The sequence below is a fragment of the Ruegeria sp. genome (assembly GCF_040830605.1).
In the GTDB taxonomy this organism is placed as follows: Bacteria; Pseudomonadota; Alphaproteobacteria; order Rhodobacterales; family Rhodobacteraceae; genus Ruegeria.
Genome location: NZ_JBFOMD010000012.1, coordinates 1 through 57,671 on the forward strand (window position 1 = coordinate 1; position 57,671 = coordinate 57,671).

The 57,671-nt window shown below is 62.4% G+C and carries 47 protein-coding genes and 1 tRNA gene (1 of these 48 running past the window's edge); 24 read left to right on the plus strand and 24 right to left on the minus strand.

Going from position 1 to position 57,671, the window contains the following annotated elements; translation table 11 throughout:
- The coding region (locus AB3N21_RS16750; RefSeq protein WP_367936295.1) for a hypothetical protein at positions 1-193 on the plus strand (193 nt) is incomplete at its 5' end.
- Between the two features lie 40 nt (positions 194-233).
- Here AB3N21_RS16750 and AB3N21_RS16755 read toward each other — a convergent pair.
- The 4 genes from AB3N21_RS16755 to recA form a co-directional block, all read right to left on the minus strand.
- Entirely contained in the window at positions 234-848 is a 615-nt protein-coding gene (locus AB3N21_RS16755) for a transglutaminase-like cysteine peptidase (protein ID WP_367936296.1), read from the minus strand.
- Positions 849-1,233: 385 nt separating this feature from the next.
- On the minus strand, positions 1,234-1,521 hold the full coding sequence (locus AB3N21_RS16760; RefSeq protein ID WP_367936297.1) for a DUF1330 domain-containing protein: 288 nt from the start codon (positions 1,519-1,521) through the stop codon (positions 1,234-1,236).
- A 1-nt stretch (position 1,522) separates the two neighbouring features.
- The gene (gene alaS / locus AB3N21_RS16765) at positions 1,523-4,195 is read right to left on the minus strand and encodes an alanine--tRNA ligase (RefSeq protein WP_367936298.1); all 2,673 of its coding nucleotides are present in this window, start codon (positions 4,193-4,195) and stop codon (positions 1,523-1,525) included.
- 181 nt (positions 4,196-4,376) lie between these two features.
- Complete coding sequence (recA, locus tag AB3N21_RS16770; RefSeq protein WP_171176441.1) at positions 4,377-5,444, minus strand: recombinase RecA; 1,068 nt, start codon at positions 5,442-5,444, stop codon at positions 4,377-4,379.
- 193 nt (positions 5,445-5,637) lie between these two features.
- On the opposite strand from recA, the gene AB3N21_RS16775 reads away from it, so the two are divergent.
- A complete protein-coding gene (locus AB3N21_RS16775) occupies positions 5,638-6,231 on the plus strand; it encodes a gamma-glutamyl kinase (RefSeq protein WP_367936299.1) in 594 nt (197 codons plus the stop codon).
- 135 nt (positions 6,232-6,366) lie between these two features.
- Here AB3N21_RS16775 and AB3N21_RS16780 read toward each other — a convergent pair whose 3' ends face one another.
- The 3 genes from AB3N21_RS16780 to guaB all read right to left on the minus strand — a co-directional run bounded on the left by AB3N21_RS16780 (position 6,367) and on the right by guaB (position 11,496).
- Complete coding sequence (locus tag AB3N21_RS16780) at positions 6,367-8,673, minus strand: ATP-binding protein (protein WP_367936300.1); 2,307 nt, start codon at positions 8,671-8,673, stop codon at positions 6,367-6,369.
- A gap of 90 nt (positions 8,674-8,763) precedes the next feature.
- Positions 8,764-9,936, minus strand: a complete 1,173-nt coding sequence (locus AB3N21_RS16785; RefSeq protein ID WP_367936301.1) for an RsmB/NOP family class I SAM-dependent RNA methyltransferase — start codon at positions 9,934-9,936, stop codon at positions 8,764-8,766.
- Positions 9,937-10,047: 111 nt separating this feature from the next.
- Positions 10,048-11,496 carry an IMP dehydrogenase gene (guaB, locus tag AB3N21_RS16790; protein WP_367936302.1) on the minus strand — a complete coding sequence of 483 codons (1,449 nt, stop codon included), beginning with the start codon at positions 11,494-11,496 and terminating at the stop codon, positions 10,048-10,050.
- 251 nt (positions 11,497-11,747) lie between these two features.
- On the opposite strand from guaB, the gene AB3N21_RS16795 reads away from it, so the two are divergent.
- On the plus strand, positions 11,748-13,799 hold the full coding sequence (locus AB3N21_RS16795; RefSeq protein ID WP_367936303.1) for an ASKHA domain-containing protein: 2,052 nt from the start codon (positions 11,748-11,750) through the stop codon (positions 13,797-13,799).
- A 198-nt stretch (positions 13,800-13,997) separates the two neighbouring features.
- Positions 13,998-14,071, plus strand: a tRNA-Gly gene (locus tag AB3N21_RS16800).
- A gap of 164 nt (positions 14,072-14,235) precedes the next feature.
- Here the strand turns inward: AB3N21_RS16800 and AB3N21_RS16805 are convergent.
- The 4 genes from AB3N21_RS16805 to zwf all read right to left on the minus strand — a co-directional run bounded on the left by AB3N21_RS16805 (position 14,236) and on the right by zwf (position 19,792).
- Entirely contained in the window at positions 14,236-15,855 is a 1,620-nt protein-coding gene (locus AB3N21_RS16805; protein WP_367936304.1) for a long-chain-fatty-acid--CoA ligase, read from the minus strand.
- A gap of 197 nt (positions 15,856-16,052) precedes the next feature.
- The gene (gene pgi, locus AB3N21_RS16810; RefSeq protein ID WP_367936305.1) at positions 16,053-17,660 is read right to left on the minus strand and encodes a glucose-6-phosphate isomerase; all 1,608 of its coding nucleotides are present in this window, start codon (positions 17,658-17,660) and stop codon (positions 16,053-16,055) included.
- A 9-nt stretch (positions 17,661-17,669) separates the two neighbouring features.
- Positions 17,670-18,341: a 6-phosphogluconolactonase gene (pgl, locus tag AB3N21_RS16815; RefSeq protein WP_367936306.1), complete on the minus strand. Its 672-nt coding sequence runs from the start codon at positions 18,339-18,341 to the stop codon at positions 17,670-17,672.
- Positions 18,338-19,792, minus strand: coding sequence for a glucose-6-phosphate dehydrogenase (gene zwf, locus AB3N21_RS16820; RefSeq protein WP_367936307.1), 1,455 nt, complete (start codon positions 19,790-19,792; stop codon positions 18,338-18,340). Before zwf ends, pgl begins: the two co-directional genes overlap by 4 nt.
- A gap of 345 nt (positions 19,793-20,137) precedes the next feature.
- Between zwf and AB3N21_RS16825 the strand changes: the two genes are divergently transcribed.
- Positions 20,138-21,715, plus strand: coding sequence for a caspase family protein (locus tag AB3N21_RS16825; RefSeq protein ID WP_367936308.1), 1,578 nt, complete (start codon positions 20,138-20,140; stop codon positions 21,713-21,715).
- A gap of 5 nt (positions 21,716-21,720) precedes the next feature.
- Here AB3N21_RS16825 and AB3N21_RS16830 read toward each other — a convergent pair whose 3' ends face one another.
- On the minus strand, positions 21,721-21,990 hold the full coding sequence (locus tag AB3N21_RS16830; protein WP_171176422.1) for an usg protein: 270 nt from the start codon (positions 21,988-21,990) through the stop codon (positions 21,721-21,723).
- Positions 21,991-22,212: 222 nt separating this feature from the next.
- Between AB3N21_RS16830 and gyrA the strand changes: the two genes are divergently transcribed.
- Positions 22,213-24,909, plus strand: a complete 2,697-nt coding sequence (gene gyrA / locus AB3N21_RS16835) for a DNA gyrase subunit A (RefSeq protein WP_367936309.1) — start codon at positions 22,213-22,215, stop codon at positions 24,907-24,909.
- A 57-nt stretch (positions 24,910-24,966) separates the two neighbouring features.
- Here gyrA and AB3N21_RS16840 read toward each other — a convergent pair whose 3' ends face one another.
- The 4 genes from AB3N21_RS16840 to AB3N21_RS16855 all read right to left on the minus strand — a co-directional run bounded on the left by AB3N21_RS16840 (position 24,967) and on the right by AB3N21_RS16855 (position 29,807).
- Positions 24,967-26,106 carry a DsbA family protein gene (locus AB3N21_RS16840; RefSeq protein WP_367936310.1) on the minus strand — a complete coding sequence of 380 codons (1,140 nt, stop codon included), beginning with the start codon at positions 26,104-26,106 and terminating at the stop codon, positions 24,967-24,969.
- Positions 26,107-26,379: 273 nt separating this feature from the next.
- The gene (locus AB3N21_RS16845; RefSeq protein ID WP_367936311.1) at positions 26,380-27,849 is read right to left on the minus strand and encodes a carboxypeptidase M32; all 1,470 of its coding nucleotides are present in this window, start codon (positions 27,847-27,849) and stop codon (positions 26,380-26,382) included.
- A gap of 4 nt (positions 27,850-27,853) precedes the next feature.
- Entirely contained in the window at positions 27,854-29,002 is a 1,149-nt protein-coding gene (gene ctaA, locus AB3N21_RS16850) for a heme A synthase (protein WP_367936312.1), read from the minus strand.
- Positions 29,003-29,063: 61 nt separating this feature from the next.
- Complete coding sequence (locus AB3N21_RS16855; protein ID WP_367936313.1) at positions 29,064-29,807, minus strand: RNA methyltransferase; 744 nt, start codon at positions 29,805-29,807, stop codon at positions 29,064-29,066.
- Between the two features lie 188 nt (positions 29,808-29,995).
- Between AB3N21_RS16855 and AB3N21_RS16860 the strand changes: the two genes are divergently transcribed.
- On the plus strand, positions 29,996-30,616 hold the full coding sequence (locus AB3N21_RS16860; protein WP_367936314.1) for a thiamine phosphate synthase: 621 nt from the start codon (positions 29,996-29,998) through the stop codon (positions 30,614-30,616).
- 4 nt (positions 30,617-30,620) lie between these two features.
- Here AB3N21_RS16860 and AB3N21_RS16865 read toward each other — a convergent pair whose 3' ends face one another.
- A complete protein-coding gene (locus AB3N21_RS16865) occupies positions 30,621-31,760 on the minus strand; it encodes a HupE/UreJ family protein (protein WP_367936315.1) in 1,140 nt (379 codons plus the stop codon).
- 132 nt (positions 31,761-31,892) lie between these two features.
- Here AB3N21_RS16865 and AB3N21_RS16870 point away from each other — a divergent pair, with 132 nt between their 5' ends.
- The 3 genes from AB3N21_RS16870 to AB3N21_RS16880 all read left to right on the plus strand — a co-directional run bounded on the left by AB3N21_RS16870 (position 31,893) and on the right by AB3N21_RS16880 (position 34,449).
- Complete coding sequence (locus AB3N21_RS16870) at positions 31,893-32,783, plus strand: PfkB family carbohydrate kinase (protein ID WP_367936316.1); 891 nt, start codon at positions 31,893-31,895, stop codon at positions 32,781-32,783.
- Positions 32,780-33,697 (plus strand): pseudouridine-5'-phosphate glycosidase, encoded by a 918-nt coding sequence (locus AB3N21_RS16875; protein WP_367936317.1) that lies wholly within the window; start codon positions 32,780-32,782, stop codon positions 33,695-33,697. Before AB3N21_RS16870 ends, AB3N21_RS16875 begins: the two co-directional genes overlap by 4 nt.
- A gap of 74 nt (positions 33,698-33,771) precedes the next feature.
- Positions 33,772-34,449: a DUF502 domain-containing protein gene (locus tag AB3N21_RS16880; RefSeq protein WP_367936318.1), complete on the plus strand. Its 678-nt coding sequence runs from the start codon at positions 33,772-33,774 to the stop codon at positions 34,447-34,449.
- Positions 34,450-34,457: 8 nt separating this feature from the next.
- On the opposite strand, the gene AB3N21_RS16885 is transcribed toward AB3N21_RS16880, so the two are convergent.
- Positions 34,458-35,483: a patatin-like phospholipase family protein gene (locus AB3N21_RS16885; protein WP_367936319.1), complete on the minus strand. Its 1,026-nt coding sequence runs from the start codon at positions 35,481-35,483 to the stop codon at positions 34,458-34,460.
- A gap of 71 nt (positions 35,484-35,554) precedes the next feature.
- On the minus strand, positions 35,555-36,328 hold the full coding sequence (locus AB3N21_RS16890) for a 3-hydroxybutyrate dehydrogenase (RefSeq protein ID WP_367936320.1): 774 nt from the start codon (positions 36,326-36,328) through the stop codon (positions 35,555-35,557).
- 343 nt (positions 36,329-36,671) lie between these two features.
- Here AB3N21_RS16890 and AB3N21_RS16895 point away from each other — a divergent pair, with 343 nt between their 5' ends.
- The 5 genes from AB3N21_RS16895 to AB3N21_RS16915 all read left to right on the plus strand — a co-directional run bounded on the left by AB3N21_RS16895 (position 36,672) and on the right by AB3N21_RS16915 (position 40,932).
- The gene (locus AB3N21_RS16895) at positions 36,672-38,486 is read left to right on the plus strand and encodes an extracellular solute-binding protein (RefSeq protein ID WP_367936321.1); all 1,815 of its coding nucleotides are present in this window, start codon (positions 36,672-36,674) and stop codon (positions 38,484-38,486) included.
- Positions 38,487-38,518: 32 nt separating this feature from the next.
- Positions 38,519-39,343, plus strand: a complete 825-nt coding sequence (locus AB3N21_RS16900; RefSeq protein ID WP_367936322.1) for a helix-turn-helix domain-containing protein — start codon at positions 38,519-38,521, stop codon at positions 39,341-39,343.
- Between the two features lie 38 nt (positions 39,344-39,381).
- On the plus strand, positions 39,382-39,858 hold the full coding sequence (locus tag AB3N21_RS16905; protein ID WP_367936323.1) for an arsenate reductase ArsC: 477 nt from the start codon (positions 39,382-39,384) through the stop codon (positions 39,856-39,858).
- Positions 39,855-40,514, plus strand: a complete 660-nt coding sequence (locus AB3N21_RS16910) for an aquaporin (protein WP_367936324.1) — start codon at positions 39,855-39,857, stop codon at positions 40,512-40,514. The genes AB3N21_RS16905 and AB3N21_RS16910 overlap by 4 nt, the downstream gene beginning before the upstream one ends.
- A gap of 250 nt (positions 40,515-40,764) precedes the next feature.
- Positions 40,765-40,932: a hypothetical protein gene (locus tag AB3N21_RS16915; RefSeq protein WP_367936325.1), complete on the plus strand. Its 168-nt coding sequence runs from the start codon at positions 40,765-40,767 to the stop codon at positions 40,930-40,932.
- 10 nt (positions 40,933-40,942) lie between these two features.
- Here the strand turns inward: AB3N21_RS16915 and AB3N21_RS16920 are convergent, their stop codons facing one another.
- Positions 40,943-41,566, minus strand: a complete 624-nt coding sequence (locus AB3N21_RS16920) for a helix-turn-helix domain-containing protein (RefSeq protein WP_171176399.1) — start codon at positions 41,564-41,566, stop codon at positions 40,943-40,945.
- 65 nt (positions 41,567-41,631) lie between these two features.
- Here AB3N21_RS16920 and AB3N21_RS16925 point away from each other — a divergent pair, with 65 nt between their 5' ends.
- From AB3N21_RS16925 to AB3N21_RS16945, 5 genes are all read left to right on the plus strand, one after another.
- The gene (locus tag AB3N21_RS16925) at positions 41,632-43,149 is read left to right on the plus strand and encodes a class I adenylate-forming enzyme family protein (RefSeq protein ID WP_367936326.1); all 1,518 of its coding nucleotides are present in this window, start codon (positions 41,632-41,634) and stop codon (positions 43,147-43,149) included.
- Positions 43,146-43,805, plus strand: a complete 660-nt coding sequence (locus AB3N21_RS16930) for a DsbA family oxidoreductase (protein ID WP_367936327.1) — start codon at positions 43,146-43,148, stop codon at positions 43,803-43,805. Before AB3N21_RS16925 ends, AB3N21_RS16930 begins: the two co-directional genes overlap by 4 nt.
- A gap of 76 nt (positions 43,806-43,881) precedes the next feature.
- A complete protein-coding gene (locus AB3N21_RS16935) occupies positions 43,882-45,090 on the plus strand; it encodes a multidrug effflux MFS transporter (protein WP_367936328.1) in 1,209 nt (402 codons plus the stop codon).
- Positions 45,091-45,143: 53 nt separating this feature from the next.
- Complete coding sequence (locus AB3N21_RS16940) at positions 45,144-46,808, plus strand: hypothetical protein (protein WP_367936329.1); 1,665 nt, start codon at positions 45,144-45,146, stop codon at positions 46,806-46,808.
- Positions 46,805-47,482 (plus strand): SH3 domain-containing protein, encoded by a 678-nt coding sequence (locus AB3N21_RS16945; protein WP_367936330.1) that lies wholly within the window; start codon positions 46,805-46,807, stop codon positions 47,480-47,482. The genes AB3N21_RS16940 and AB3N21_RS16945 overlap by 4 nt, the downstream gene beginning before the upstream one ends.
- Here AB3N21_RS16945 and AB3N21_RS16950 read toward each other — a convergent pair.
- From AB3N21_RS16950 to AB3N21_RS16960, 3 genes are all read right to left on the minus strand, one after another.
- Positions 47,479-48,525, minus strand: a complete 1,047-nt coding sequence (locus tag AB3N21_RS16950; RefSeq protein ID WP_367936331.1) for a DUF3616 domain-containing protein — start codon at positions 48,523-48,525, stop codon at positions 47,479-47,481. The two genes, AB3N21_RS16945 and AB3N21_RS16950, sit on opposite strands and share 4 nt — an antisense overlap.
- A gap of 89 nt (positions 48,526-48,614) precedes the next feature.
- Positions 48,615-52,073 carry a transcription-repair coupling factor gene (gene mfd / locus AB3N21_RS16955; RefSeq protein WP_367936332.1) on the minus strand — a complete coding sequence of 1,153 codons (3,459 nt, stop codon included), beginning with the start codon at positions 52,071-52,073 and terminating at the stop codon, positions 48,615-48,617.
- 21 nt (positions 52,074-52,094) lie between these two features.
- Entirely contained in the window at positions 52,095-52,619 is a 525-nt protein-coding gene (locus AB3N21_RS16960; protein WP_367936333.1) for a component of SufBCD complex, read from the minus strand.
- A 123-nt stretch (positions 52,620-52,742) separates the two neighbouring features.
- Here AB3N21_RS16960 and hemB point away from each other — a divergent pair, with 123 nt between their 5' ends.
- The 4 genes from hemB to AB3N21_RS16980 all read left to right on the plus strand — a co-directional run bounded on the left by hemB (position 52,743) and on the right by AB3N21_RS16980 (position 57,643).
- Positions 52,743-53,741, plus strand: coding sequence for a porphobilinogen synthase (gene hemB, locus AB3N21_RS16965; protein WP_367936334.1), 999 nt, complete (start codon positions 52,743-52,745; stop codon positions 53,739-53,741).
- A 143-nt stretch (positions 53,742-53,884) separates the two neighbouring features.
- The gene (locus tag AB3N21_RS16970) at positions 53,885-54,457 is read left to right on the plus strand and encodes a YSC84-related protein (RefSeq protein WP_367936335.1); all 573 of its coding nucleotides are present in this window, start codon (positions 53,885-53,887) and stop codon (positions 54,455-54,457) included.
- A 193-nt stretch (positions 54,458-54,650) separates the two neighbouring features.
- Positions 54,651-57,113 carry a penicillin acylase family protein gene (locus AB3N21_RS16975; protein WP_367936336.1) on the plus strand — a complete coding sequence of 821 codons (2,463 nt, stop codon included), beginning with the start codon at positions 54,651-54,653 and terminating at the stop codon, positions 57,111-57,113.
- Positions 57,114-57,241: 128 nt separating this feature from the next.
- Complete coding sequence (locus AB3N21_RS16980; protein WP_171176376.1) at positions 57,242-57,643, plus strand: nuclear transport factor 2 family protein; 402 nt, start codon at positions 57,242-57,244, stop codon at positions 57,641-57,643.
- On the opposite strand, the gene hflX is transcribed toward AB3N21_RS16980, so the two are convergent.
- A protein-coding gene (hflX, locus tag AB3N21_RS16985) for a GTPase HflX (protein ID WP_367936337.1) crosses the window boundary here: on the minus strand, positions 57,640-57,671 show its final stretch. It continues 1,240 nt past the right edge of the window; the window shows 32 of its 1,272 coding nt (coding positions 1,241-1,272); its start codon lies off the right edge, out of view; its stop codon occupies positions 57,640-57,642. The genes AB3N21_RS16980 and hflX overlap by 4 nt on opposite strands.

The following is a 57,671-nucleotide window of genomic DNA, read 5'->3' on the forward strand; positions in this document are numbered from 1 at the left end:
GACGACGGCGGCGATGATGGCGGCGACGGCGGTGAAGGCGGCGACGGCGGTGAAGGCGGCGACGGCGGTGAAGGCGGCGACGGCGGTGAAGGCGGCGACCAAGGCGGCGGTGGCGAAGGCGGCGACCGCGGTGGGGACAGCCCCGAATCCGGAAAAGAGTCTCGCTGAGCTAGTTCATCGGATTGTCAAATAAGCCCAAAAGTCAAAAGCGCGCCGGACTGGCGCGCTTTTCCCTAGCTTTGGTTGGACACCCCAACCCAGTTTTTAGGGCGATTGGGATCCTGCATACGCAAAAACAGGTAGTGAGTGGCTTTCCACGGCTTGATCGAATTCGTCAGATTGTCCAGGACAAGGTCACCCTGCCCCGAGCGATAGACCAGAACCGCATGCGAATTTCTGCGTGTATCCAGAACGGTCGCGATCAGGAGTTTCTTGGGATCAAGGCCCATTTTGATCAGGTCACGCTTTTTCAGCAGCGCGAAATCTTCGCAATCTCCGCCGCGCGCAGTCGGCAATGCCCAGATGTCCGCTTTCCGGTATTGACTCTCATCCGTCACCGAGCGAGTGGTCCGATTAACGCGCTTGTTGACCGATTGCACAAGGGCCAGTTCCTGCGCGCTTGAAATCCGCTTCTTCGGCGAAGTTGCGCATGCCCATGAGTAGGTTTTGCACAGCGTTCTGGCGCCGGTTGGAGGCGGGAAAGACGACGATGCCTGCAGATACTGCCCTTCGGATGCTTCGGCCGTTTGCGCAAACATGAGCGGTGCGCAAACCATCAGCGCGGAGAACGCAATTCCCTTGATGCTCGCCACCACTGTGGCACCTACGGAGATACCTGCTTTCGTCATGCCTGATCCTCGGTCCAAATCAATCGGGTCGATTGCTGCCTCAGTGAACCAACTGTGAGTTGTGCGGTTCGTCCGATATTCGGTCTGAAAAAGCAATCGCCACCCGTTTTGACCGGGAAAAGCGGCGGAAATCCGTCGAAAAATGTGGCGACTTCGCGGATAGATTCTGTCCTCTCACCTGATTTAGGGCATGTTTCTGGGACGATTCGCCCAGCTCGGACCTACATAACTATCAGAAAATCAAAATTTTTTCCCTGTGAGGTTGCCGCAACACCCAATCGAACTTGGAAACAGTCCGTTTCCAAGGCAAAAGACCCCGCCAAAGCGGAGTCTTTGATCGTCTTACAAGTTCCTTGGCGAATCAGATGCCGACGGTCGGACCGCTTTATTCCGACGTTTCGACCACCATCAGTTCACGCTCCGAGGCGCCGCGCGCATGGCTCAGCGCCTCCTGATACTCGGATGAGTTGTAACACTCCACCGCCGCCTCGACCGAGGGAAACCTGGCCACCACGTTGCGGGGCCGCTCCTTGCCCTCAAGCTGAACATACCGCCCCGCACGGGCAATGAACTCACCCCCGTGCTTGGCGATCGCCGGGCCCGCAAGCTCGGCATATTTGCCATAGGCCTCGGCATCCGTCACCGTCACATGCGCAATCCAGAGTGCACCCACCTTATCCTCCCATCACCTGTTCTGCGGCCTTGATGGCGGCGTCGGCATTGGCCGCATCCTTCCCGCCGCCCTGCGCCATGTCCGGACGACCACCGCCGCCCTTGCCGCCCAATTCGACGACCGCCGCCTTGACCAGATCGACCGCAGAAATCCGGTCGGTCAGGTCCTTGGTCACGCCCGCGGCCACGGCTGCCTTGCCGCCGGTATCAGCGATCAGCAGCACCGCACCCGAACCCAGGCGGTCCTTGTGTTCGTCAATCAGCGCCGGCAGGTCCTTGCCCGACACGCCGGTCAGAGCCTGCGCCAGGAACTTGACCCCGTTTACCTCGCGCGCGTCCGAACCGTTGCCCTGCCCCGCTCCCCCGGACATGGCCAGTTCGCGGCGCAGTTGCGCGACCTCGTTCTGCAGCGCCTTACGATCGTCCATCAGCGCCCTGACCCGGCCGACCACCTCCGCCGGTTGCGCCTTGAGCATGCCGGACACCTGACCCATCCGCGCCGCGTCGCCCGCCAGATGTTCAAACGCCGCCGCGCCCGTCAGCGCCTCGATCCGGCGCACCCCGGCCGAGGACGCGCTGTCGCCCAGCAGGACGAATGTGCCGATATCGCCGGTCTGTTTCACGTGAGTGCCGCCGCAGAGTTCGATGGAATAGGTCATACCGTCCTGACCCTTACCGGTCTCGGCACGACCCATCGACACTACACGCACTTCGTCCCCGTATTTCTCGCCGAACAGCGCCTGCGCGCCGATTGCGCGGGCATCGTCGGGGGTCATGATCCGGGTTTCGACGGTCGAGTTCTGGCGGATATAGCCGTTCACATCCGCCGCAACCTTGTCCAGTTCCTCGCCCGTCAGCGCCTTGGAGTGGCTGAAGTCGAACCGCAGCCGGTCCGCCCCGTTCAGCGAGCCGCGCTGCGCCACGTGATCGCCCAGATGTTCGCGCAGCGCCTCATGCAGCAGGTGGGTCGCCGAGTGGTTGGCCCGGATCGCCGAGCGGCGGGTGTGATCGACCTCCAGCTCGACCGGATCGCCCTTGGCAATCGTGCCGCGTTCCACCGTCACCTTATGGGCATAGACCTTGCCATCGGCGAATTTGCGAGTGTCCTCGACCAGCGCCACCTCGTCACGGTTTTCCAGCCGACGGATCACACCGGTATCACCGACCTGACCACCGGCCTCGCCATAGAACGGGGTCTGATTGACCACGGTCCACCCGCTTTTGCCCGCTTCAATGCTGTCGACCAGAGCGCCATCCACGATCAGCGCGCTGACCTGCCCCTCGGCTTTTTCGGTGTCATAACCCAGGAAATCGGTGGCGCCCCCGGCATCCATCACGTCGAACCAGATCGCACTATCCGCCGCCTCACCCGAGCCGGCCCAGGCCGCGCGCGCCTTGGCCTTTTGCTCTTCCATGGCGGCGTCGAAGCCATCGGTATCCACGGTCCGGCCCTTCTCACGCAGCGCATCCTGCGTCAGGTCCAGCGGGAAGCCGTAAGTGTCATAGAGCTTGAAGGCCGCCTGCCCCGAAAGCGGTGCGCCCTCTGCCAACCCGTCCAACTCGTCATCCAGCAGCTTCAGGCCACGGTCGAGGGTCTGCTTGAACCGGGTTTCCTCCAGCAGCAGGGTCTCTTCGATCAATGCCTGGGCCCGGCCCAATTCGGGATAAGCCGCGCCCATATGCTGTATCAGCGCCTGCACGAGCCGGTGCATGACCGGGTCCTTGGCGCCCAGCAGATGTGCATGCCGCATCGCCCGCCGCATGATCCGGCGCAGCACGTATCCGCGTCCATCATTCGACGGCATCACCCCATCGGCAATCAGGAAAGAGGTCGAGCGCAGATGGTCTGCGATCACCCGGTGATGCACGTTCTTGTCGCCATAGGGATCTACGCTGGTAGCATCCGCCGAAGCCTCGATCAGCGACTTGAACAGGTCGGTGTCATAATTGTCGTGGCTGCCCTGCAACAGCGCGCCGATCCGCTCCAGCCCCATGCCGGTGTCGATCGACTGCATATCAAGCTCGACCATTGAGCCGTCCTCGAACTGCTCGTTTTGCATGAAAACGATGTTCCAGATTTCAATGAACCGGTCGCCATCCTCTTTCGCGCTGCCCGGAGGGCCGCCCCAGATGTGATCGCCGTGATCGTAGAAAATCTCGGTGCAGGGCCCACAAGGTCCGGTCGGCCCCATCTGCCAGAAATTGTCATTTGTGGCGATGCGGATGATCCGGTCCTCGGGCACGCCGACCTTCTTCCAGATCTCGAACGCCTCGTCATCGGTGTGATAGACCGTGGTTAACAGGCGGCTCTTGTCGATGCCGAATTCCTTGGTGATCAGTTCCCAGGCAAAGGGGATCGCGTCGGTCTTGAAATAGTCGCCGAACGAGAAATTCCCCAGCATTTCAAAGAACGTATGATGCCGCGCGGTATAGCCCACATTATCCAGGTCGTTGTGCTTGCCGCCCGCGCGCACACATTTCTGGGAGGTCGTGGCGCGTTTGTAGTCGCGGGTCTCGACGCCGGTGAACAGGTTCTTGAACTGCACCATGCCCGAGTTAACGAACATCAGCGTCGGATCGTTGCGCGGCACCAGCGGGCTCGACGCAACAACCTCATGACCCTGTTTGTCGAAGTAGTTCAGAAAGGTGGATCGGATATCGTTCAGCGTGGGCATTCCGGCTCTCTCAGCGCACAATCGAAAGGTTCTGCGCAGGTTTATCCGCGTGCCCAGTGATAGTCCACAGCACTTGCGGCCATGAAACGAAACAAGGCGGCCCCGATGGACCGCCCTGTTCTGGATATTCTCAGCTCCCATTGGGGAACCGGGGGATTTCTGCTGTTCCCGTCAGCGTCTCTCAGGCTTCGAGGATGTCATCCTCTTCCGCGCCCGGTGGCATGTCGAAGTCCAGCCCATGGGCAGCGCGAATCTTGTCCTCGATTTCTAGCGCCACGCGTTCGTTCTCACGCAGATACTGCTTGGCATTCTCACGCCCCTGCCCGATCCGCTCATCGCCATAACTGAACCACGAACCCGACTTGTCGACCACGCCAGCCTTCACGCCCAGATCAAGCAGCTCACCCATCTTGCTGATGCCTTCGCCATACATGATGTCGAATTCAACCTGCTTGAAGGGCGGCGCCACCTTGTTCTTGACGACCTTGACGCGGGTCTGGTTGCCCACCACCTCGTCGCGGTCCTTAATCGCGCCGATGCGGCGGATGTCCAGACGCACCGAGCTGTAGAATTTCAGCGCATTACCGCCGGTGGTGGTTTCCGGGCTGCCGAACATCACGCCGATTTTCATGCGGATCTGGTTGATGAAGATCACCATGCAGTTCGAACGGCTGATCGAACCGGTCAGCTTGCGCATCGCCTGACTCATCAGGCGGGCCTGCACACCCACGCTGCTATCGCCCATGTCGCCCTCCAGTTCGGATTTCGGCGTCAGCGCCGCAACCGAATCCACGACGACCATGTTGACCGCGCCCGACCGCACCAGCGTGTCGGTGATCTCCAGCGCCTGTTCGCCGGTATCGGGCTGGCTGATCAGCAATTCGTCCAGGTCGACCCCCAGCTTGCGGGCATATTGCGGATCCAGCGCGTGTTCTGCGTCGACAAAAGCGCAGACACCACCACGTTTTTGCTGTTCCGCGATGCAATGCAGCGTCAGCGTGGTCTTGCCCGAGCTTTCCGGCCCGTAAATCTCAATGATCCGGCCCATCGGCAGACCGCCGATTCCCAGCGCAATGTCCAGCCCCAGCGAGCCGGTCGAGCTCGCCTCGATCTCCTGAATGGCATTCTCACCGCCCAGTTTCATGATCGAGCCCTTGCCGAACTGCCGTTCGATCTGGGCCAGCGCACTGTCCAGCGCCTTTTGCTTGTCCGCGTTCTGCTTGCTGCTCATCGTCAGAAGATCCGCCATTGTCCCGTTCACTTTCCTTTTGTCACACCCGTGGCCGGGCGGCAATCGCTGCTTTGTTCACCTCTTGTTCCTTATGGGATCAAAAAGGGAACATTTCAACTCAAAACTTCCAGAACCTACTGTTCCGCAATTGTGTTAAGGAGTGGTTTACGGCAATCTGTGAGTGTCGGAGAAACTAATGAGACGCGCATAAATGCTTGTTTTCTATAAGGAACGGCTGACCCTTCTATCCGTTCCTAAAACCGGAAGCACGGCCTATCAGACCGCCTTGCGCGATCGGGCCGACATCGTGGTTTCCGGTCCACCCGACCTCAAACACGCGCCTGTCCGCCGCTATGATCGGTTTTTTCAGAACATTTTTCGCAAGATGTTCGATACCGAAATGGAGATCATGGCCGTGGTGCGAGAACCCATCGACTGGCTGGGCAGCTGGTATCGGTACCGCCACCGTCCCGCACTCACCGGCAGCCCAACATCGACCGAAGGCATCAGTTTCGACGAATTCGTCAAAGCCTACATGAAAGGCACCCGCCCCGCATTCGCCGATGTCGGCAGCCAAAGCCAATTTTTCATCACCCGAAGCAACGGCGTCGGCGCCACCCATGTCTTCAAGTATGAACACCAGGACAAAATCATCGCGTTTCTCGAGGAACGCCTAGACACCAAGATCATCCTGAACCGTGAGAACGCCTCCCCGGCGATGCCGCTTCCCCTGTCTTCGAAAATCGAAGAGCGCTTTCGCCGCAAATTCGCCAGCGAGTTCGATTTGCACAAGTCGGCGCGATAGGCGCTGCCCTCTGCGGCATGCGGACGGTTCTGTCGCTCCGGGACTACTGCAGTGCGGTTCCAGCCGACCTCGGCCAGCCATGCTCAAGGTCTAGCTCGCCACGCTGCCACACGGCGAACCAAAACGAGGCCGTTTTCAATGCAACTGCTGATAAACTGTTTCGGTTAACTGATTCAGCGAAAACGGCTTGGGCAGAAAGACCGAATTCGGGATCTCTGGCCCAGCATCGCCAAAGGCCCCTTCGGCATAACCGGACACAAATACCACCCGCACCTGTGGACGATCAGCCAAAGCCATGCGAACCCAGCTGGGGCCATCCATCCCGGGCATCACGACATCGGTGACAAAAACATCCACGGCCAGGTCGCGATCCTCCAACAGGCGTAACGCGTCTTCGGCCGATTCCGCCTCCAAAACCGTGTACCCTCGCAAACGCAGGGCGCGCGAAGCGAAGGCGCGGACAGGTGCTTCGTCTTCGACCAGCAGCACAACGCCTTCTCCATGCTTCGAAGTCGACGTCGGCGCCGGTGTATCGCTGACTGTCTCCTTATGAGCAGTTTCGACGCAGACCGGCAAATAGAGCGTGAATTCCGATCCCTTCCCCTCGACACTGTCGACAAAAATGAACCCGCCGGTCTGCTTGATGATTCCATAGGCCGTGGACAAACCCAGCCCGGTCCCCTCGCCGGTTCGCTTGGTGGTGTAGAACGGCTCAAACACCTTTTGCAGTTTGTCCGACGCGATACCGATGCCTTCGTCGATCACCTTGACGGTCACATACTCGCCGACGGGCAGCGTGGCCCGGTCGCGGTTCATCGGCTGATCCAGTTGTACAATCTCGGTCTCGATCCGCACTTCGCCGCCATTGGGCATGGCATCGCGCGCATTCACCACGAGATTCATCAGCACCTGTTCGAGCTGCCGCTTGTCGGCTCGCACCGGCCTCAGTACCGGATCGTGGCTGAGCGTCAGCGTGATCTTCTCGCCAACCAAACGGTTCAGCAGATGGATCAGATCCGACAGCGTATCGCGCAGATCCAATGTCTCTGGCCGCAGGGTCTGTTTGCGGGAAAAGGCCAGTAACTGGCCGACAAGGGCGGCAGCGCGGTTGGCATTCTGGTTGATCTGCACCAGATCACCATAATCCGGATCGCCCTGATCGTGCCGCAAGAGCAGCAGATCGCAATGGCCGGAAATCGCGGTCAGCAGGTTGTTGAAATCATGCGCCACACCGCCGGCGAGCTGACCCACGGCCTGCATCTTCTGGCTCTGCACGAACTGCGCTTCAAGCGTCTTGAGCTCAGTCGCGTCGTTCAGCACCGCGATCAACCCAACCTCACCATCCTTGCAGACCCGGCTCAGCGTGACCTGAACGAACATCTCCTTGTCCTTGCGGGTCAAGCGTAGGAATTCCGAGCGGGGCGCTGCCGCCCCGGTCACCGTTTCACGCAACCAGTCGGGGATCGGGCGGCCCAATCCTTGCATCGCATCCTCGATCGAGGCGCTCTCAGGTAACTCCGCACCCAGCAGTTCGGCTGCGAGCCGGTTCACCTCGAGGATGCGCCCCTTGGGAGACAGCCGCATCAGCGGCACCGGCAGCGCGGCGAAATCCGCGTTCACGGCCTCAACCGAGGTTTGGTCGACGGGAACAAGAACAAGCTCGCGCCGGGCCGGCGCCTCGGCAAGCTCGGTCACCACGGCGTTAACAACCCCGCCGTCCACCGAAACCTGATTGATCTCACCCGGCTTGTAGGGCAACTCGACAAAAAGGCGGTCTAGCGACTTCACCCGCCCGCCTGCAAAACGGCGCGCGGCCTCGTTCATGAAAAGCACCGTCCCCGACCGGCCCACGGTCAGCATTGGTAGAGGCAGCATGTCTGCGCGTGCGTTGGCACCCCGCCCGTACTGAATATCCTCGACGCGCCACAAAAAGGCACCGTTTCCCAACAGATGCACAGCCAGCCGCACATGGCCACGGCGGGTCACCACATCCTCGCGCGCGTTGCCATCCAGCATCGCGCGGGCCTGCAGCCTGTAAAGAATGGCCTGAGGGTTGGGGAGGGCCGACCGCAGCGCCGCTGCCATCGTCTCACCCCGCCCGGCCGAGAACCGCGCAGAGGCGGCGATGTTGCTAGTCTGAATGACCCCATTCTCGTCAGCAACGAAACTGGGCGTGGCGTCCTTTTCGATGAAGGAAAACAACATCGCGCGCGCGACCTGTCCCGATCGGTCGGCGCGCCAGCCGAGCGCGATCATCGCGCCAAGCGCCAATACCAGCGAAAGCCCCCCTACCGCCAGCGCGTACTGCACTGACTGAGAGAAACTGCCACCATAGGCCGCCGCCAGCGCAATGACCGCTAGAACGCAAACCACCACAACCCGCGATCCCCTGGGCGTCTGAGGCTCAAGGAACGGGGTAGACGATGCGGCAAAATCTGACACGTCCCAACTCCGTCTTGCAGGGATTCGACAGGAGTATTTCGCGCAACAAGGGTTAAACCCGGCTTAACGCTGCAACTCTACCTATAGTTGCTAAGCGTCATTTCCATCCCGCGTCAAGTGTGACGCAAAGAAACCGTCGGTGCCGTGTGATACCAGCCATTGTTTACGGAAGGACTCGGACCAGGCCGGGTGATTACTAAGGAATCTATTGATGTTGTGTCCATTTTCTTCACACAGCATCGAGCAGGTGACATAGGCCAGCACTCCGTTTGGCGTCACCATACTGAAGGTGCGTTCCAGAATGGACTGCTGGATCTCCACCAACTCACCCAGGCGCTTCTCCGTCAGCGCCCACTTGCCGGCAGGCGCGCGACGCCACGATCCGCTGCCGGAACATGGCACATCGGTCAAAACCAGATCAAATGGCGCCTGTCGGGCGATCTGGCTTGTGTCGAGCAGCGTCACAGCCACTCCGGCCCGCGCTGCTCGTCCCGGCAGGTCGTGCATCCTCTGCGCCGCCGCGTCATGGGCGAAGACCTCGATTTCGGTATGCGCAGCCAGCGCCAATGTCTTGCCACCACCGCCCGCGCAGTAGTCCAGCACCCGCATCCCCGGCGCCAAGGGCAGAGTCTCGACCACCGCCTGGCTGGCGGCGTCCTGCAACTCGACCAACCCATCCCGATAGGCCGCGCTCTGGGCAACCCGGCGAGCGCCCTCGGTGACCTCAAGCGCTGTAGCGCAGGCCGGATGCGGCACTGCCGTGATCCCGTCGGCCGCGAGCGCAACGATGGCCTCTGATACGTCCGCCTTTCGTCGATTGACTCGCAGATGTACTGGCGCGCGGGTTTGCAGGGCTTTTGCAGCGGCTGCGGCTTCTGCGCCGAGACCGTTGGAAAATGACGGCCAGAGCCAATCGGGAATATCGAGCGCCTCGGCATCTCCCTGTGGCACGCGCCCGGATTCATCAGATAGCAATGGCTGCGGGGCATGGCCCTGTCCAGTGAAGACCTTCGCCGGATCCTCGCCGCGCATACGGCACGCGCCGATCATCAGGCCACGCCCGGTCTCGGCCCCGCCAAAAGCCGCAAAGGACCGCTTGCAGCGCAGGGCATCAAACACGTGGTCGCGGATGGCGGCCCGGTCCTTGGAGCCCGCGAACCGGCTGCGCCGTGCCCAACCGGTCAGCGCCTTTTCGGCAGGTGCCCCAGCGAGGATCTGATCGAGAATATCGATGGCGGCCTGAACACGGGCGGCGGGGGTCATGGCAGATGTCCGATTTTCAGATCGTTCACACGCGCATACCTGCGGGACCGCCTCGGAGCAAACGAAAACCGGCACCACCTCACAGGGGCGCCGGTCATGATCAAACCAGAATCACATGACGCGGTAGTTCGGGCTCTCACGAGTGATCTGCACGTCATGCACGTGGCTCTCTTTGAGCCCGGCCCCGGTGATCTTGACGAAGCTGCAGTTGCGGCGCATTTCCTCGACTGTTGCACAGCCGGTATAGCCCATGGCCGCACGCAAACCGCCCACCAGCTGATGCACGACGGCACTCGCCGAGCCTTTGTAGGGCACCTGCCCTTCGATCCCTTCGGGTACCAGCTTGTCGCTGGCGGCATCCTTCTGGAAATACCGGTCCGCCGAGCCGCGCGCCATCGCCCCGAGGCTGCCCATGCCGCGATAGGATTTGAAGGACCGGCCCTGATATAGGATCACTTCACCCGGGCTTTCGTCGGTCCCTGCAATCATCGAGCCGACCATGGCGCAGGATGCGCCAGCGGCAATCGCCTTAGCGAAATCGCCTGAGAATTTGATGCCGCCGTCTGCGATCACCGGCACGTCACCCGCGGCTGAGGCACAATCCATGATCGCTGTCAGCTGCGGCACGCCCACACCTGCCACCATCCGTGTGGTGCAGATCGAGCCCGGCCCGATGCCAACCTTCACCGCATCCGCACCTGCGTCGATCAGCGCACTGGCGGCATCGGCCGTGGCCACGTTGCCGGCGATGATCTGCACCTCGTTCGACAAGGTCTTTGCCCGCTTCACCGCCTGAATCACGCCCTCGGAATGGCCATGCGCGGTGTCCACCACGATGATGTCGACGCCCGCATCCACCAGTGCCCCGCTGCGCTCATAGCCAGAATCGCCGACCGAACTGGCCGCCGCCACGCGCAGACGGCCCAACCGGTCCTTGCAAGCGGTGGGGTTCAGAACCGCCTGCTCGGTGTCTTTCAGTGTCAGCAGGCCGGTCAGTTTGCCATCGCCATCCACCACCAGAAGCTTCTCGATCCGACGCGCCTTCATCAGCGACTTCGCCTCTTCCAGATCCGCAGGCTCGCGCAGCATCGCCAGATTATCGGCGGTCATCATCGCCCGGATCGGGGTATCTTCCGACGTGGCAAAGCGCATGTCGCGGTTGGTGACGATGCCAACCACTCGGCTCGCGTCATCCACCACAGGGAAGCCGGTGAAATTGTACCGCGCAACCAGTGCCTTGGCATCCGCCAGCGTCTGATCGGCACGCAGCGTCACCGGATTGTAGACGATGCCCGATTCGAACCGCTTGACCCGCCGCACCTCGCGCGCCTGCTCCTCGACCGAGAGGTTCTTGTGGACCACCCCCATGCCGCCCGCCTGCGCCATGGCAATAGCCATGCGCGCCTCGGTCACGGTATCCATGGCCGAGCTGAGTAGCGGTATGTTCATGGTGATCTCGCGCGTCACGCGCGTGGTCGTATCCGCCGTGGACGGCAGCACCGACGAGGCCGCCGGAACCAGTAGAACGTCATCAAAGGTGAGTGCCTCACGAATCTGCATCTGTTAACCCCATGCAAAGCCCCGTTTGGCGGTGACCCTATGGCATGGTTTCGGGCCAAGGGAAACCCCCTCACCTCCGTAATCCCCGCCCGCTTCTTCTTGCCCCAAATACGCAAATCCGCACGAGGCCACGAAACAAAGCGGCGGAAAGGACGCAACCCGGCCAAAACCTGCCGCTGAATACCCTTTCCCTTCTGGCGCAATTCCATATCTTGCGCGGCATACGCGTGAACACTAAAGGCAGGCCCTTCATGACCACCGACCCTCTCGTCGTCTTCACACCGTCCGGCAAGCGCGGCCATTTTCCTGTCGGCACCCCGATCCTGACCGCCGCGCGTCAGTTGGGCGTCGATCTGGATTCGGTCTGCGGCGGGCGCGGGATCTGCTCGAAATGTCAGATCACGCCGTCTTATGGCGAGTTCCCCAAGCATGGCGTGACCGTGCGCGAAGGCGCACTCAGCGACTGGAACGCGGTCGAGCAGCGCTATGACGACAAGCGCGGGCTGAAGCTGGGCCGCCGGCTGGGCTGCCAGGCCGCAGTGCAGGGCGATGTAGTGATCGACGTGCCACCCGAAAGCCAGGTGCATCGCCAGGTGGTGCGCAAGGCCGCCGCCGCCCGCGCCATCGTCATGGACCCGGCCACCCGGCTTTATTTCGTGGTGGTCGAGGAACCGGACATGCATTCCCCCACCGGCGATCTGGAGCGGCTGGAACGCGCCCTGCGCCAGCAATGGAACATCGAGGCGGTCACGGCGGACCTGTCGCTGATGACCAAGCTGCAGCCGACCCTGCGCAAGGGCAAGTGGGAGGTCACCGTCGCGGTCCACAAGGGCCACAATGACGAGGTTGCCCGCATCGTCGAAATCTGGCCCGGCCTGCACGAAAGCGGGCTTTACGGGCTGGCCATCGACCTCGGCTCGACCACCATCGCCGCACATCTGACCGATCTGGAAACCGGCGAGGTCAAGGCCTCGTCCGGCCTGATGAACCCGCAGATCCGCTTTGGCGAGGATCTGATGAGCCGGGTCTCATACGCCATGATGAATCCCGGCGGCGATCAGGAGATGACAAGGGCCGTGCGCGAGGCGATCAACGACCTGACCACCGCCATCGCCGAAGAGGCTGGAATCGACGCCGCCCTGATCGTCGAGACGGTGTTTGTCTGCAACCCGGTGATGCACCACCTGCTGCTGGGACTCGATCCGGTGGAGCTGGGTCAGGCGCCGTTCGCGCTGGCCACATCGGAAAGCCTCTCGCTGCCCGCGCGCGAGATGGATCTGACCGCCATGAACCTGCGCGCGCGGGTCTACATCCTGCCCTGCATCGCCGGCCACGTGGGTGCCGACTGCGCCGCCGTGGCGCTGAGCGAAGAGCCCGGCAAATCCGAGGATCTGGTACTGATCGTCGATGTCGGCACCAATGCCGAGATCCTGTTGGGCAACACATCCCGCGTGCTGGCCTGTTCCTCGCCCACCGGCCCCGCCTTCGAGGGCGCACAGATCAGTTCCGGCCAGCGCGCCGCCCCCGGCGCCATCGAGCGGATCGAGATCAACCCGAAGACCAAGGAACCCCGCTTCCGCGTCATCGGGTCCGAGAAATGGTCGGATGAGGACGGGTTCGACGTCGACATCGCCACCACAGGCATCACCGGCATCTGCGGCTCGGGCATCATCGAAGCGGTGGCCGAAATGCGCATGGCGGGCCTGCTGGACGAAAGCGGCCTGATAGGGTCGGCCGAGCAAACCGGCACCGCCCGCTGCGTACCCGAGGGCCGCACCCACGCCTATCTGATCCACGACGCCAGCGCCGAGGGCGGCCCGCGCATCACCGTGACCCAGGGCGATATCCGCGCCATACAGCTGGCCAAATCGGCGCTTTATGCGGGCGCGCGGCTACTGATGGACGAGATGGGCGTGGAGCGCGTCGACCGCGTGGTGTTGGCCGGGGCCTTCGGCGCCCATATCTCGACCAAACACGCCATGGTGCTGGGCATGATCCCCGACGCGCCGCTGGACAAGGTGATGAGCGCGGGCAACGCAGCCGGAACCGGCGCGCGGATCGCGCTCTGCAATATCGCTTCACGGGCCGAGATCGAACGGGTGGTGCGCGAAATCACCAAGGTGGAAACCGCCATCGAACCCAAATTCCAGGACCATTTCGTCGCCGCCAACGCGATCCCGCACAAGACCGACCCGTTCCCGGAACTTGGCAAGGTGATGTCGCTGCCCAGCCCCTCCTTCAACACCGGCGGTGAGACCGAGGCCGGTGCGGGCGGCGGCCGACGTCGCCGCAGGCGCGGATAGTTTTGGATTGGATGGGGCTCTGCCCCCGTCTCGGCAAGCCGGGACTCCCCCGGGATATTTTTGAACAGAAGAAGCGGCTGGATGTGCCTTGATCCGGGGGCAGGAAATGGCTGGCGGAGGTTTCGAATCGGCTCAGAAACCGGGCGCGGTACCAGCTTGACGCCCAGATGGGGATTGCTTATTTCAAGGCCTCGGAGCGCGGGTATGGTGAAAAGGTATCACGCGAGCTTCCCAAGCTTAAGTTACGGGTTCGATTCCCGTTACCCGCTCCAGAGACATTTCGCTGTATTATTGAATATCTTCAGAATCTTGCGAGCAGTTTTTGTGTTGCCGGACTTCAATTTCGAAAACAGTGAGTTTCAAACACGCTCCATGCCACAGCCGGTCAAAAAGCAGCTCGAGCAACCCGAAAACAGCCTTCGATGACCCGGTCGGTTCAACCGGTCAACGCCTCTGCAAACTGTTCGCGCAGCGTGCGTTTGAGCACTTTGCCGGTTGCATTCAGCGGCAAGGCCTCGACGAAAACCACCTTATCCGGCACCTGCCAGTTGGCGATCTTGCCGTCGAAGAACCCCAGAAGCTCGGCCTCGGACGGCTCCTCTCCCTCGGCCTTGACCGCTACCAGCAAGGGCCGTTCGTCCCATTTCGGATGCGGCACCCCGACCACGGCGGCGGTGGCGAGTTTGGGATGGGCGACGGCGATGTTTTCCAGTTCGACCGAACTGATCCACTCGCCGCCGGATTTGATGATGTCCTTGGAGCGGTCGCGGATCGTCATGTAGCCGTCCGCATCCAGTGTCGCCACATCGCCGGTGGCGAACCAGCCATCCTGCAGCAGTGCCTGATCCTCCATGTGGAAATAACTGGTCAGCACCCAGTGGCCGCGCACCATCAGGTCGCCCTGTGTGACGCCGTCGGTGGGTAGGTCGTTGCCGTCGTCATCCACGATCTTCAGCTCGACCCCATAAGGCGGACGGCCCTGGCTTTCGCGCAGGCGGTACTGATCCTCGAGCGGCAGATCGAAATGTTTCGCCAGCGGAATATTGGTCGTGCCCAGCGGGCTCATCTCGGACATGCCCCAGGCGTGGACGGTATCGACACCATATTGCTCGCGGAAGGTTTCGATCATCGACGGCGGGCAGGCGGCGCCGCCGATCACGGTCTGAGTCAGACAGTCGAGCTTGCTTCCCAGCTTGGTGGCAGAGGCCAGCAGGCCCTGCCAGATGGTCGGCACACCCATGGCCAGCGTCACGCCATAACCGTCGATCAGCCGCACCAGCGCGTCACCGCTCAGATCCGGCCCCGGCAGCACCATGCGCGCGCCGGACATGGCGCAGCCGTAGGGCGAGCCCCAGGCGTTGACGTGGAACATCGGCACGACGGGCATCACCACATCCCGCGCCGAGTACCCAATGACATCCCGCGTATTCGAGGCAAAGCTATGCAACACGGTGGACCGGTGAGAATATAGCACACCCTTGGGGTGACCCGTGGTACCAGACGTGTAGCAAAGGCTCGAAGCGGTGTTTTCGTCGAAGACCGGCCACTCGAAATCACCATCCCCGGTCTCGATCAGGTCGTCATAGAAGGTCAGGCCCGGGATCTGCTCTGCTACGCTCTCGTCTCGAGCACCCATCAGCACGAACTGCTCGACACCCTCCAGCTTGTCCCGGATCGCGGCCACCAGCGGCACGAAAGTCGCATCGAGGAACAGAACCCGGTCCTCGGCATGGTTGATGATGTAGATCAGCTGTTCCGGAAACAGGCGCGGGTTGATCGTGTGACAGACAAAGCCCGCTCCCGAAACCGCATAGTAGATCTCCAGATGCCGCCGGTTGTTCCAGGCCAGCGTGGCAACGCGCGCCTGCGGCTCCAAGCCCAGCTTGGTGAGCGCCGAGGCCATACGGCGCGCATTGCGGGCAACCTCGCCCCAGCTTGTCTGTGTCACTCCACCCGAGGTTTCGACCGACCAGATCTCGGTCTGGCCGTGATACCGTTCAGCGTGGTCGATCAGTGACGAAATCAGCAGCGGCTTCGTCATCATCTGTCCCAGCATGGAACTCTCCCTCCCGTCAGAGTTCCGGGCGTCATTCCCCGGAACCGCCTTTTCTTTTCGATGACCTGTGGCGACACTGATATAGCCGGAAGCCTCGGGTCATTTTTCTCCCGAAGGGGAGCCTGCCAAGAGACGCTGTTAAAAACAACAAGTCGCGTGCAACTTTCCGTCACGGCAGGCTAAGCACACCCGGATGTTCAATCGCGATGGCGCAGGGCATAAGCAACCAGTGCTGCGGTCGAGCCGTCCTTGCCTTCGGTCCCGGTTTCGCCATCCACGATCGGACCCAGCGAGGTTGCAAGCTCCTTGCCCAGTTCCACGCCCCACTGGTCGAAAGAGTTGATCCCCAGGATCACCCCTTCAACGAAGACGCGATGTTCATAAAGCGCCACGATCTGGCCCAGAACGAAGGGCGTGAGCTTTGAGTAAATCAGTGTGGTCGATGGCCGATTGCCCGCAAAGACCCTGTGGCGGGCCTGCCGTTCCAGCTCATCCCCGGTCAGCCCCTTGTCGGCCATCCGCTGACGTGCCTCGTCCAGAGACCGTCCGCGCATCAGCGCCTCTGATTGCGCAAGGCAATTGGCCAACAGCAGCCGGTGGTGATGCGCCAGTTCGGGCTCATGCCCCTCGGCGGCCACCATAAACTCGCACGGTACAACATCGGTGCCCTGATGGATCAGTTGGTAAAAGGCGTGCTGGCCATTGGTGCCGGGCTCGCCCCAGACAACTGGTCCCGAGGGCACGGACAGCGGCGAGCCGTCCATCGCTACCGATTTGCCGTTCGATTCCATCTCAAGCTGTTGCAGATAGGCTGGCAGGCGCAGCAAGCGCTGATCATAGGGCAGCACGGCCCGGCTGGGATGGCCGCAGGCCTGACGGTGCCAGATCCCGACAAGTGCCAGCATAACGGGCATGTTCTCGGTCCAGTCCGCCGCGCGGAAATGCCGGTTCATCGCCTGTCCGCCGCGCAAAAACGCATCGAAGGCATTAGCGCCGACGGCAATCATCACTGGCAGGCCGATGGGCCCCCAGACCGAATAACGCCCGCCAACCCAGTCTTCGAACCCGAACACGTGTTCGAGTGGAATACCGAAGTCACTGGTCAGGTCCAAAGCCGTAGACACAGCAGCGAACTGCCGGGCGGGATCGCCGCCGCCATCCTGCATCCAGGCGCGGGCGGTGCGGGCGTTGGTCATCGTTTCGATGGTGGTGAAGGTCTTGGAGGCCACGATCACCAGCGTCCGTTTCGGATCGAGCGGGCGCAGCGTATCCGCGATATGCGCCCCATCCACGTTCGAGACGTAGTGCACACGCGGGCCATCGTGATAGGGCGACAGCGCCAGCGTCGCCATCACCGGGCCAAGGTCCGAGCCGCCGATACCGATATTGACCACATCGGTGAAGCTGCCCCCTGCACCCTGCACCGCACCGCCGCGAACCTCTTCGGCAAAGACGCGCATCCGCTGCAGCACTTCCAGGACACCGAGCATGACATCCTGCCCGTCCACCTCGACCGGATCACCGTCAAGATTGCGCAGCGCCGTGTGCAGCACCGCGCGCCCTTCGGTCTCGTTGATCGGCGCGCCGGTGAACATCGCCTCGCGCCGTGCCGCCAGATCGGCCCGGTCGCAAAGCGCCAGCAGTTCTTCCCGCACCGCGTCGTCGATATGCGTCTTGGAATAGTCCAGCCGCATGTCGCCGGTCTCGGCCGAGTACCGCGCCGCGCGATCCGGGTCGGCGGCAAAGAGATCAAGGATATGGCGCCCTTGCGCCTCGGCGGCCAGCGCCTGCAACCGGTCAAACATGTCTGCTCCTCACTCCGCCCAATGCACCGTTGTGCCGCCCAGAACCGCCGCGATGGGGGCGTCTTCGGGCGGCAGGGACATAGCTCGCTCAACCGCGTCGCGTTTGGCGGTCCCGTAGATCACCAGATGTTTCGACACAGCCCCGTCCAGCACCGGCGCGGTCAGGGTGATCCGCGCCTCGGGCTGGGTTTCGGGCCGGGCAACCGCCAGTGGCGGAGCATCGTGATCAAGCGCGGCCATCAGGCCCGGCATTCCGGGAAAGAGCGAGGCGGTGTGCATATCCTCGCCCATGCCCAGCACCAGCACCGAGATCGGCAGTTCCGGCGCCAGCATCGCCTCGATCTCGGGCAGAACCTTTTCGGGCTCGGCTGCGGGGACATAAAGCGGCAGGAACCGCGCGGTGGCGGCGCGGCTGACCAGCAGACGCTCCTGGATCAGGCGCGCGTTCGAGCGGTCGTGATCCTGCGGCACGCAGCGCTCGTCGGTCGGCAGGACATGCACCCGGTCCCATTCCAGATCGGCGGCGCAGAGGCTGTCGAAGACCGGACCGGGCGTGGTCCCTCCAGCCACCGCCAGCGCGGCTGTGTCGTGATGCAGCAGCGCCGTTTCCAGATCTCCGGCCAGTTGGTTGGCCACGTCGATGGCCAGCATGTCGCGATCGGCGTATTCCTGGATGTTCATGGCTTGATCCCCTGCCAATGGCGACCATCCCGTTTCATCAGCAGCTCGGCGTCGCCCGGGCCGGTGCTGCCGCTGTCGTAAGGTTTAGGCACATCGCCGCGCGCCTGCCATCCGGCAATGATCGGATCGGTCCAGGCCCAAGCGGCCTCGACCTCGTCGCCGCGCATGAACAGCGTCTGGTTGCCGCGGATCACATCCATGATCAACCGCTCATAAGCGTCCGGCGGGTCCTGGTTTTCCGGCCCCAGCGCCTCGGCAAAGCTCATGTCCAAAGGCACGTCGATCAGGCGCATGCCGCCCGGCCCCGGTTCCTTGATCGTCACCTTCAGCGTGATGCCTTCGTTCGGTTGCAGCCGGATCGACAGCACATTTGCATGCCGCCCGGCATCAGCGCCGAAGATCGAATGCGGCGCGTCCTTGAACATCACGTTGATTACCGAGGACCGCGCCACCAGCCGCTTACCGGTGCGCAGATAGAACGGCGTTCCCGCCCACCGCCAGTTGCTGATATGGGCGCGCAAGGCGATATAGCTCTCGGTTGCCGAGCGCGAATTGCCCACCGCGCCGCGATAGCCCGGCTCACCGTCGCTGGGCCCGTACTGACCGCGCACGATGTGATGCGGCTGCACCTGATCGAGCGCGCGGATCACCTTGAGTTTCTCGTCCCGCACCGCATCGGGGTCGAATTTCGCGGGCGGCTCCATGGCGATCAGGCACAGAAGCTGCATCAAGTGATTCTGCATCATGTCACGCATCGCACCCGCGCGGTCATAATACCCTTCGCGCCCGGCAATCCCCACCGTCTCGGCCACCGTGATCTGGATGTGATCGACGTACTGGCTGTTCCACAGCGGTTCGAACAACATGTTGCCGAAGCGCACGGCCATCAGGTTCTGGACCGTCTCCTTGCCCAGATAATGGTCGATCCGATAGATCTGGCCTTCGTCGAAATGCCCCGCAAGCGTTGCGTTGAGATCGCGGGCGCTTTGCAAATCGTGGCCAAAGGGTTTCTCCACCACGATCCGGGTCCGGTCGGTGACCATGCCATGCGCCTCGATCTGCCCGGCAAGCGCACCGAACAGACGCGGACCGACCGAGAAGTAGAACGCGCGCACCCGATCCTCGGTCAGTTGCCCGGCCAGTTCAGCCCACCCCGTCTGCTCCTCGGCGTCGATGCGGACATAACGAATACGGGCAAGAAACCCGTCAACTGACGGCGAATCCTTAGCACGCTCCGGGGCGAACTCGCGCAGCGCGTCGGCGACAAGTGCGCGATAGGCGGAATCATCGTGTTCGGACCGAGCAGCCCCTATGATGCGGACATCCTCGGGCCATTGACCGGCGCAATACCTGCGAAACAGCGCAGGCAGGATCTTGCGCCGGGCCAGATCGCCTGTGCCGCCGAAGATGACCAGATCGAAGGGATCAACCGGTATGACGCGTGAAACCATGCCTCGTCCTTAACTCCGATGCCCTGCCATGTCCAATGTTAGCGCAATCATTTTCGGTATATTCTGCTGACAGCTTGAATTCCAACCGTATTGATTGGGCCACCCGTACCCACGCAATAGGTTAGCTATCTCAGTCAGTTAATCCTGCTGCACAGGAATTGGAAAGACATTCCCGAGCATCGCGCTGCAATCGGCAAAAACCGGAACACGCACGAAACTGGCCTCTTGTGATCGAATTCACTTATTTTGGCTGTCTGTCCGGTTAAAGTGCGGCTCACTTACTCCGTTCATTTGAGTTCGGGGGCTATATTGCAGGCGCAACTGCGAATTCAATGTGAGGTCATTTTGACAGGCTGGTATTTTATTCTGTTTTTCTTTCTCGCAACCCTGCCCGCCTGGGCCGAGCAACGGCTGGCGCTGGTCATCGGGAATGACGCTTATGACGCCGTTCCGGCGCTGGCCAAGGCCGGGGCGGACGCCCGCGCAGTCTCAGCCCGACTGAAGGGTCTGGGCTTTGAAACGGTCGAGGGCATCGACCTTGATCGCCGTGCCATGAACCGACGTATCTCGGAATTCACAGCGCGGCTGGAACCCGGCGATACGGCTTTTGTGTTCTTCGCTGGGCACGGAGTTGAGATCGACGGCGAGAATTATCTGCTGCCGACTGATATCGTGGCCCCGAATGCTGGTGAGAGCGATTTCGTGAAATCCGAATCCATTGCACTGTCAGACCTGCTCGACCGGGTGCGCGCGACCGGGGCACGTACCTCGATCGCCATCATCGACGCCTGCCGCAACAATCCGTTTGAGACGATTGCGGGCCGCAGCATCGGGCGAACGCGGGGGCTGGGTCGGATCACCGCGCCGCAAGGGACCTTCGTGATCTTTTCCGCCGGGGCGGGTCAGTTGGCGCTGGACAAGCTGAACGACACGGATGCCGCCGAGAACTCGGTTTTCACCCGCGCCCTGCTGCCGCGCCTGTCGCAGCCCGGGCTGGAACTGCGCGCGTTGATTTCGGACCTAAGGGTTGAGGTGCGCGATCTCGCCAGGACCGTCCAGCACAACCAGTTCCCGGCTTACTATGACGAGTTGCTGGGTGAGTTCTATTTCACGCCCGCCGCCGCGGCAGCTCCGCTGACGGATGCCCTGCCCGCTCCGACGGACGACATGCGGGCCGATCTGGAACTGGCCCGGTCGATCGGCACGGTGAGCGCGCTGGACAGTTTTCTGGACCGCTACAAAGACCGCACCGAGGACTACAGCTATACGGTCGCCTTGCAGTTACGCGAGAGCCTCAAGCAGCCCGATACCGAACCGGTTGCACGGCACGCGGACAGTGAACCGATGGAAGTGGCCGCCGCACCCGTTGTGGACGACAACCGCGAGGTTATGCGCGCGACCCAACGGGCGTTGAATACTCTTGGGTGTTCGGCAGGTGGCGCCGACGGAATAGCGGGGCCACGCACGAAACGGGCTTTCCTGGCCTATCTGACCGCCAGCGGCTCGTCTCTGGGCGCTGACGATCTGGGCACCGCACATGCATTGGAAGAGTTGCAGAACAAAAGCGGGACGATCTGCAAGGCCGCAGTTGCGCCCAAGGCCAACCCCTCTCCCAGTCCCAAATCATCGACCCTAACATTGGCCGGTGCATGGAGCTACAAGGCCGACTGCGTGCTGGTTCTGAAGGTTACGGGGCGCGTGCGCTTCAATCATGCGGGCGGCAACAAATACACCGGCAACATCAGCGACTCGCTGGGGCAAAAGGCCCATTCCGAGGTCTATCTGAACGATCAGCAGATCAATGGCACCGACTATTTCCCGGGCGTCACCGTGACATGGCGTGGCCGCATGGCCGCCGATGGGAAAAGTTATACCGCAACTACATCCACCGGCTGCTCCATCTATGCCTGGCGCGTGGGCTGAGCCGGTCAGTTCAGATAGAATTCTCCGGTCACATTCCGCCATTCCCCCGGCGAGATCATCTTGCGATGGGTGAACCGCACAGAATGCAGCGGCCCCTCGATCTCGCGCTGCCAGAATTCGACGAACTTGAACAATCTGGGATGGTCGGGCGCCAGGTCGTATTCCTGCCAGATGAACGTGTTCAAAACGTGGATGTAATCCGGCATGTGATAGTAAAATTCGGCCGTGGTCAGGCCGTAACCTTTGAGCATCAGCTCGGTTTCGCTTTGCTCCATACAAGACCTCCATTTCTGGTTCGGTCTCTTCACGATACCACGAAAATGGTTAAACGCTTACGAAAACAATGTGTTACCGATCCGTGAACGGTAATTTTCGCGCCACGATGCTGCTTGCTTGCACCTTATGTACGCAGTCTGATAAGATGCATCCACAAGATATAGACCCTGCATAAAGATCGGGCAGTTTACGTGAGCGATACGCCAGAAACCCCTGAAAACATGGATGAAACCCCGCCGCAGCGCCCCAGCTACGACGGACCTACCGTGTCCATCGAATCCGAGATGCGCACCTCGTATCTCGATTACGCGATGTCGGTCATCGTCAGCCGCGCGATCCCCGATCTGCGCGACGGGCTGAAACCGGTGCATCGGCGCATCCTCTATGCGATGCACGAGACCGGCAACACCCATGACAAGGCCTATCGCAAATCGGCCCGTCCGGTGGGCGATGTGATGGGTAAATACCACCCGCATGGTGACAGCGCGATCTATGACGCGCTGGTGCGGATGGCGCAGGATTTCTCGATGTCGCTGCCGCTGCTGGACGGTCAGGGCAACTTTGGCTCGATGGACGGCGATAATCCGGCCGCCATGCGGTACACCGAAGTGCGGATGGATAAGCCTGCGGGCGCCCTGCTGGCCGATATCGAGAAAGAAACGGTCGACTTTCAGGATAACTACGACGGCAAGGACAAGGAACCGACGGTCCTGCCCGCGCGCTTCCCGAACATGCTGGTCAATGGCGCCGGTGGTATTGCCGTCGGTATGGCCACCAACATCCCGCCGCACAATCTGGGCGAGGTGGTCGATGCCACGCTGGCCCTGATTGACGACCCGGACCTGACGTCCGAGCAACTGATCGAATACGTCCCCGGCCCCGACTTCCCCACGGGTGGCGTGATGCTAGGCCGTTCCGGTGCCCGAAAAGCCTATCTGGAGGGGCGCGGCAGTGTCATCATCCGCGCCAAGACCCGCACCGAAGAGCTGCGTAAGGACCGCTACGCCATCATCGTGGATGAGATCCCTTATCAGGTGAACAAGGCCGCGATGATCGAAAAGATCGCCGAAGCGGTGCGCGAAAAGCGGATCGAGGGCGTGGCCCACGTTCAGGACGAATCCGACCGCAACGGCGTGCGCGTGGTGGTCGAGCTGAAACGCGACGCAACGCCCGAGGTGGTGCTGAACCAGCTCTACCGCTTTTCGCCGATGCAGACCTATTTCGGCTGCAACATGCTGGCGCTGAACGGGGGCCGCCCCGAGCAACTGACCCTGCGCCGGTTCCTGACCTCGTTCATCGACTTCCGCGAGGATGTCGTCGCCCGCCGCACCGCGCATCTGCTGCGCAAGGCGCGCGAGCGCAGCCATATCCTGTGTGGTCTGGCCGTGGCAGTCACCAATATCGACGAGATCGTCACCACGATCCGGCAATCGGCTGACGCGGCCGAGGCCCGCGAGAGGCTGATGACCCGGCGCTGGCCCGCCCAGCCGATCCTGGAATATATAGCGCTGATCGACGATCCGACCCATACCGCGAATGAGGACGGCACCTACAACCTGTCCGAAACCCAGGCCCGCGCCATTCTGGAGCTGCGCCTGCAGCGCCTGACCCAGATCGGGGTCAAGGAAGTCACCGACGAGTTGGAAGAGCTTGCGGACAAGATCAAGGAATACCTTGAGATTCTATCCTCGCGCGAACGCATCATGGACATCATCGCCGATGAGCTGCGCGACGTGCGCGAACAGTTCGCCGTCCCGCGCCGCACCGAGATCGTCGACTGGTCCGGCGACATGGACGACGAGGACCTGATCGAGCGCGAGGATATGGTCGTCACCGTCACCTCGGGCGGCTACATAAAGCGCACCCCGCTAGCCGATTTCCGCGCCCAGAAGCGCGGTGGCAAGGGGCTAAGCGGCATGCAGACCAAGGAAGAGGACGTGGTCACCACCCTCTTTGTCGCCAACACTCATACGCAGCTTCTGTTCTTCACCACCGATGGGATGGTCTACAAGCTCAAGACCTGGCGCCTGCCTCAATCGGGGCGCACTGGCAAGGGCAAGGCCATCGTCAACATCCTGCCGATCCCGACCGGTGTCTCCATCGCCGCGATCATGCCGGTGGATGTGCCGGATGAAGAATGGGAAAACCTGCAGATCGTCTTCGCCACCAGCGCCGGAGACGTACGCCGCAACGCGCTGAGCGATTTCACCAACGTCAAGCGCAACGGCAAGATCGCGATGGACCTGCCCGAGGGCGTGGAACTGGTGAATGCGCGTATCTGCTCGGAAGACGACGACGTGATGCTGGTCACCAATTCGGGCCGTGCGATCCGGTTCCAAACCACCGATGTGCGTGTTTTCAAGGGCCGCAAGTCGACCGGTGTGCGTGGCATCAAGCTGACAAATGGCGACCACGTTGTATCAATGTCGGTGATCCGTCATTTCGACGCGACCTCGGACGAGCGCGCCGCTTATCTCAAAATGCGCCGTGCCGTGGCGGGGCTGACCGACGATGCCGAAACCTCGGATGAGGAAGGTGACGCCATGGCCACGATCAGTCAGGAGCGCTACGCCGAGATGTCGGCGGCCGAGAATCTGATCCTGACCATAACGGTGGGTGGGTCCGGCAAGCTAAGCTCCAGCCACGACTACCCGGTGCGCGGGCGCGGCGGCATGGGCGTCGCGGCCATGGACAAGGCCATGCGCGGCGGTGAACTGGTCGCCTCGTTCCCGGTCGAGATCGACGATCAGATCATGCTGGCAACCTCCAGGGGTCAGTCGATCCGGGTGCCGGTCGATGGCATCTCGTTCCGGTCGCGCTCGGCGGGCGGTGTGAAAGTTTTCAACACCGGCAAGGGCGAGGAAGTCGTCAGCGTCGCCTGGATCGCGGATCAGGGTGACGAAGAGGCCGAGGAATAAGCCGCTTCACACTTGAGATGACGGGCACCGTGGCAATTGCTGCGGTGCCTTTTTTGATCAGCCTTGCACTGTCAGCAACTCGTCGACGGCCCAAAGCCGATCCTGCCCCCAGATGCTCTGCCCGGCCACATGAAAGCTCGGCACACCCCACAGGCCGATCTCCTGCAACCGGGCCTGATTGGCTTCGATGCGCTTCCGCCAATTGTTTGCCTGCAATTTGGGCTTTGCGGCATCCCAGTTCAGCCCTGCCGCCTCAACGATCCGGGCAATCCCTCGATCCGTCGCCGCGTCGATCCCCTGTGACCAAACCCCGGACATGAACGCGGCACAGAACTCCGCCAACCGCCCCTGCGCCTCGGCATGATCAAGCAGCGCATATCCCCGCTCGACCGCCCACCCCAGCGGGTCGCAGATGCGTCCGAAGGGAATGCCCATACGACGCGCTTCGCGGGCGCAGTCGTACAGAATGTACGAGGATTTAGCGGGCGGAACCGGCAGGCCGCGCATCAGCATAGGCAGGACCGGACGCAGTATCAGCTGGGCGTTGTGCCGGTGGGCCAGATCGCAAACGCGGTTAAAAGCGAGATAGGAATAGGGACTGCGAAAAGAGAAGAAGAATTCAACCTCGCTGCCCTGCTTCGCGGCCCCTTCCGCACGCGGCTCAGATGGCGGTGCGATGGGTGGGTGCCTTTCGCCCAGACCCAGCTCCTGCAGGCGGGTTTCCAGATAGTGCAGCCGGTCGATGCCCCAATACCATTCGCCGGCATAATGAAACGTTCCACCCAGATAGTGCCCCCAATCGGCAAGCTGCTGGTCCCCAGCCTGTTTGAACTCGCCGGGGTCTATTGTCGGTCCCTTCGGGATATCCTGCCCCGCCCACAAAACCGCGCCGACCTTGCGGGCAATCCCAGCAAAATCCGGGCTCTGCAATTCCGCTGCCAAGCGCGCCTCAGCTGAAGCAATCGCCGCCCGGTCAGGCGGAGTACTCCTCGGCACAACCAGCCCCTGCTTGCGAGCCAGACGCGCGGCATCCGCAAGCGCGTTCCTCTGATGCGCCGCCGGGTCCGGCAGAGCCGCGTCCGGAGGCCCGGAGATCAGATAAGAGCGTAACTCGACCGAATAGCGATCACAAAACTCCCCCAGCACCTGCGCCGTCAGAAAACTGTAGGGATCCGAGACATCGTGAAAATAGGACACCGTATGAGGCGCCCCGCGCGCTTTTCGTCGTAACTCCCGCGCCCGCCGTCGCACCCGCAAGAGCTCCTCGCTGGTCAGAACCGATGCGATCCGTGATTTCACAATGCTGTCAAAGGACAAGACTGTTTCCGTGCGATCCGTTTCGGATCACTTTAGTCCGAGCGCGACAGGATGCCAGAAGTTCCGCCCCGAACCAGCGATGACGTCGCGGCCCCTGCCTCGCAGAAACGAAAATGGCCGCCCCACGGCGGCCATTCCGGGTCATGTTAAAGGTTACAGCCCGTAAAGCGCACCGAACTTACCTTCGAGATAGTGCAGCAGCGGCTCCGGCCCCGGTTCCATGCCACTGGCCCGCTCGATCACCTCGCGCGGCGCATAGAGGCCGCCGTGCCGCTGCAGCTTCTCGTGCAGCCAGCCGGTCGCGCCCGAGGTATCGCCCCGGGCCAACTGTGCGCCAAGGTCCGGCACCGCCGTCTGCAGTGCCTCGTAGAGACACCCGGCATAGACATTGCCCAACGAATAGGTCGGAAAATAGCCGAAAAGGCCCACCGACCAGTGCACATCCTGCAGGCACCCGTTCGAGGGCTTGTCTACCGCATAGCCGAAATCGGCCTCGAACCGGTCGTTCCACACGGCCTCCAGATCACCCACCTGCAGATCGCCCGCCATCAGCGCGCGTTCCAGATCGAAGCGCAGCATGATGTGCAGGTTGTACTGCACCTCGTCCGCCTCGGTGCGGATATAGCCGTTATGGACCCGGTTCACGGCGGCATAGAACTCATCCGCATCCGCAATGCCGAAGTTGCCGAACAGGTCGGTCATCTCCCCGAACAGCCATCCGGTAAAGGCGCGGCCCCGGCCAAGCTGATTCTCGTAAATCCGGCTCTGGCTTTCATGCACACCCATCGACACGCCCTGCCCCAGCGGCGTCAGCGCATAGGTCGGGTCGATCCCCTGCTCGTAAGCGGCGTGGCCGACCTCGTGGATGGTCGAGTAGAAACAGTTGAACGGATCCACATCGCTGGTCCGCGTGGTGATCCGCACGTCCGAGCCGCTGCCCGAGCTGAACGGATGCACCGCCTTGTCCACCCGGCCCCGGTTCAGGTCATAGCCAAAGGCAACGGCCAGTTTCCGCGACAGCTGCATCTGCAACTGCTCGTCAAAGGTGCCCGAGACGCCCTTGGGCATCGGTTTGTCCAGCACGGCGGCGCGCAGAGCCACCAAACGCGGCCGCATGGCGTCGAAGATCGCGGCGATCTGGCCGCCGGTGGTGTAGGGCTCATAATCCTCGACCATGGCGTCATAGATGTCGCCGCCCTGGGCCAACGCCGCGCCCTCTTCGCGTTTCAGCGCGACCACCTCTTCCAGCACCGGCAGGAAGGCGGCCACATCCTCATCCGCGCGCGCCTGCGCCCATTTGCCCTGCGCCTGCGAGGTCACCCGCGCGATCGCCTTGGCCAGATCGGCGGGCACTTTCCTGGTCCGCTCGAACGCGCGGCGGATCTCGCGGAGCTGCGCCGCGCCGACCTCGCAGGGCGCCTCGGCCCGCTCCAGCCAGTCGCCCACGCGCGGATCGGACCGGCGGGCGTGCAGCACCGCCTCGATCGCCGCCATCTCCTCGCCCCGCTGCTGCGCGGCACCGCGGGGCATCACCGTTTCCTGATCCCAGCCCAGCCGTCCTGAGATCTGCCCCAAGGCCGAGGTTTCCCGCTGGAAGGCCATCAGATCGTCGAATGCGGTCATGAAGTCAAACTCCGCGAAGTGAGATTGCAATGGGATAAGCGGTCAGGAAGCGGGCGCGCAGGATCAGGGTCCAGACGCCAACGGCGAGCAGTTGGTGCAGTATGGCCACCTGCCACGGCGCGGCGTAAAGCACTGTGACGATGCCAAGCACCACTTGCAGCGACAGCGCGGCAAAGACCGCATTGAAGGCGAACCGGGTTTGCGGATGCGCACTGCCGCGCCCACGCATCCAGACGACGACTCCGAAGGCCAGCAACAGGTACCCCGCACAGCGATGGATGAACTGAACCAGCCCCGGGCTTTCGAAGAAATTCCGCCACATCGGTTCCAGCACTGTGGCATCCGGCGGCAGCAGCTGCCCGCCAATCAAGGGCCAGTCGGTAAACGACCGCCCGGCGTCGATTCCTGCCACAAAGGCGCCGATGACGATCTGCAGGAAGGCAAAATGCATCAGACCGGTGGAGAGCGAGAACAGCCGCGCCTCTTTCGCCCGCCGCGCCTGCATCAGCTCGCGCTCAGCCCGCCCCAGCATGAAAATGTACCAGGCCAGAAAGCCCAGAATGACAAAGGCCAGCCCCAGATGGACCGCCAGACGGTAGCTGGCGACCGAGGTCATCCCCTCGCCCTGCGTCACGCCCGACGCCACCATCCACCAGCCGATGGCGCCCTGCGCTCCGCCCAGCACACCGGGCAGGATCAGACGCCCGGTCCAACCGGCAGGGATCTTGCGGGCCAATAGAAAACCAAGGAAGCCAAGCGCCCAGACCAGACCGATGACCCGGCCCAGCTGCCGGTGGCCCCATTCCCACCAATAGATGGATTTGAAATCCTCCAATTCCATCCATTGGTTCTGAATGCGCCACTGGTCGATCTGCTTGTATTTGTCGAACTCGGCCTGCCAATCGGCCTCGCTCATCGGTGGGGTGGCCCCGGTGACCGGGCGCCATTCGGTGATCGACAAGCCGCTGTCGGTCAGGCGTGTCAGCCCGCCCACCACGATCATCGCCACCACCAGCGCAAAAAGCAGGATCAGCCACGCCCGGATGCCGCGCCGACCGCCGCCGCGGCCCCGGTCGATCATGCCGGGCTGTGCGGTCTGTTCGGTCCGGGCCTCCTCGGACACCTCTTCAAAGATGCTGCGCTTGCCGCTCATGCCATCCTCATATCCTGATTTCCCCGCAAGCTAGGGCCGACACGCCCCAACGTCCAGAGCGTCAGCCCTTGTCCTTCCAGCGAACCATCTGCCGCATGATCCCGTGCAGCATCTGCACGTCCGCGCGTGTCATCCGCATCCGCGACCAAAGGTTGCGCAGGTTCAGCTTCATCCCCTCGGCCTTTTCCGGCGGGTAGAAGAACCCGGCCTCCTCCAGCCGGTCCTCATAATGCTCCACCAGCTTCTCGACCTCGACGCCCGTGGCCCAGTCGCCCCGGCCCAGATCAGTCGCCTCATGCACCACGTCGCCGGACCGCCGCATCCACTCATAGGCCGTCAGCAACACGCATTGCCCGAGGTTTAGCGACGCGTATTCCGGGTTCACCGGTACCGAGATAATGGCATTGGCCTTGGCGATATCCTCGTTTTCCAGCCCAGCCCGCTCGGGACCAAAGAGCACTGCCACCTGCTCCCCCGCCGCCACTTTCTCAGCCGCGAACTGCATCGCGCGTTCCGGGCTATAAACCGGCTTGGTCAGCCCCCGCTGCCGCGCCGTGGTGGCAAAGACATAGGTGCGGTCCGACAATGCCCCGGCCAGATCGTCAAACAGCTGCGCTTCGTCCAAAAGCCGCCCCGCCCCGCTCGACATGGCCACCGCTTTGGGGTTTGGCCAGCCATCGCGCGGCGCCACGATCCGCATCCGGTCCAGCCCGAAATTCCACATCGCCCGCGCGGCGGCACCGATATTCTCGCCCATCTGCGGGCGCACAAGGACGAATGAGGGCTGAGCTCTGTCGCTGGGCATGTTTCAACTCCGAAAATCCCGCCTGCTCTAATCGCCACAGCCGGTCAGGGCAAGCGCCGCTGCTTCTTCTCGCTGCAAATACGCACACCGCAGGCATTGAAGTTTCCTTCGCCAACACAATCCGCTAAACCGCGCCAAAGACGCCGCGCCCAAGAATACGCACCAAGACCAACGCGAAGGACCCGCAGATGGACACCCCCGAGCAGCCGCAGATCTATCTCATCACCCCCCCGGCCATCGAGCCCGAGACGTTTCCCGACCAACTCGCCCGCGTCCTCGACGGGGCTGAGATCGCCTGCATCCGGCTGGCGCTGGCCAGCAGTGACGAGGATCACATCGCCCGTATGGCCGATGCCTGCCGCGAGGTGGCCCATGCCCGCGACGTGGCACTGGTGATCGCAAACCACGTGCTGATGGCACAGCGGCTGGGTTTGGACGGCGTGCATCTGGACGATGCTGCCCGTTCTGTCCGCGCCGCCCGCAAGGAACTGGGCGCGGACGCTATCGTCGGGAGTTTCTGCGGCGCGTCCAGCCATGATGGCATGACCGCGGGCGAGGCCGGGGCCGATTACATCGCCTTCGGTCCGGTCGGCAGCACCGCGCTGGGCGACGGCACCACCGCCGGGGCGGACCTGTTCCAATGGTGGTCCGAGATGATCGAGGTGCCGGTGGTGGCCGAGGGCGGGTTGACCGAGGATCTGGTGCGCGGCCTGACGCCTCACACCGACTTTTTCGGCATCGGGGATGAGATCTGGTCGACCGAAGATCCGTTGGCCACTCTGACGAAACTGCGTGCGGCAATGACCTGAACGCTCAGATCAACGCCAGCAGCCCAGCCAACTGGTACCCGGCAACAATCGCAATCACCAATGAGGCCGGAACCGCGATCCGACCCCGGTACCAGTGCGTGTCGCGAAGCCATAGCCCGATGGTGCTGAGCATCACGCCGAGAACCATCAGCTGCGCGGCTTCGATACCCGAACTGAATCCGGCCAACGCTGGAAGCAATTGCGAGGGTGCCATTCCCGCCTCGGACAAGTGCCCCGCAACTCCCAGACCATGCAGACCGCCCGCCAGCAGAATGACCAGCACCCGCCAAAGGCTGACGTTTCGGGTCACCAGGTTCTCCGCCGCCAGCAGCACGACGGCGCCCCAGAAAACCTGCGTGGCCAACATTGGAGCGACCTTCGCCCCGCCGCCGACGCTCAGAAAGATGGCGGCGAAATCAGCAACCAGAAACGCACCGAACTGCAGGATCAGAGGCCGTGCCCGGGCGCTCAGGAAGAACAGCGCCAGCACGAACAGGATGTGTTTTCCTCCGCCCGTGAAAGCATGCGCCAGCCCGTCGCGGAAGTGGGTCAGGAACAACTCACGCGGTGGCAGTGACGCTCCACCATCAATCGGGATCGCCGGGCTGGTCTCTCCACCTTTCAGGTAGCCCGTATAGGGCGCCTCGACCCCCTGCTGGCGCAGGATCAGTACACCTGCACCGGCAGGCCATGTCAGGGTCAGGCTCCGCGCGCCGTCGGGCAAGCCGCCGGTCAGCAGCATCTGCGTCACCCGCGCCATTCCGATATCGCCCACGACAGGGATGCGCGCACCCTCATAGGACAGCGACACCGGACCTTCGGCTTCAAGGCTCAGCTTATCCACCCAGTCCACGGCGAAGTCACGTAAGCGAGTTTCCATCTCGGGCGCCGCCGTAGCGCGCAAAGCACCATATTCTCCGGCCTGCTCCGAGTTGGCGGTGTCTTGTACCCGGTCCAGATCGATCCCGGCCAGAAAGGCCTCGGCATTCATCCGCAGTTCCAGCCGCACCTGACCATCCTTAACGCTCAGATCAGCAACGGTCGGTGTCACCTCATGCGCAGCCACCGCACCTGTGAGCAGCCATAAACCGACAATCAGCACCAGCCGCCGCATGATCCCGGCGCGGTCTGACCTGCCCAACATCCGCCTGCTCCTATCCTGCCTGTGGCGCAAGTTTCGGTGCGATGGGCGTTGGTATCAAGTCGAAAGACGCCCATTGGCGGTATCGGCCACCGCGCGCTTGCGCCGCCCGCGAAGCTGGGGCAAGAGAAAGCCATGAGTAGCACGAACATCCTCTGCATCGGTTCGGTCCTCTGGGACGTGATCGGCCGGTCCGCCAGCCATATGCGGCACGGCTCGGACGTGCCGGGCCGCATTACCCGCCTGCCCGGCGGTGTCGCCATGAACATCGCCATGACGCTGGTTCGATTCGGCATGACGCCCACCTTGCTGACTGCCATCGGCCGCGACGCCGAAGGGGACGAGTTGGTCCACGCCTGTGAGCAACTGGGCATGGAGATCGGCCATATCTACCGCTCGGAAGACCTGCCCACCGACCGCTACATGGCGGTCGAGGGCGCCAACGGCCTGATCGCCGCCATCGCCGATGCCCATTCGCTGGAAGCCGCGGGTGCTAAGATCCTGCGACCGCTGGTCGAGGGGCCGCTTGGTTCGAAGAATACTCCTTTCGACGGCCCTATCGCGCTCGATGGCAACCTGACCCTGTCGCTGCTGGAAGAGATCGCGCATGGCCCCGCCTTTGCCCGGGCCGATCTGCGGGTCGCCCCGGCCTCGCCCGGCAAGGCCGAGCGGCTGCTTCCCTTTCTTAAGCACAGGCGCGCCACGCTTTATGTCAATCTCGAAGAGGCCGGCCTGCTCTGCCAGTGTGAATTCGACGATTCCTCGAGTGCCGCGCGGGGCCTGCTAGATCGCGGAGCGCTGCGGGTGCTGGTCACCGATGGCGGCAAATCCGCGACCGAGGCCAGCGCCGAAGGCTTGCTGACTCAAACCCCGCCTTCCGTTCTGGTCACACGGGTGACCGGCGCGGGCGACACTTTCATGGCGGCTCATATTGCCGCCGAAGCCCGCGGTGCCGACAGGGACAAGGCGCTGACCCGCGCCCTGCGCGCCGCAGCCACTTACGTTTCCGGAGAAACCCCACTGTGATCGACCTGCAATTCTCGACCGAAATCCGCGCCGCCAGGGACGCGGGCCAGCCCATCGTCGCGCTGGAAAGCACGATCATCACCCACGGGATGCCGCATCCCCAGAATGTGGAAGTGGCCGCACAGGTTGAACAGGACATCCGCGACGCGGGCGCGACCCCTGCCACGATTGCCGTGATTGAGGGGCGCCTGCATGTCGGGCTGGAACCCGAAGAGCTGGCGCAACTGGGACAGGCCCATGGCGTTGCCAAACTGTCGCGCGCCGACATGGCCGCCTGTCTCGCCACCGGCGGCACCGGTGCCACCACTGTCGCCGCCACCATGATCGCCGCGCGTCATGCCGGGATCGAGGTGTTTGCCACCGGTGGCATTGGCGGGGTGCATCAGGGGGCCGAAACCTCGTTTGACATCTCCGCCGACCTGCATGAACTGGCGCAGACCCCGGTGACAGTGGTGGCTGCGGGTGCAAAGGCGATCCTCGATCTGGCCAAGACGCTGGAAGTGCTTGAAACGCTCGGCGTTCCCGTCATCGCCCATGGTCAGGACGCCTTCCCCGCCTTCTGGTCGGCGCAATCGCCGCTGAAGGCGCCCCTGCGGATGGACAACGCCGAAGACATCGCCCGCGCCCACGCCATGCGCCGCGAACTCGGCCTTCCCGGCGGTCAACTGGTCGCAAACCCGATCCCCGAGACTGACCAGATCCCGGCCAACGAATTAGCGCCGATCATTGCTGAGGCACAGCGGGACGCAGATACTCACCGCATCACCGGCAAGGCTGTCACCCCCTACCTGTTGCAACGAATCTTTGAACGCACCGAAGGCCGCTCGCTGACCGCCAATATCGCGCTGGTGCGAAACAATGCGCGGCTGGCGGCCCGGATTGCCCAAGCCTTGTGCACGCAGCGCGGGGCGTGACAGGACGGGCGCGGCGCCTATTGTACCGGCGCCCCAAACTGCCTAACTAGTTCAGCAAACCACACGGACCTGCCATGAACACGCCGTTCGACGAAGAACCCCACCGCCGCCCGGGCCTTTTTGCCGGCCTGCGCGCGTCATTCCTGACGGGGATCGTCGTCATCGCCCCAGTGGGTCTGACCGTGTGGCTGATCTGGTCCGTCGTCGGCTGGATCGACGGCGTGGTGCTGCCGTTGGTGCCGCATCAGTTCCGGCTCGAGCAGTACATCGGACTCAATCTGCGCGGCGTCGGCGTCATCTTTTTCCTGGTTTTCACGGTCATAGTCGGCTGGATCGCCAAGGGCCTCATCGGGCGCTCACTGATCCACTTCGCCGAAGGTCTGGTGGACCGGATGCCGGTGGTGCGCTCAGTCTATTCCGGCATCAAGCAGATTTCCGAGACGGTGTTCGCGCAGACCGAACGCTCATTCGAAAAGGCCTGCCTGATCCAGTATCCGCGCCGGGGCATCTGGGCCATCGGATTCATCTCGACCACCGCCAAGGGCGAAGTCAGCGAGCGTGCCGAGACCAGTGGCGAGTTGATGAGCGTGTTCGTCCCCACGACCCCAAACCCGACCTCTGGCTTTCTGCTGTTCTTTCCCGCCGAGGATATCATCCTGCTGGACATGTCCATTGAAGATGCGGCCAAACTGGTGATCTCGGCCGGGCTGGTCTACCCGAACGAAAAAGACCCGACCCAGCCGCCCGAGTAACCCGGGCGTCAGCTGAACATCGCCGCCAGATCGACGGTGCCACGTTCCCCCAGATCGGACTTGTGATCGCGTAGGAAACCGTGGGCCGCCGCGCGCCCGGCCTCTTTCAGCCGGGTCAAAACCACCGGCGTCGGCACCAGCTTGGTCGCCACCGACAATGAGTTCATCAGATCGTCATCGGCGATCATATGCACCAGCACCCGGCTCATCTCACCCTTCTGCAATTTGCCCGAGGCCAGCAGACGCTGCACGAAGCTGATCGCTCTCAACTCGCGCAGCAGCGAGGAGTTGAAGCCGATCTCGTTGATCCGGTTCTGGATCTGCTGCGGCGTGCGCGGGATCTCGTCGCGCTCCAACGGGTTGATGTTGACGATCACCACATCGTCCGGCAGCCCCTCATTGAACAAGGGAAACAGCGCCGGATTGCCGGTATAGCCGCCATCCCAATAGGCCTCGGTCCGCCCTGATTTCGGATCGTGGATCTCGACCGCCTGAAACAGTGTCGGCAAACAGGCCGAGGCCAGAATCGCATCCGTCGTGATCTCGTCACGGGTAAAGATGCGGATCTTTCCGGTGCGCACACAGGTGGCACATACAAACAGCCGCGGCCCTTCGTCCGCGCACACCCCCTCGTAGTCAAAGCGCTCGACCACCGGCTCCAACGGGTTGCGGTAGAATGGACCGTAAGCATAAGGCGACACCATCCGCGACCAGGCATCGGCCATCGAAAACGGCAGCGAATACTCGATGGCCTGCGCGATCTGCGCCGGTTCCAGCCCGCGCATCCAGTTGGCAATGCGCATGTCACCGATGGCGCCCATACGCTCCCACAATCGGTCCAGATTCTCGCGCGCACCCTCACGCCCGCCCTTGACCATTCCGGCCTTGAACGCGGCCCCGTTCAGCGCGCCCGCCGAAGTGCCCGAGATCGCGGCGACCTCGACATCTTCTTCATCCAGAAGCCGGTCCAGCACCCCCCAGGTAAACGCCCCATGCGCGCCGCCGCCCTGCAAAGCCAGATTGATGCTTTTCACGAACCCCACCCCTTCTTCTGTTCAAAAATATCCCGGGGGTGTGGGGGCAGCGCCCCCACGCAGCTTCCCGTTCAGAGCGCCGTCCAGCCGCCATCGACCGAGATCGTCGTCCCGGTGATCTGCGCCGCCGCATCCGAGCACAGGAACACCGCCGTTCCGCCCAACTGCTCGACGGTGGCGAAATCCTTGGACGGCTGACGCTCCAGCATGACGTTCTTGATCACGTCCTCGCGGCTCATGCCGTATTCCTTCATGGTGTCGGGGATCTGCGCCTCGACCAGCGGGGTCAGCACGTAACCCGGGCAGACCGCGTTACAGGTGATCGGCTCCTGCGCGGTTTCCAGCGCCACGGTCTTGGTCATGCCCACCACCCCGTGCTTGGCCGCCACATAGGCCGCCTTGTAGGGCGAAGCGGTCAAGCCATGGGCCGAGGCAATGTTGACCACCCGCCCCCACCCGGCCGCGCGCATCATCGGCAACGCGGCGGCCATGGTGTGGAAGGCCGAGTTCATGTTGATGGCGATGATCGCATCCCATTTCTCGACCGGGAAACTGTCGATCGGCGAGACATGCTGGATGCCGGCATTGTTGATCAGGATATCGCAGGCCCCGGCTTGTTCGATCAGCGCGCGGCATTCGTCACCCTTTGACATGTCCGCCTTGATATAGCGCGCGGTCACTCCGGTTTCATCCGCGATCTGTGCAGCCAGCGCATGATCCTCGTCCCGGTCGGTGAACGAGTTCAGCACCACATCGGCGCCCGCCCGGGCCATTTCCCAGGCGATGCCCAGACCGATACCCGAATTCGATCCGGTGACGATTGCAGTTTTTCCCGACAAGGACATGGAGGCTCTCCCAAAGTGATTTTCCGATTTGCGCAAACAGTGCCATGCTGCACCTGCAAAGGAAACGGGGAAACGCCGGGCGGGTGGCTCACCGCGCACATCCGCCTCGGAACAGGAACCTCCTGCGGCTTTCTACCAGCCGGACCTGCGGACAAAAAAAACGCCCGCACGAAGCGGGCGTTAAGTTATTGAGGCAGGTTTCATACAGGCAAGAAACCTATCGAGCAGTGCACCCTTTATACGCAATTCCGCTGCGGCATCCAAGCTAAAAGTTTGAAAATACGGAAAACCATCGCTACGATGATCCTCAACAAAATAAGGCCTGAGCAGAATTGGTGCCAAAATGCGAGCGGATCTTTTCTACCCCATTCGTCTAATGTTTGCGGGAATCGCCGCAGTTTTGTGCGTCACAAATGCGCAGGCAGAATCGGCCCATGGCATAGCTATGTATGGCCAGCCCGCCCTGCCACCGGATTTTGTGTCTCTGCCTTACGCCAACCCTGACGCGCCTAAAGGCGGGCGGGTTGTGTTTGGCAACACGGGCGGCTTCGACAGCCTCAATCCCTTCGTGCAAAAAGGCACGGTTCCCTGGCAGTTGCGCTTCTGGCCGCATGAAAGCCTGATGGGCCGGTCCTGGGACGAACCCTTCACGCTTTACGGTCTGCTGGCCGAATCGGTCAAGACGGCAGAGGACCGCTCATGGGTCGAGTTCACCCTGCGGGAAGAGGCCCGATTCTCGGATGGCAGCCCGGTCACGGTCGACGATGTGATCTGGTCCTATGAGACGCTGGGGACTCAAGGCCATATCCGTTATCGTGGCCTCTGGTCCAAGATCAGCAGCATCGAACAGACCGGCCCGCGCACGGTCCGCATCACCTTTTCTGAGGCCGACCGTGAGTTGGCGCTGATCGCCGGAATGCGCCCGATCCTGAAAAAGTCGCAGTGGGAGGGAAAGGATTTTGCCAATGCCCCGCTGCAGGACGTGCCGATCGGCTCGGGGCCATACGTGGTCACCGATTACGAGGCGGGCCGGTTCGTCACCTTGACCCGCAACCCGGACTATTGGGGCGCCGATGTCCCGTTTCGCCGGGGCACGATGAATTTCGACGAGATGCGGATCGAGTTCTATGGCGACCAGACCGTGTTGTTCGAGGCGTTCAAGGCAGGCGAACTGACGGCAGTGCGTGAGTTCAACGCCGAGAAATGGTTGACCCAGTATGATTTCCCCGCCGCGACGCGCGGCGACGTGATCCGGACCGAAATTCCCCATGGCAAGCCATCCGGCATGACCGGTTTTGTCATGAACGCCCGCAAGGCTCCGTTTGACGACTGGCGCGTCCGCGAGGCGCTGATGCTGGCCTTCAACTTCGAGTTCATCAACGACACGGTCACTGGTGGAGCGCAGCCCCGGATCACTTCGTACTACTCGGGCTCGGACTTGGCCATGCGCCCCGACCCCGCCGAGGGCGCGGTACGCGCGCTGCTTGAGCCGTTCTCGGATCAGCTTCTGCCGGGCGCGCTTGAGGGCTATGCCCTGCCCGAAGGCGATGGCTCGGCCCGCAACCGGAAGAACCTGCGCAAGGCGGCAAAGGTGCTGGCCGATGCCGGCTGGACCATCCAGAACGACCGCCTCACGAACGCAGATGGTCAGGCGTTCGACGTGACCTTCCTGCTCCGTCAAGGCGACACCGAGATGGCAACCGTGGTTGAGATCTATGCCCGCGCGTTGGAGCGTCTGGGTATAGGTGTCACCACCGACAAAGTCGATGACGCCCAGTATACAGGCCGCGTGAGCGAGCTGGATTTCGACATGACCCCGTTCCGCCGCGCCCTTTCGCTCTCGCCGGGCAACGAACAGCGGCTCTATTGGGGCAGCGATGTGGCCGACACGCCGGGCACGCGCAATCTGATGGGGATGGCCTCGCCCGCGGCCGATGCGATGATCGACGCCATGCTGACCTCGGAAACGCCCGAGGATTTCCGGGCCGCCACACGCGCGCTCGACCGGGTGCTGACCTCGGGCCGCTACGTGATCCCGATCTGGAGCTTCGATGTGGGCCGCATCGCCCATGCCAAGGAACTGAAGTTTCCCGACTACCTGCCGATCTATGGCGACGGACCGCAATACATGCCCGACGTCTGGTGGTATCAGGATTGACGGTGACATGATATTTCCATACTTCATGAAATATGGAAATAGAACTGCATGACAAACTCGGTGCCCTTGCGCACCGCAAGCGACTGGATCTGTTCCGCCTGCTGATGCGGCGCTATCCGGATTCGGTGCCCGCCGGGCACATCGCCGACGCGCTGGCGCTGAAGCCCAACACCACCTCCACCTACCTCAACACGCTGAAACAGGCGGGGTTGATCACGCAGACCCGCCTGAGCACCTCGCTGCACTACACCGCCAACCTGCCCGAAGTCCGCGACCTCTTTGGCGGGCTGTTGGGCGAGTGCTGCCAGAACCGCCCCGACCTTTGCCAGACCACGCCCGGAGATCCCGTCATGACTGCCAAGGACCGAACGCTCAACGCGCTTTTCATCTGCACCGGCAATTCCGCTCGCTCAATCATGGCCGAGGCCATCCTGCGCAAGGAAGGTGCTGACCTGTTCAACGCCTACTCAGCGGGCACCGCGCCCTCGGATGGCCCTCACCCGGAGGTGCTGGAACTGCTGGCCTCCAAGGACCACGACATCGCCGGCCTAGGATCGAAATCGGTGGATGCGTTCTCGGGTGACGACGCGCCGAGAATGGATTTTGTCTTTACCGTCTGCGACCACGCCGCGAACGAGGAATGCCCGGCCTGGCCCGGCCAGCCGATGAGCGCCCATTGGGGCCTGCCGGACCCGGCCAAGGCGACCGGAACCGAGGCCCAGAAACACCTCGCCTTTCAGCAGGCCTATGGCCTTCTACGCAACCGCATCGCCGCCTTTGTCAGCCTGCCGTTCGAGACGCTCGACCGCATTTCTCTGCAGCACAAGGTGGATGACATCGGCCGGATGGCCGGGTGATCGGACCGAACAGCAAAAACACATCAAGGGACAACGAAATGAATATCCTCGTTCTCTGCACCGGGAACTCGGCGCGGTCGATCCTGCTGGAATCGATCTTCAACCATGAGGGCGCAGACCGCGTCCGCGCCTTTTCCGCAGGCTCCAACCCCACTGGCAAGGTGCATCCGCAATCGCTGAAGCTGCTGACGGAGGAAGGGCACGACACCAGCGCGGCCCGGTCCAAAAGCTGGAATGAGTTCGCAGCCGATGATGCACCGGAAATGGACATGGTTATCACCGTCTGCGGCTCGGCCGCCGAAGAGACCTGCCCGGTCTGGCCTGGCGCGCCGGTACGTGCCCATTGGGGCGTCGAAGACCCCGCCGCCGCTGTCGAATCCGAGTGGGAGGTCGCATTCCGCACCGCCCACGACATCCTGCACCGCCGCGCCAGCGCCCTGCTGGAGCTGCCCATCGAAACCATGCCGCCCGCCGAACTTGCGGCCCATCTCAAGCGCATCGGAGATCTTGCATGAGCCCCCGCAAATACTTTGCCGAGTTCCTCGGCACCGCCTTCCTGCTGATCGGGGTTGTGGGCTCGGGCATCATGGCCGACGCGCTTTCGGGCGGGAACATCGCGCTGGCGCTTCTGGCCAACGCCATTGCCACCGGCTGCATGCTCTATGCGATCATCACCACGCTGGGCCCTGTCTCGGGCGCGCATTTCAACCCCGCCGTCACCCTGGCCTTCGCCCTGCGGGGCGAGCATGCGTGGTCTGCTGTGCCGCCTTACATGCTGTGCCAGATCGCGGGCGGCATCATCGGTGTCTGGGCCTCGCACTTCATGTTCGACCTGCCGATTCTGCAAAGCTCGACCACCATGCACCGCACCGGCGCGCATCAGTGGTTTTCCGAGATTATCGCCACACTTGGCCTGCTTTTCGTGATTTTCGGCGGAATTCGGCACAAGCCGGACGCTGTACCACCCCTTGTGGGCCTCTATATCACAGGCGCCTACTGGTACACGTCCTCCACAAGTTTCGCGAATCCGGCGGTAACCATCGCAAGAGGCTTTACGGATACGTTCGCAGGCATTAACCCTGCTCATATCCTGATGTTCATCGCGATGCAGATTATCGCCGTGTTCATCGGGCACATTGTGTTGAACTGGCTGTTCACACATCACGAATAACGGACCGACGACCACTCACTCACAGTCAGGTCCGCAAGCCCGTTGCGAAACACCCGCAACGGGCGATTCGACCCCATGAAACTCATCTTTTGGGTATGCGACATTATGTCCAGTCATCATGAAAGCGCCATATTTCTTAACCTGAGTTTGGAGGGGGAGCGTTTCCGAAGGCCACTCGAGGGAAAGCTCAGTGATATTGAACTGGTCAGATCTGACTCAGGATTGGTCCACGTCTTACGCGCGGGCCAAGATGAGATTTCCGAATCTCCGCGACAGTGACATGCCCTTCGTCAAGCAGAACCGCCAGCGGTTCGAGGCTTATCTGGCCGAGCGCCATCACCTGACCGTCACCGAAGCCCGCGAAGAGCTTGAGGATTTTCTATTCACTGAATCGCTCAGCCGCGAGTTGGACAGCTAAGCCCTTTACATCACGTAAGAGACGTCACCCACAGGATTGTTGCGTCCTCGTCGCTGACCGAGATGACGTTGTGGCCCATCGAGCCATCGTAATACGCGCTGTCGCCCCGGCGCATTTCGACCGGCTCATAAAATTCCGTGAAAAGCCGAACCACCCCGGTCAGGACATACAGAAATTCCTCGCCGTCATGGCGCACCCAGCCGTCGAACTCATCCATCGAACGTGCCCGCACCCGGGCCCGATACGGTAGCATCTGTTTTTTGGTGAGGGTTTCCGCCAGCAACTCATGCTCATAGGTGGCGGTGGCGTGGGCGGTACCGGCGCCTGATTTGGTCACCGACATGCGGCCGATGACCTGATCGCGCTGCGGCGGAGTGAAGAGCTGCGGCACCGAGATCTGCAGCCCGACCGCCAGCTTCTTGAGCGCATCATAGGTGGGTGACATCTGGCCGTTCTCGATCTTGGACAATGTCGAGCGGGCCAGTCCCGCCTGTGTCGCGGCCTGTTCCAGCGTCCAGTTGCGCGCCTTGCGCAGTTCGCGAACGCGCATGCCCAGATCCAGCGGTTCAACTTCGGTCTCAGTCCCGTTGTTACGGGCGATATGGATCAGGGATTTCGCGTCGCTGTTATTCATGCACCTTTCTATAGGGCCGCAGGACCCAGCTTGCAATGCGCTGGCCGCCGCGCTAGCCAAAGCGCATGCTGTCGATCTTTGACCAAGGCCCGCCGCCGCGCTACCTCGCGCCATTCAACCTGGCCGCTCATGTGATGCGCCAAGGCGCCGCCTTGCCCGACAAGGTGGCGCTATCGGTACTGAGTCCGGGCGGCTCGGACGACTGGAGCTATGCCAGGCTCGAAGCGGCCATCCAGGGCACCGCCACCGGTCTCCTTCAGGCAGGTTTGCACCCCGGAGACCTTGTGCTGATGCGGCTCGGGAATACGGTTGAATTTCCCATCGCCTATCTGGGCGCAATCACCGCCGGGATCGTGCCGGTGCCGACCTCATCGCAGTTGACTGAACCTGAGACCGCCAAAATGATCGCCGATCTGGCTCCCGCTGCCATCCTGCGCGATCCTGCGGTGGCCTGTGCCGATCACCCCCACCAGATAGGGCTGGAAGAACTGCACGCGATGCGCGACCTACCGCCCGCCGACTACGACATGGGCGATCCGGACCGAATGGGATACGTAGTCTATACATCCGGCACGTCGGGCAAGCCGCGCGCCGTGGCCCATGCCCATCGCGCGATCTGGGCGCGGCAGATGATGGTGGATGGCTGGTACGGGCTGACCGAGCAGGACCGGCTCTGTCATGCGGGCGCGTTCAACTGGACCTACACGCTGGGCACCGGGCTGATGGACCCCTGGACCATTGGCGCCACCGCACTGATACCCGAACCCGGTACCGACATCGCCGTCCTGCCCGACCTACTGCGCCAACACCGCGCCACGATTTTCGCAGCCGCTCCGGGGGTTTACCGCAAGATGTTACAGGATCATGAACGCCTGGACTTGCCCGACTTGCGCCACGGTCTCTGCGCCGGAGAAAAGCTCTCACGCCACCTGCACGAGGCCTGGACGGCGGGCACTGGTACTGAGCTTTACGAGGCCTATGGCATGTCCGAATGCTCGACCTTCATCTCGTCGAGCCCGGCGCATCCGGCGCGCGGCGAGGCGCTGGGTCAGCCGCAGCCCGGTCGCAAGGTGGCCATTCTCGGCGCCGACGGCCCGGTCCCGCAGGGTGCCGAGGGCACCATCGCCATCCACCGCAGCGATCCGGGTCTGATGCTCACCTACCTCAACGCCCCAGACGAGGCCGAGGCACGGATGCAAGGCGACTGGTTCCTGACCGGCGATCAGGGCGCGATGGCGGTGGATGGGCAGATCACCTATCTGGGCCGCGACGACGACATGATGAACGCGGGCGGCTACCGCGTTTCACCGGTCGAGGTCGAGGCGGTGCTGGCCCGTTATCCCGGTGTCACTCAGGTGGGCGCGGCGGCGGTCGAGGTGAAACAGGACACCCAAATCATCGCTGCCTTCTACACCGGCCCGGAAAAACTGGACGAGGCCGCACTGCGGACCTATGTGAAGGCCAATCTGGCGCGCTACAAACAGCCCCGCGCCTTCATCCACCTGCCCGCGCTTCCCATGGGCGGCAACGGAAAACTCCTGCGCCGTGCCCTGCCGGCCTATTTCAAGGCACCGTCCGAATGACCCAGACCGTCAAACTCGATATCCTGTCCGACCCGATCTGCCCCTGGTGCTATATCGGCAAGACCCATCTGGACAAGGCGCTGGCGGCGGTACCGGATCATCCTTTTGTCATCGAGTGGCATCCTTTTCAGCTGAACCCGGACATGGCCCCCGAGGGCATGGACCGGCGCGAATATCTCGAACGCAAGTTCGGCGGCAAAGACGGCGCGGTGAAGGCCTATGCACCGGTGGTCGAGCATGCCGAAAATGCCGGCCTGAGCATCGACTTCGAAGGCATGAAGCGCACCCCCAACACACTGGACGCCCACCGGCTGATCCACTGGGCCGGGATCGAAAGCAAGCAGAACGAGGCCGTGGACGCCCTGTTCCAAGCCTACTTTGTCGAGGCCCGCGACATTGGCGATCATGAGGTTCTGGCCGACATCGCTGACGGCATTGGCATGGACGCCGCCGTGGTGCTGAAACTGCTCAAATCCGACGCCGACCGCGAGGACATCCGCAATCGCGACGCCCATTCCCGGCAGATGGGCGTGAACTCGGTTCCCACCTATATCGTCGCCAACCAGCACGCAGTTCCGGGCGCACAGCCACCGGAGCTTTGGCAGAAGGTGATTGGCGAAATCATGTCTCAGACCGAGACTTCATCTGCAGATTAGCACAGAGTTCTGTGCGGAAATTCCATCTGGCCCTGCTCGTCTGTGCGTGATAGCGCGAGCAGGTAAGGAGACCCCAATGGCAAACCGCATGTCCAAGGGCGAATTCATCGCGCTCATTGCGATGATGTTCGCCACGATTGCCTTTTCGATCGACTCGATGCTGCCTGCGCTGCCCGAGATCGGCGCGCAGCTCAGCCCCGATGACGTGAACCGGGCTCAGCTGATCCTGACCTCGTTCGTGCTGGGCATGGGGATCGGCACCTTCTTCACCGGCCCGCTGTCTGACGCGTTCGGGCGCAAGCCGGTGATCTATGCAGGCGCAAGCCTTTATATCCTTGCCTCTGCCGTGGCTTGGGCCAGCTCATCGCTGGAACTGGTGCTTGCTGCGCGCATCGCGCAAGGTTTAGGTGCCGCGGGCCCGCGCGTGGTGGCCATGGCCATCGTGCGCGACCTTTATGCCGGGCGGGAAATGGCGCGGATCGTCTCGATTGCCATGATGATCTTCACGCTTGTTCCGGCCATCGCTCCGATGCTCGGCGCGGGCGTGATCGCCTTTGCCGGATGGCGGGGCATCTTTGTCTCGTTCATGCTGTTTTCGCTCATCTCCATCCTGTGGATGGGCCTGCGGCTGCCGGAATCCCTGGCTCGCGAGAACCGGCGCCCGATCCGGCTGCCGCTGATGCTGGGTGCTGTGCACGAGATGTTCAGCCATCCCACCGTGCGCCTGTCGATCATGGTGCAGACGCTCTGCATGGGCACGCTGTTCACCATGCTGACCATGGTGCAGCCGGTCTATGATGTGATCTACGACCGGGCCGACAGCTTTCCGTTCTGGTTCGGTTTCGTGGCGCTGATATCGGGTTCCGCCAGCTTGCTGAATGCCGCCGTCGTCGTGCGCGTGGGCATGCGCCGGATGGTGACATGGACACTGGGCGCGCAGATCCTGATCACCTCGACCGTGATCACGCTCAACGGGCTGGAGCTGTCGGCGGCCGCGTCCTTTGCCCTGTTCGTGGCCTGGCAGACCTCGATCTTTTTTATGGCGGGCACCACGCTGGGCAATCTGAACGCCATGGCGATGGAGCCGATGGGCCATATCGCCGGTATGGCCGCCTCGGTCATCGGCGCGATCTCGACCGTGCTGGCCGCTGCCATCGCAGCCCCCGTCGGGTTGCTCTTCGACGGCTCGCTAACGCCTTTGACGTCGGGCGTGCTGACCATGTGCGTGCTGGCTTTTGCGCTGATGCTGCATATGGGTCGGATCGAGGCGCGCCTGCCCGCCTGATCTGTCCCGGCGACCCGGAATCGCCTACTCTCCCGCGAGAGGGGAGAGATTCCATGGGCGATTACTACGATCTGGGCAGCCACACCTGCCCCGTCACCACCCGGTCCGACACCGCGCAGATGTGGTTCGACCGCGGCCTGATCTGGACCTATGGCTACAACCATGACGAGGCAGTGCGCTGTTTCGAACAGGCGCTCGAACACGACCCCGATTGCGCTATGGCCCATTGGGGCATCGCCTACGCCATGGGTCCGAACTACAACATGCCTTGGGAGCTGTTCGACACCTCGGGCCGCGCCAAGGCGCTAGCCCGGGCCTATGACGCCACGCAAGAGGCGCTGGCGCTAGTCGAGTTCTGCACTCCGGTGGAACAGGCCCTGATCCGCGCCCTGCCCGCCCGCTACCCGCAGCGCGATCTGGCCGAGGACATGCACGCCTGGGATTACGATTTCGCCGACGCCATGCGCGCCGCCTTTGCCGAACAGCCCCGGCATCTGGATCTGCGCAGCGTTTATGCCGAAAGCCTGCTGAACCTGACGCCGTGGAAGATGTGGGATCTGGCCGCGGGCCAACCCGCCGAAGGCGCAGCCACGCTTGATGCGCAGGAAGTACTCGAAACCGCGATGCAAAACGACGTGGCAGCGATGTCGCATCCGGGCCTGCTGCATCTCTATGTCCACCTGATGGAGATGTCGCCCACCCCCGAAAAGGCCCTGAAAGCGGGTGATGTGCTGCGCACTTTGGTGCCTGATGCCGGGCATCTGGTGCATATGCCCACCCATATCGACGTGCTTTGCGGCCAGTATCAGAACGTGGTGCACTGGAACCAGAAAGCCATCGAGGCGGACCTGAAATATTACGAGCGCGAGGGCGCGTTCAACATCTATACCGGCTATCGCCAACACGATTATCACTTCGTCATCTACGGCGCCTTGTTTCTCGGCCAGATGGAACCGGCCCTGCGCGCCAATCAGGGTATCTGGGACACCACGCCTGAGGACATGCTGCGCATCGAAAGCCCGCCCATGGCCGATTTCTTCGAAAGCTACATGGCGATGGGCCCGCATATCCTGATCCGCTTCGGACGCTGGGACGAGGCGATGGCGCTGGAACCGCCCGAGGACCCCGACCTTTACCGCACGGTTACCGCCACAACGCATTATGCCCGCGCCATCGGATTTGCCGCGACTGGACGGGTGGAGGAGGCCGAGGCCGAGGAGCAGCTCTTTCTCGCCGCCAAGGAACGCGTGCCCGACACCCGGCTGCTGCACAACAATCGGGTCATCGACCTGCTGGCCATCGGACAGGAAATGCTGCGGGGCGAGATCGAGTACCGAAAGGGCAATTTCGACGCCGCCTTCGCCCATCTGCGCCGCTCGGTCGACCTAGACGACACGCTGCCTTATGACGAGCCCTGGGGCTGGATGCAGCCCGCCCGTCACGCGCTTGGAGCACTGCTCTTCGAACAAGGCCAGGTGGCCGAGGCCGAAGCGGTCTATCGCGAGGATCTGGGCCTTGGCGGCCAGCTCAGCCGCGCCACGGTTCACCCGGATAATGTCTGGTCTCTCAAAGGCTTGCGCGATTGCCTGAAGGCCCGTAACGATACGGTCGAAATCGTCCAGATCAAACAGCGGCTGGATCTTGCACTGGCCCGGGCCGACCGTGCCGTCGGTGCCTCATGCTTCTGCGCTCAGGCCGCGATGAAGGCTGCTGAATGAGACTGCCATCCGCACTGGTCCTTGCCCTCGCCGCCCTGCCCGCGCAGGCCGAACGCCTCTCCCTGACGCCGGTGGATCAGGCCGACCGCGACCGGTCGCTGGTGGAGTTCCGCACAAGGCTTCTCGGCGACATCACCGCGCGGGATATCGACGCAGTTGTTGCCGCCGCCTGCCCGGATATCTACCTGAGCCATGGTGGCGACGGCGGTCCGGACGAGTTGCGCCACAACCTGACCCTGCCTCCTGAAACGCTGGCCGATGAATTCCGCGATCAGGCCGACGAGATGCGTGAGGCCTATTGGACCGCCCTGCAAGACACTCTGTCGGCCCCGGGCTATTTCGACGATCAGGGCGAGTTCTGGATGCCGTTCCAGTGGCAAATCCGCCTGCCGGCCTCGGTCGATCCTTTCACTGCATATTTTGTGACTGGAACCCGCGTGACCCTGCGCGCCGATCCGAGTGCCGATGCCCGAATTTTGGACCTGATCAGCCATGAGGTGGTGCTGATCGACGCGTATAACCCGGATGCCGAATACCAGAAAGTCAAGCTGACCGATGGCACCAACGGCTACATGCATCGCGACTTTCTTTGGTCGATGGTGGGCTATCGCGCCGCTCTGGCCAAATCGCCGGACGGTAAGTGGCAGCTTTGCACCTTTGTCACCGGCGACTAGGGGAATTCGTAGAAATGCGGCGCGCCATTTGGCGGGCCGTCAAAGAAGATCAGAACGCCCTCGTCGCCCATCGGCAGAATGCCTTCGGCCTTCCAATCTTCGTCCGGCAAATCCAACGTCATGACTGCCTCGGCGGTCAGTTGTCCTGGTGTCCAGCGATGAATTGAAAACTCTCCAACCCGATGCGGGCTGGGTTGATCGCAAATGGCTTTGTTGCCTGCTCCCACACCCGAATCCCCGATCAAAAGGATCATCTCGTCACCCACAGCTTCCATCCCGCGAATTCCGCGCCCCGGCGGCCCATCAACGGCCACATGATGCAACTGCGCACCCGAAAAATCACCGTTTTCCAGCGCATCCAAAGTGAACTCGGCAACCTGAACGCTTGCACTGTTCTCGCCAGTGAATGGCGCCCGAAAACCGACGAATATGGTTGAGCCTTGCGCTGCAATCCCTTCTATATTCAAGCCATTTTTCTGAAGAGGTTGATCGAACGATTGCTCCAGTGTCTCGAACTGCTCGAACAATGGCTCCAGAGACTGAGACTGATCTGTCAGCGGTTGCCGGGTACCGATCAGATCCCCGGTTACCTCGCCCCAGAAAATCCTTAGGCTGCGATCCGGCGATTTGCAGCTTTTGCGACCCCGTGAATGCGAGCCCACGGTGATCAGAATGTTGCCCATCGCCGTCAGACCTTCGAGATCGAAATCCCTGAGTTCCCTCTTGGGTTTGTCCTTGGTCTCGGCCAGATAAAGCCGCTGCCCGATGGTGATGCGGTCATTCTCCAGCGCGAAGACCTGCGCAAATCTTCCCTCGTCGGCCACGGCAAGACACAGCCCGGTCTCCATGCACACCGCACCGCTGACATTGACCGAAGCGCCCAGAACAACCTCGCCGTCTTTTTCATCATACTCTTCGAAAATCCCGATTGTTTTCAGCGCAGTGGGCGGCTCTGCGAAGACGGAAGAGGAGACCAATAATAGGCTTACAAGCAATACGCGCATTAGAATTTCCTTCGATCCAGTGAGCGAGGGATTTGTCAATCATAGCACGATCTCGGGTCCGGCGCACCGCCGCACCAAGACAAGGCCCGCAGCGTGCGGGTTCAATTTCGTCAAAACCCGACGTGCGGCTACGCCGTCTTGGACGCCTTGCGCTCGGCCAGCACTTTTTCCGCCAGATCGCGGGCGATGGCGAAGGCGCCCTTGATCTTGTCGCTGTCCTTTTTCCAGTCGCGACGTACAACGATCTTGTTGTCCTTGACCTTCGCAAGCCCACGCTGGTTCTGGATGAACTCGACCAGCCCTTGCGGCGAGGCAAACTTGTCATTGTGAAACTGAATGGTCGCGCCCTTCGGCCCGCCATCCAGCTTTGCAATGCCCGCCCGTTTGCACATGGCTTTGATGCGCACGACCAGCATCAGAGTGTTCACCTCTTTCGGCAAAGTGCCGAACCGGTCAATAAGTTCGGCGGCAAATCCTTCCAACTCGACCTTGGTTGAAAGCGAGGACAGACGGCGATAGAGCCCCAGACGCACATCCAGATCGGGCACGTAATCCTCGGGGATCAGGACCGGCACACCCAGATTGATCTGCGGCGCCCATTGGTCGTCGGCATCGCTCAGCCCCTCCATCTCACCGGCTTTGATCTTGGCAATCGCCTCTTCCAGCATCGACTGATAAAGCTCATAACCCACATTGCGCATCTGGCCTGACTGTTCTTCGCCCAACAGGTTACCTGCGCCGCGAATATCCAGATCCTGCGATGCCAGCGTGAACCCTGCCCCCAGCGTATCGAGCGAGCCCAGCACGCGCAGACGTTTCTCGGCAGCAGGCGTCAGCCGCGCGCGGGGTTTGGTGGTGAGGTAGGCATAGGCACGGGTTTTCGAGCGCCCGACCCGGCCCCGGATCTGGTAGAGCTGCGCCAGCCCGAACATGTCGGCCCGGTGTACGACCATCGTGTTCGCCGTCGGAATATCCAGCCCGCTTTCCACAATCGTCGTGGCCAGCAGCACGTCGTACCTGCCGTCGTAAAAGGCGTTCATGCGGTCATCGAGCTCACCCGCCGCCATCTGGCCATGGGCGACAACGTAAGTCAGTTCGGGCAGCTGATCTTTCAGGAATTCCTCGATCTCGGGCAGGTCCGAGATACGTGGCACCACGTAAAAACTCTGCCCGCCCCGGTAATGTTCACGCAACAGCGCCTCGCGGATGGTGACGGTGTCGAACTCGCTGACATAAGTACGGATCGCCAGCCGGTCGATGGGCGGGGTGCCGATGATCGACAGGTCCCGCACCCCGGTCAAGCTGAGCTGCAGGGTACGCGGAATGGGCGTTGCGGTCAGCGTCAGCACATGTACGTCCGAGCGCAGCTGTTTCAGCCGCTCTTTGTGGGCCACGCCGAAATGCTGTTCCTCATCGATGATCAAAAGGCCCAGATTGTTGAACCGTATCCCCTTGGCAAGCAGTGCATGAGTGCCAATCACAATATCAATCGTGCCGCGCGCGAGCCCGTCGCGGGTCTGCTGAGCTTCCTTGCCCGAAACAAAGCGGCTGAGCTGACGAACCTCCAGCGGAAAACCCCGGAAACGGTCCTTGAAGGAGGCGGCGTGTTGGCGAGCCAGCAGCGTGGTGGGCGCGACGATGGCAACCTGCACGCCGGACATGGCGGCGACGAAAGCGGCGCGCATTGCGACCTCGGTCTTGCCGAAACCGACATCGCCGCAGATCAGCCGGTCCATCGGCGCGCCGGAATGCATGTCCTCCATCACCTCGGCAATGGCACGCAGCTGGTCGTCGGTCTCCTGATAGGGGAAGCGGGCGCTGAACTCCTCCCACGCATGCGGCGGCGGGTCCATGATCGGCGCCTTGCGCAAGGCACGCTCGGCGGCGATGCGGATGAGCCGGTCGGCCATCTCGCGAATGCGCTCTTTCAATTTGGCCTTCTTGGCCTGCCATGCGCCACCGCCGAGACGGTCCAGAAGTCCTTCGTCATGGCCATATTTCGACAACAGTTCGATATTCTCGACCGGCAGATAAAGCTTTGCTTTTTCAGCATATTCCAGCAACAGGCATTCATGCGCAGCCCCCGCTGCGGTCACCACCTCCATCCCCTGATAGCGCCCGATGCCGTGATCCACATGCACCACCAGATCGCCGGGGCTGAGCGATTGGGTCTCGGTCAAGAAATTCTCGGCCTTGCGGCGTTTCTTCGGCTGCCGGATCAGCCGGTCGCCTAGCACGTCCTGTTCCGAGATCACCGTCATGTCCGGCGCCTCAAACCCGTGCTCCAGCGCCCAGACCGCCAGATGCAGGCCACGCTTGCCAATGCGGTTGCCCTTGCTGACCGGGATTGCCTCGGCAAGCCCCTCATCCTCGATAAGCCCGGTCAAACGCTCACGCGCACCTTCAGAGTACGAGGCGATCAGCACGGGCCCCTTGTCGAGCCGCCCCTTGACGTGGTCTGCCAAAGCACCAAAAAGGCTGATGTTCTCCTGCTGACGTTCAGGTGAGAAATTGCGTCCGATCCGCCCGCCGGCGTCGATCACACCAGGCCCCGAGGCCTGCGACAACGGGTTGAACTGTAGCACCCGCCGGTCGGCAACCGCCTGTTCCCAAGCCGCATCATCCAGATACAGCAAACCGGGCGGCGTCGGTTTATAGACCGTATCCATGCGCGAACGGTTTTCCAGCGCCAGCCGCCGCGTCTCGTACTGATCGGCAATGCTCTCCCACCGTGCCAGCCGGGCGGGCGTCATCTGATCATCCAGCGTGATCGTCGCCTCGGGCAGATAATCGAACAATGTCTCAAGCTTTTCGTGGAAAAACGGCAGCCAGTGCTCGATCCCCTGATGCTTGCGCCCGGCGCTCACGGCCTCATAAAGCGGATCGTCTGTACCAGCCGCGCCGAACTCGATGCGGTAATTCTGGCGGAACCGGGTGATGGCCGCGTCATCCAGAATGACCTCGGAGACCGGCGCCAGTTCGACCACCTCCAGCTTCTCGGTGGTGCGCTGCGAAACCGGATCGAACCGCCGCGCACCGTCCAGCACATCACCGAACAGGTCCAGCCGCACTGGGCCGCTTTCGCCAGGCGGGTAGATGTCGATGATGCCGCCCCGGATCGCATAGTCGCCGGGCTCCATCACCGTCGGGCTCTGACTGAAGCCCATGCGCACCAGAAAGGCGCGCAGCGCTTCTTCGTCGATGCGGTGATCGACACGCGCGGTAAAGGCCGCCTCGCGCAGCACCTCACGCGCTGGCACCCGTTGAGTCGCCGCATTGAGCGTGGTCAGCAGCACGAAGCGCTGTGGCATCTGGTGCACCAATGCGGCCAGTGTCGCCACCCGCGCCGCCGAGATATCGGCATTGGGCGACACCCGATCATACGGCAGGCAATCCCAGCCCGGAAACACGAAGACCGGCATATCGGGGGCGAAAAAGGCAAGCGCCGCCCGCATCGCCTCCATCCGCTTGTCATCGCGGGCGACATGGGCCACCGGACCGCCCGAGCGGGCGATCTCGTTCAGGATCAGCTGCGCGTCAAACCCCTCGGGGGCGCCGCCGACCGTTACGTGGTTTGCAGCCGTCATCACCATGCCCTCAGTTCAATCCTAGCCGAGCGGACCAATCACCAGATTCTGATACATGCCCCAGAGAGACGTCACAAAGATCGAAACCATGCCGATCAATTGCGTGTAGACCCGGCAGCGCAGCAGCAGTTTTGCGATTGGGTCAAGCTCCGCATCCGCTGCCCTGAGTTTGCGGGCCAGCGACAGATTCAGCAGCCCCACAATGGACATCGGAAACGCAAGAAGAAACACCGCCTGGGCAAACTCGATACCATAGTAGAACCCCAGCATCGCCAGCCCCGAAAGCAGAAAGCAGGAAATCGCCAGCAACCACGTTCCCGAGACCTCGACGATATAGAGCAGCCGGTTGGTGTTGATGCGCACGATATCCAACAGATCGGTCTCAGCCTGTCCGCCGACCCTGCGGGCGCGCTGGATCATGTCATAAGGAACCCCGAGCACCCAGTGGCTGGCCGACGACCAGACCACGGCCAGAGCGATCCAATACCAGAGGTTGGAAAAGCTCCGCATGTCGATCAGTTCGAAAATCGAGGAATACCAGTCCAAGCACCCTGCCCCTGTGTCTTACGGTCTCTTTTGCGTTCTACCCATCGCGCGCGGCTATTGGTACCCTTGAGGCCGAACGCAATCCATGCCACCCAATGCGCGAATGTGCAAGGAGAGCGCGCCATGAAACCGACCGTCGCCCCCTATCCCAAGGCCCGCTTTCGCCGCGCCCGGCAGTCAGGGGCGATCCGGGCGCTTGTGCGGGAAAACGAGCTGAGCGTGAACGACCTGATCTGGCCCATCTTCGTGCGTGATGGCGAGGGGATCGAGGAACCCGTGCCATCGATGCCCGGGGTGGTGCGCCGGTCGGTTGACCTCATCGCCAAGGCAGCCGTTGAGGCGCAGGCGCTCGGCATCCCGGCGATCTGTATCTTTCCCTATACCGACGCCAGTTTGAAAACCGAGGATTGCGCCGAGGCCTGGAACCCCGAGAACCTCTCCAACCGCGCCATCCGCGCGATCAAGGAAGCGGCACCGGATATCGCGGTGATGACCGACGCGGCGCTCGATCCCTATAACATCAACGGCCATGACGGCTATGTCGTGGATGGTGAGATCCTCAATGACGCCACCGTCGAGGCGCTGGTGAAGATGACGCTGGCGCAGGCCGAGGCCGGGGCGGATATCATCGGACCCAGCGACATGATGGACGGGCGCATCGGCGCCATGCGGCGGGCACTCGAGGCAGCCGGACACCACAACGTGATGATCCTCAGCTACGCCGCCAAATATGCCAGCGCCTTTTATGGGCCATTCCGCGACGCGGTGGGCGCATCCGGCGCGCTGACGGGCGACAAGAAGACCTATCAGATGGACCCGGCCAATTCGAACGAGGCGCTGCGCTTGATCGAACGCGACCTGACCGAGGGTGCCGATATGGTGATGATCAAGCCGGGGATGCCCTATCTCGACATCTGCCGCCGGGTGAAAGACACCTTCGGCGCGCCCACCTATGCCTATCAGGTCTCGGGCGAATATGCGATGATCCGGGCGGCTGCGCAGAATGGTTGGATCGACGGAGAAAAAGTGATGCTGGAGAGCCTGATGGCCTTCAGGCGTGCGGGCTGTGACGGGGTGCTCACGTATTTTGCGCCCGCAGTGGCGCGAATCCTGCAGGGCTGAGCCCTCAAATCCTCGCGAGTTTCCGCCGATATCTTACTGAAAAAAGGCAGCTTCCCCGTGACAGGCCGCCGCATTCGGCGTATTCTTGCGACCAAGACCGGGCAAATCCGGCACAATCAGGCACATATACAGAGAAAAGATACATGAGCAGTTCCCAAACACCCCGACTGACCCGTCGCGGCTTTGCCTTGGGCATGGCCGGGCTGAGCTTTACCGCCGCCTGCGGCAACGGCGTCGGCAACTCCAACGCAGCCACCATCGACGCCCGTGTCGATGCGACGCTGAATGAGATGTATTCCAAATATCCCAACACGATCGAGATTGCCGAGAAAGCCTCGGGCATGCTGGTCATGCCGCTGGTCACCGAGGCCGGGTTCGTGTTCGGCGGCAGCTACGGCCGTGGCGCCCTTCGCATCAACGGCGTGACCGTGGACTACTACTCGGCCGTCAGCGGCAGTGCGGGTCTGCAGATCGGTGCACAGCAATACGCGCATGTACTGTTCTTCATGACTCAGGACGCGCTGAACGGCTTCCGCCGCTCCAGCGGCTGGACCGCAGGTGCCGATCTGGAATACGTGGTCAGCGACCAGGGCGACTCGTTGACAGCCGATACCAACACACTGCGGTCACCGGTTCTGGCCGCTGTGTTCGGACGCGCGGGCCTGCGCGTCGGCGCCACGCTGGAAGGCATCAAATATACCCGTATCATCCCCTGAAGATGCTCGGGCGGTCGCCACAGTGCACCGCCCCTCAATCCTCTTGCCCCAAATATCCCCGCCGGAGGCACGGCGCCGTAGGCGCGGTTCAAGCGCCTTGCGCAAAGATCACGCCACGGTGCCTCTTTCGCATCCCGACTGCTTCAACTAAATTGCGCACATCTTTCAGCCATAAGAACAAAACGGGGCGTTGATGGGTCTTCTTTTTCGCTGGCTAATGCGCATTGCCGTCGGCCTCGTGATGCTTGTTGTGGCGGGTGTGCTGCTGGTCTACTTCCTTGCCAGCCAGTCGCTGCCTGACTACAATCAGCGGGTCGAGGTTCAGGGCCTCAGCGCCCCCGTCGAGATCGTGCGCGACAATGCCAACGTCCCCCATATCTTCGGCGAAAGTGACCCGGACGTATTCTTTGGTCTGGGCTATGCCCATGCGCAGGACCGGCTATGGCAGATGAACATGCTACGCCGGACCGTGCAGGGCCGCCTGTCCGAGATCTTTGGTGAGCGCACCGTGCGGATCGACAAGCTGCTGCGGCGGCTCGACCTCTACCGCCTTGCCCTGCAATCGGTCGAGGTGCAGGACGACTACACCAAGGTCGCGCTCAAGGCCTATGCGGCTGGCGTCAATGCCCGGCTCGCCGAGATCAACGAAAAGGCACTGGGTCGCGGCGCGCCCGAAATGTTCCTGTTCAATACTCCAGTCGCGCCCTGGCAGCCCGGTGACAGTCTAGCCATCATCAAACTGATGGGTCTTCAACTGTCAGGCCATCTTGAGGAAGAGGTTCTGCGGGCCAGAACCTCGCTGATGCTTGACGATCCGGAACGGCTGATGGACATCCTGCCCGATGTGCCCGGCGCTGGCATCGCTGCGCTGCCGGAATATGCCGCGCTGTTCCCGGACCTGCCACGCTATGCCGCCAGCCAGGCGATGCCCGACACGCCCCTGTCGCCCTTCCCCCGGCGCGGGCTGGCCGGAGCCTCGAATGCATGGAGCGCTGCACCCTCCCGCTCGGCCAGCGGTGGTACGCTCTTGGCCAACGATCCGCACCTGGGCTTTACCGCCCCAGCGATCTGGTACCTGGCGCGGCTGGAGCTGTCCAAGGGTGGCGTCATCGGCGGCTCGATCCCCGGTGTGCCCGCCATCATGGTCGGGCGCAGCGACCGGCTGGGCTGGGGCCTGACCTCATCTTACATGGACGACCAGGACCTTTTTATCGAGCGGCTCAACCCCGAGAACCCCGAGGAATACCTGACCCCTGACGGCTACAAGCGGTTCGAAACTCGCCCCTCGATCATCGAGATCAAGGACGCCCCGCCGATCACACTGACCCTGCGCTGGACCGAGAACGGGCCGGTGCTGCCCGGCAGTCACTACAGCCTCGACACCATCACCCCACCGGGCCATGTGGTCGCGCTGTCCTGGACCATGCTCAGCCCGCGCGACACCTCGATGACCGCGTCGATGGCGCTGATGCGGGCCGATGACGTGCGCAGCGCGATCAGGGCCGCCGAGGATTACATCGGACCATCGCAAAACCTGTCGCTGGCCGACCGCGAGACCATCGCGATGAAGACCATCGGCGCAATGCCCAAACGTGATCCCCGGCATCAGAGCAAGGGACGCCTGCCCAGTCAGGGCTGGCGTGCCGAGAACCGCTGGCAGGGTCGCGCGTCTTATGCGGCCAACCCGGCCTTCGTTTCTCCGGTGGGCGGGCTGCTGGGAAACACCAACAACAAGACCGTCGACCGCCCTTTCCCCAACCATGTCTCATACGCCTGGGGCGACACCCAGCGGGTTCAGCGGTGGGAGAAACTGATGCAGTCGCGCGAGGTGCATACCCGCGACAGTTTCATCGAGGCACAGCTCGACCCGGTGAGTTTCACCGCCCGCTCGCTACTGCCGCTGATCGGCGCGGACCTGTGGTTCACCGGCGAGGCCGCGCCCGAGGGCACGCCCGAGCGCCAGCGCCAGATCGCGCTGGACCTGTTGGCAGAGTGGAATGGCGAGATGAACGAACATCTACCCGAACCACTGATCTACGCCGCCTGGTTGCGCGCCCTGCAAAAGCGGCTGATCGCGGATGAGTTGGGGCCGCTGGCCAGCGAATTCAAACATGTCGAGCCCTTGTTCATCGAGCGGGTCTACCGCGACATCGACGGCGCCTCGGTCTGGTGCGACGTGCGTCAGAGCGCGCCTGCCGAGACCTGCACCGACATGGCCCGGCTGGCGCTGGACGACGCGCTAATCTGGATCGCGGAGCGTTATGGCACCGCGCTGGAATCGCTGCGCTGGGGGGATGCGCACCAGGCGACCCACGATCACCCTGTTCTGGGCGAGGTTCCAGTGCTGCGCTTTTTTGTGAACATCCGACAATCGACCAGCGGCGGCGACAACACCCTGCTGCGCGGCCGTACCTCCGGCGAGTCTCCGGACCCGTTCCAGAACGTGCACGGCGCGGGCTATCGCGGGGTCTATGATTTCGCCGACCCGGACAGCTCTCTGTTCATCACGTCGACCGGTCAATCGGGGCATTTTCTGTCGCGCTACTATGACGATATGGCCCAGCTCTGGCGGCGCGGCGAGTACATCCCGATGTCGCTGGACATGGAACTGGCCCGGGCGGCGGCGGTTGGTGTTACGCAACTCGTTCCCCGCTAGACCTCACTCCTCCGACACACCTCGCGCGACGCGCGTGTTACCGCGCACGCGCGGCGCGATTAGTGGACGCTGCGCCCCGATGTGGCATATTCTTGGCATGTGCCGACACACCGCACGGAGGGGGCCTCATGGCCAGCGATCAAGACATTCTGCACAATCTGGCCCGCGACTATGCCTTGGCCTGGTGTTCCGGCAACCCGCAAGAGGTTGCTGGTTTCTACACCCGCGACGGCCAGATTGCCGTCAATCACGGTGAGGCGCAGACCGGCCACGCCGCGGTTGCCGAACTTGCGCGCGACCTTCATGCCACCTTTCCCGATCTCGACATGAGCTGTGACATGATGCGCAAGGCCGGAGATCATGCGATCTTTGTCTGGACCTTCGAGGGTCACCACAGCGAAACCAAAAATCACGTAGTCATGCGGGGGTGGGAAGAATGGGAACTGGGTCCCGACTACAAAGTGCTGTCATCCCGGATCTGGTTCGACCCGGCAGAGTATCAGCGCCAGATTGACCGGCCCGCAGGTTAAAGCGCCGCGAATTTCGCCTCTTGCCTTG

Coding starts and splice junctions, on each gene's coding strand:
- AB3N21_RS16755 (WP_367936296.1), bottom strand. CDS start 848: ATGACGAAAGCAGGTATCTCCGTAGGTGCCACAGTGGTGGCGAGCATC.
- alaS (WP_367936298.1), bottom strand. CDS start 4,195: ATGCCCACGCTGAACGATATCCGATCCACCTTTCTGAACTACTTCGAC.
- recA (WP_171176441.1), bottom strand. CDS start 5,444: ATGGCGGATCTTCTGACGATGAGCAGCAAGCAGAACGCGGACAAGCAA.
- AB3N21_RS16775 (WP_367936299.1), top strand. CDS start 5,638: ATGCTTGTTTTCTATAAGGAACGGCTGACCCTTCTATCCGTTCCTAAA.
- AB3N21_RS16785 (WP_367936301.1), bottom strand. CDS start 9,936: ATGACCCCCGCCGCCCGTGTTCAGGCCGCCATCGATATTCTCGATCAG.
- guaB (WP_367936302.1), bottom strand. CDS start 11,496: ATGCAGATTCGTGAGGCACTCACCTTTGATGACGTTCTACTGGTTCCG.
- AB3N21_RS16795 (WP_367936303.1), top strand. CDS start 11,748: ATGACCACCGACCCTCTCGTCGTCTTCACACCGTCCGGCAAGCGCGGC.
- AB3N21_RS16805 (WP_367936304.1), bottom strand. CDS start 15,855: ATGCTGGGACAGATGATGACGAAGCCGCTGCTGATTTCGTCACTGATC.
- pgi (WP_367936305.1), bottom strand. CDS start 17,660: ATGTTTGACCGGTTGCAGGCGCTGGCCGCCGAGGCGCAAGGGCGCCAT.
- pgl (WP_367936306.1), bottom strand. CDS start 18,341: ATGAACATCCAGGAATACGCCGATCGCGACATGCTGGCCATCGACGTG.
- zwf (WP_367936307.1), bottom strand. CDS start 19,792: ATGGTTTCACGCGTCATACCGGTTGATCCCTTCGATCTGGTCATCTTC.
- AB3N21_RS16830 (WP_171176422.1), bottom strand. CDS start 21,990: ATGGAGCAAAGCGAAACCGAGCTGATGCTCAAAGGTTACGGCCTGACC.
- gyrA (WP_367936309.1), top strand. CDS start 22,213: ATGGATGAAACCCCGCCGCAGCGCCCCAGCTACGACGGACCTACCGTG.
- AB3N21_RS16845 (WP_367936311.1), bottom strand. CDS start 27,849: ATGACCGCATTCGACGATCTGATGGCCTTCCAGCGGGAAACCTCGGCC.
- ctaA (WP_367936312.1), bottom strand. CDS start 29,002: ATGAGCGGCAAGCGCAGCATCTTTGAAGAGGTGTCCGAGGAGGCCCGG.
- AB3N21_RS16855 (WP_367936313.1), bottom strand. CDS start 29,807: ATGCCCAGCGACAGAGCTCAGCCCTCATTCGTCCTTGTGCGCCCGCAG.
- AB3N21_RS16860 (WP_367936314.1), top strand. CDS start 29,996: ATGGACACCCCCGAGCAGCCGCAGATCTATCTCATCACCCCCCCGGCC.
- AB3N21_RS16865 (WP_367936315.1), bottom strand. CDS start 31,760: ATGTTGGGCAGGTCAGACCGCGCCGGGATCATGCGGCGGCTGGTGCTG.
- AB3N21_RS16870 (WP_367936316.1), top strand. CDS start 31,893: ATGAGTAGCACGAACATCCTCTGCATCGGTTCGGTCCTCTGGGACGTG.
- AB3N21_RS16880 (WP_367936318.1), top strand. CDS start 33,772: ATGAACACGCCGTTCGACGAAGAACCCCACCGCCGCCCGGGCCTTTTT.
- AB3N21_RS16890 (WP_367936320.1), bottom strand. CDS start 36,328: ATGTCCTTGTCGGGAAAAACTGCAATCGTCACCGGATCGAATTCGGGT.
- AB3N21_RS16895 (WP_367936321.1), top strand. CDS start 36,672: ATGCGAGCGGATCTTTTCTACCCCATTCGTCTAATGTTTGCGGGAATC.
- AB3N21_RS16900 (WP_367936322.1), top strand. CDS start 38,519: ATGGAAATAGAACTGCATGACAAACTCGGTGCCCTTGCGCACCGCAAG.
- AB3N21_RS16905 (WP_367936323.1), top strand. CDS start 39,382: ATGAATATCCTCGTTCTCTGCACCGGGAACTCGGCGCGGTCGATCCTG.
- AB3N21_RS16910 (WP_367936324.1), top strand. CDS start 39,855: ATGAGCCCCCGCAAATACTTTGCCGAGTTCCTCGGCACCGCCTTCCTG.
- AB3N21_RS16915 (WP_367936325.1), top strand. CDS start 40,765: ATGAGATTTCCGAATCTCCGCGACAGTGACATGCCCTTCGTCAAGCAG.
- AB3N21_RS16920 (WP_171176399.1), bottom strand. CDS start 41,566: ATGAATAACAGCGACGCGAAATCCCTGATCCATATCGCCCGTAACAAC.
- AB3N21_RS16925 (WP_367936326.1), top strand. CDS start 41,632: ATGCTGTCGATCTTTGACCAAGGCCCGCCGCCGCGCTACCTCGCGCCA.
- AB3N21_RS16930 (WP_367936327.1), top strand. CDS start 43,146: ATGACCCAGACCGTCAAACTCGATATCCTGTCCGACCCGATCTGCCCC.
- AB3N21_RS16935 (WP_367936328.1), top strand. CDS start 43,882: ATGGCAAACCGCATGTCCAAGGGCGAATTCATCGCGCTCATTGCGATG.
- AB3N21_RS16940 (WP_367936329.1), top strand. CDS start 45,144: ATGGGCGATTACTACGATCTGGGCAGCCACACCTGCCCCGTCACCACC.
- AB3N21_RS16945 (WP_367936330.1), top strand. CDS start 46,805: ATGAGACTGCCATCCGCACTGGTCCTTGCCCTCGCCGCCCTGCCCGCG.
- mfd (WP_367936332.1), bottom strand. CDS start 52,073: ATGACGGCTGCAAACCACGTAACGGTCGGCGGCGCCCCCGAGGGGTTT.
- hemB (WP_367936334.1), top strand. CDS start 52,743: ATGAAACCGACCGTCGCCCCCTATCCCAAGGCCCGCTTTCGCCGCGCC.
- AB3N21_RS16970 (WP_367936335.1), top strand. CDS start 53,885: ATGAGCAGTTCCCAAACACCCCGACTGACCCGTCGCGGCTTTGCCTTG.
- AB3N21_RS16975 (WP_367936336.1), top strand. CDS start 54,651: ATGGGTCTTCTTTTTCGCTGGCTAATGCGCATTGCCGTCGGCCTCGTG.
- AB3N21_RS16980 (WP_171176376.1), top strand. CDS start 57,242: ATGGCCAGCGATCAAGACATTCTGCACAATCTGGCCCGCGACTATGCC.